The sequence below is a fragment of the Loigolactobacillus jiayinensis genome (assembly GCF_003946445.1).
GTDB classification, from domain to species: Bacteria; Bacillota; Bacilli; order Lactobacillales; family Lactobacillaceae; genus Loigolactobacillus; species Loigolactobacillus jiayinensis.
The window spans coordinates 1-57,671 of sequence record NZ_RHOF01000015.1 but is presented as its reverse complement, the minus strand read 5'-3'; the positions used below and the strand labels follow the sequence as shown (position 1 = coordinate 57,671).

53 protein-coding genes and 1 other annotated feature (1 of these 54 running past the window's edge) are annotated in these 57,671 nt (G+C 41.7%); of the genes, 7 read left to right on the top strand and 46 right to left on the bottom strand.

Going from position 1 to position 57,671, the window contains the following annotated elements; all coding sequences use genetic code 11:
* The 4 genes from EKM80_RS05060 to EKM80_RS05045 form a co-directional block, all read right to left on the bottom strand.
* Positions 1-334, bottom strand: the 5' portion of a protein-coding gene (locus EKM80_RS05060) for a hypothetical protein (protein ID WP_125552026.1). Its footprint begins 71 nt before the window's first position; only the first 334 of its 405 coding nucleotides appear in the window; its start codon is at positions 332-334; its stop codon lies off the left edge, out of view.
* Between the two features lie 223 nt (positions 335-557).
* A complete protein-coding gene (locus tag EKM80_RS05055; protein WP_125552025.1) occupies positions 558-764 on the bottom strand; it encodes a rhodanese-like domain-containing protein in 207 nt (68 codons plus the stop codon).
* A 235-nt stretch (positions 765-999) separates the two neighbouring features.
* Positions 1,000-1,848: an SDR family oxidoreductase gene (locus EKM80_RS05050; protein ID WP_125552024.1), complete on the bottom strand. Its 849-nt coding sequence runs from the start codon at positions 1,846-1,848 to the stop codon at positions 1,000-1,002.
* A gap of 71 nt (positions 1,849-1,919) precedes the next feature.
* Positions 1,920-2,492 (bottom strand): TMEM175 family protein, encoded by a 573-nt coding sequence (locus EKM80_RS05045; protein WP_125552023.1) that lies wholly within the window; start codon positions 2,490-2,492, stop codon positions 1,920-1,922.
* Between the two features lie 182 nt (positions 2,493-2,674).
* Here EKM80_RS05045 and EKM80_RS05040 point away from each other — a divergent pair, with 182 nt between their 5' ends.
* The 3 genes from EKM80_RS05040 (at position 2,675) to EKM80_RS05030 (ending at position 4,943) form a co-directional block, all read left to right on the top strand.
* The gene (locus tag EKM80_RS05040; protein WP_125552022.1) at positions 2,675-3,661 is read left to right on the top strand and encodes a zinc-binding dehydrogenase; all 987 of its coding nucleotides are present in this window, start codon (positions 2,675-2,677) and stop codon (positions 3,659-3,661) included.
* Between the two features lie 118 nt (positions 3,662-3,779).
* The gene (gene clpP, locus EKM80_RS05035) at positions 3,780-4,361 is read left to right on the top strand and encodes an ATP-dependent Clp endopeptidase proteolytic subunit ClpP (RefSeq protein ID WP_125552021.1); all 582 of its coding nucleotides are present in this window, start codon (positions 3,780-3,782) and stop codon (positions 4,359-4,361) included.
* 72 nt (positions 4,362-4,433) lie between these two features.
* Positions 4,434-4,943, top strand: coding sequence for a thioredoxin domain-containing protein (locus EKM80_RS05030; RefSeq protein ID WP_125552020.1), 510 nt, complete (start codon positions 4,434-4,436; stop codon positions 4,941-4,943).
* Positions 4,944-5,111: 168 nt separating this feature from the next.
* On the opposite strand, the gene whiA is transcribed toward EKM80_RS05030, so the two are convergent.
* From whiA to nagE, 22 genes are all read right to left on the bottom strand, one after another.
* The gene (whiA, locus tag EKM80_RS05025) at positions 5,112-6,062 is read right to left on the bottom strand and encodes a DNA-binding protein WhiA (RefSeq protein WP_125552019.1); all 951 of its coding nucleotides are present in this window, start codon (positions 6,060-6,062) and stop codon (positions 5,112-5,114) included.
* A gap of 33 nt (positions 6,063-6,095) precedes the next feature.
* A complete protein-coding gene (locus tag EKM80_RS05020; RefSeq protein WP_125552018.1) occupies positions 6,096-7,094 on the bottom strand; it encodes a gluconeogenesis factor YvcK family protein in 999 nt (332 codons plus the stop codon).
* Positions 7,091-7,975 (bottom strand): RNase adapter RapZ, encoded by an 885-nt coding sequence (gene rapZ / locus EKM80_RS05015; RefSeq protein ID WP_125552017.1) that lies wholly within the window; start codon positions 7,973-7,975, stop codon positions 7,091-7,093. The genes EKM80_RS05020 and rapZ overlap by 4 nt, the downstream gene beginning before the upstream one ends.
* A 174-nt stretch (positions 7,976-8,149) precedes the next feature.
* Positions 8,150-8,536 (bottom strand): hypothetical protein, encoded by a 387-nt coding sequence (locus EKM80_RS05010; protein ID WP_125552016.1) that lies wholly within the window; start codon positions 8,534-8,536, stop codon positions 8,150-8,152.
* 137 nt (positions 8,537-8,673) lie between these two features.
* A complete protein-coding gene (gene argH / locus EKM80_RS05005; protein WP_125552015.1) occupies positions 8,674-10,056 on the bottom strand; it encodes an argininosuccinate lyase in 1,383 nt (460 codons plus the stop codon).
* Positions 10,057-10,059: 3 nt separating this feature from the next.
* On the bottom strand, positions 10,060-11,280 hold the full coding sequence (locus EKM80_RS05000) for an argininosuccinate synthase (protein ID WP_125552014.1): 1,221 nt from the start codon (positions 11,278-11,280) through the stop codon (positions 10,060-10,062).
* A 210-nt stretch (positions 11,281-11,490) separates the two neighbouring features.
* Positions 11,491-14,346 (bottom strand): excinuclease ABC subunit UvrA, encoded by a 2,856-nt coding sequence (gene uvrA / locus EKM80_RS04995; protein ID WP_125552013.1) that lies wholly within the window; start codon positions 14,344-14,346, stop codon positions 11,491-11,493.
* A gap of 14 nt (positions 14,347-14,360) precedes the next feature.
* Entirely contained in the window at positions 14,361-16,367 is a 2,007-nt protein-coding gene (uvrB, locus tag EKM80_RS04990; RefSeq protein ID WP_125552012.1) for an excinuclease ABC subunit UvrB, read from the bottom strand.
* A gap of 217 nt (positions 16,368-16,584) precedes the next feature.
* Positions 16,585-17,220 carry an HD domain-containing protein gene (locus EKM80_RS04985; RefSeq protein WP_125552011.1) on the bottom strand — a complete coding sequence of 212 codons (636 nt, stop codon included), beginning with the start codon at positions 17,218-17,220 and terminating at the stop codon, positions 16,585-16,587.
* Between the two features lie 116 nt (positions 17,221-17,336).
* The gene (locus EKM80_RS04980) at positions 17,337-17,600 is read right to left on the bottom strand and encodes a hypothetical protein (protein WP_191985929.1); all 264 of its coding nucleotides are present in this window, start codon (positions 17,598-17,600) and stop codon (positions 17,337-17,339) included.
* Between the two features lie 78 nt (positions 17,601-17,678).
* The gene (locus tag EKM80_RS04975; protein WP_125552010.1) at positions 17,679-19,403 is read right to left on the bottom strand and encodes a phospho-sugar mutase; all 1,725 of its coding nucleotides are present in this window, start codon (positions 19,401-19,403) and stop codon (positions 17,679-17,681) included.
* Positions 19,404-19,644: 241 nt separating this feature from the next.
* The gene (trxB, locus tag EKM80_RS04970; protein WP_125552009.1) at positions 19,645-20,598 is read right to left on the bottom strand and encodes a thioredoxin-disulfide reductase; all 954 of its coding nucleotides are present in this window, start codon (positions 20,596-20,598) and stop codon (positions 19,645-19,647) included.
* 250 nt (positions 20,599-20,848) lie between these two features.
* On the bottom strand, positions 20,849-21,256 hold the full coding sequence (locus tag EKM80_RS04965; RefSeq protein ID WP_125552008.1) for a tetratricopeptide repeat protein: 408 nt from the start codon (positions 21,254-21,256) through the stop codon (positions 20,849-20,851).
* 180 nt (positions 21,257-21,436) lie between these two features.
* On the bottom strand, positions 21,437-22,450 hold the full coding sequence (locus EKM80_RS04960) for an NAD(P)H-dependent glycerol-3-phosphate dehydrogenase (RefSeq protein WP_125552007.1): 1,014 nt from the start codon (positions 22,448-22,450) through the stop codon (positions 21,437-21,439).
* Between the two features lie 30 nt (positions 22,451-22,480).
* Entirely contained in the window at positions 22,481-23,344 is an 864-nt protein-coding gene (lgt, locus tag EKM80_RS04955; RefSeq protein WP_125552006.1) for a prolipoprotein diacylglyceryl transferase, read from the bottom strand.
* Positions 23,341-24,366: an HPr(Ser) kinase/phosphatase gene (gene hprK, locus EKM80_RS04950; protein WP_125552005.1), complete on the bottom strand. Its 1,026-nt coding sequence runs from the start codon at positions 24,364-24,366 to the stop codon at positions 23,341-23,343. Before hprK ends, lgt begins: the two co-directional genes overlap by 4 nt.
* 375 nt (positions 24,367-24,741) lie before the next feature.
* Complete coding sequence (locus EKM80_RS04945; RefSeq protein WP_125552004.1) at positions 24,742-25,089, bottom strand: phage holin family protein; 348 nt, start codon at positions 25,087-25,089, stop codon at positions 24,742-24,744.
* A complete protein-coding gene (locus EKM80_RS04940; protein ID WP_125552003.1) occupies positions 25,089-25,364 on the bottom strand; it encodes a hypothetical protein in 276 nt (91 codons plus the stop codon). The genes EKM80_RS04945 and EKM80_RS04940 overlap by 1 nt, the downstream gene beginning before the upstream one ends.
* A complete protein-coding gene (locus EKM80_RS04935) occupies positions 25,364-25,627 on the bottom strand; it encodes a PspC domain-containing protein (RefSeq protein WP_125552002.1) in 264 nt (87 codons plus the stop codon). Before EKM80_RS04935 ends, EKM80_RS04940 begins: the two co-directional genes overlap by 1 nt.
* 69 nt (positions 25,628-25,696) lie before the next feature.
* Positions 25,697-27,169, bottom strand: a complete 1,473-nt coding sequence (gene liaX / locus EKM80_RS04930; protein ID WP_125552001.1) for a daptomycin-sensing surface protein LiaX — start codon at positions 27,167-27,169, stop codon at positions 25,697-25,699.
* A gap of 245 nt (positions 27,170-27,414) precedes the next feature.
* Positions 27,415-28,404 (bottom strand): zinc-binding alcohol dehydrogenase family protein, encoded by a 990-nt coding sequence (locus EKM80_RS04925; protein WP_125552000.1) that lies wholly within the window; start codon positions 28,402-28,404, stop codon positions 27,415-27,417.
* Positions 28,405-28,515: 111 nt separating this feature from the next.
* Positions 28,516-30,498, bottom strand: a complete 1,983-nt coding sequence (nagE, locus tag EKM80_RS04920) for an N-acetylglucosamine-specific PTS transporter subunit IIBC (protein WP_125551999.1) — start codon at positions 30,496-30,498, stop codon at positions 28,516-28,518.
* Positions 30,499-30,788: 290 nt separating this feature from the next.
* Here nagE and EKM80_RS04915 point away from each other — a divergent pair, with 290 nt between their 5' ends.
* Complete coding sequence (locus EKM80_RS04915; protein ID WP_125551998.1) at positions 30,789-31,928, top strand: helix-turn-helix transcriptional regulator; 1,140 nt, start codon at positions 30,789-30,791, stop codon at positions 31,926-31,928.
* A 31-nt stretch (positions 31,929-31,959) separates the two neighbouring features.
* On the opposite strand, the gene EKM80_RS04910 is transcribed toward EKM80_RS04915, so the two are convergent.
* The 10 genes from EKM80_RS04910 to EKM80_RS04865 form a co-directional block, all read right to left on the bottom strand.
* A complete protein-coding gene (locus EKM80_RS04910) occupies positions 31,960-32,334 on the bottom strand; it encodes a PTS glucitol/sorbitol transporter subunit IIA (RefSeq protein WP_125551997.1) in 375 nt (124 codons plus the stop codon).
* 19 nt (positions 32,335-32,353) lie between these two features.
* Complete coding sequence (srlE, locus tag EKM80_RS04905) at positions 32,354-33,343, bottom strand: PTS glucitol/sorbitol transporter subunit IIB (protein WP_125551996.1); 990 nt, start codon at positions 33,341-33,343, stop codon at positions 32,354-32,356.
* Between the two features lie 27 nt (positions 33,344-33,370).
* On the bottom strand, positions 33,371-33,946 hold the full coding sequence (srlA, locus tag EKM80_RS04900; protein WP_125551995.1) for a PTS glucitol/sorbitol transporter subunit IIC: 576 nt from the start codon (positions 33,944-33,946) through the stop codon (positions 33,371-33,373).
* Between the two features lies 1 nt (position 33,947).
* Complete coding sequence (locus EKM80_RS04895; RefSeq protein ID WP_125551994.1) at positions 33,948-34,436, bottom strand: transcriptional regulator GutM; 489 nt, start codon at positions 34,434-34,436, stop codon at positions 33,948-33,950.
* The gene (locus EKM80_RS04890; RefSeq protein WP_164509506.1) at positions 34,436-36,298 is read right to left on the bottom strand and encodes a BglG family transcription antiterminator; all 1,863 of its coding nucleotides are present in this window, start codon (positions 36,296-36,298) and stop codon (positions 34,436-34,438) included. The genes EKM80_RS04895 and EKM80_RS04890 overlap by 1 nt, the downstream gene beginning before the upstream one ends.
* An 80-nt stretch (positions 36,299-36,378) precedes the next feature.
* The gene (locus tag EKM80_RS04885; RefSeq protein ID WP_125551992.1) at positions 36,379-37,182 is read right to left on the bottom strand and encodes an SDR family oxidoreductase; all 804 of its coding nucleotides are present in this window, start codon (positions 37,180-37,182) and stop codon (positions 36,379-36,381) included.
* Positions 37,183-37,503: 321 nt separating this feature from the next.
* Positions 37,504-37,992: a hypothetical protein gene (locus tag EKM80_RS04880; protein WP_125551991.1), complete on the bottom strand. Its 489-nt coding sequence runs from the start codon at positions 37,990-37,992 to the stop codon at positions 37,504-37,506.
* Between the two features lie 133 nt (positions 37,993-38,125).
* Positions 38,126-38,881 (bottom strand): ABC transporter permease, encoded by a 756-nt coding sequence (locus EKM80_RS04875; RefSeq protein WP_125551990.1) that lies wholly within the window; start codon positions 38,879-38,881, stop codon positions 38,126-38,128.
* Entirely contained in the window at positions 38,878-39,525 is a 648-nt protein-coding gene (locus EKM80_RS04870; protein WP_125551989.1) for an ABC transporter ATP-binding protein, read from the bottom strand. Before EKM80_RS04870 ends, EKM80_RS04875 begins: the two co-directional genes overlap by 4 nt.
* Before the next feature lie 118 nt (positions 39,526-39,643).
* Positions 39,644-40,927 (bottom strand): pyrimidine-nucleoside phosphorylase, encoded by a 1,284-nt coding sequence (locus tag EKM80_RS04865; protein WP_225418816.1) that lies wholly within the window; start codon positions 40,925-40,927, stop codon positions 39,644-39,646.
* Positions 40,928-41,368: 441 nt separating this feature from the next.
* Between EKM80_RS04865 and EKM80_RS04860 the strand changes: the two genes are divergently transcribed.
* Together EKM80_RS04860 and EKM80_RS04855 are read left to right on the top strand one after the other, a co-directional pair.
* A complete protein-coding gene (locus tag EKM80_RS04860) occupies positions 41,369-42,562 on the top strand; it encodes an SAM-dependent methyltransferase (protein WP_125551987.1) in 1,194 nt (397 codons plus the stop codon).
* A 128-nt stretch (positions 42,563-42,690) separates the two neighbouring features.
* Positions 42,691-42,929 (top strand) — a binding site (T-box leader).
* A 66-nt stretch (positions 42,930-42,995) separates the two neighbouring features.
* Positions 42,996-43,793: a 2-keto-4-pentenoate hydratase gene (locus tag EKM80_RS04855; protein ID WP_125551986.1), complete on the top strand. Its 798-nt coding sequence runs from the start codon at positions 42,996-42,998 to the stop codon at positions 43,791-43,793.
* Between the two features lie 52 nt (positions 43,794-43,845).
* Here EKM80_RS04855 and EKM80_RS04850 read toward each other — a convergent pair whose 3' ends face one another.
* From EKM80_RS04850 to EKM80_RS04805, 10 genes are all read right to left on the bottom strand, one after another.
* Positions 43,846-44,559, bottom strand: coding sequence for an amino acid racemase (locus tag EKM80_RS04850; protein WP_125551985.1), 714 nt, complete (start codon positions 44,557-44,559; stop codon positions 43,846-43,848).
* Positions 44,559-45,821 (bottom strand): carboxylate--amine ligase, encoded by a 1,263-nt coding sequence (locus tag EKM80_RS04845; protein ID WP_125551984.1) that lies wholly within the window; start codon positions 45,819-45,821, stop codon positions 44,559-44,561. Before EKM80_RS04845 ends, EKM80_RS04850 begins: the two co-directional genes overlap by 1 nt.
* The gene (locus EKM80_RS04840) at positions 45,821-47,368 is read right to left on the bottom strand and encodes a UDP-N-acetylmuramoyl-L-alanyl-D-glutamate--2,6-diaminopimelate ligase (protein ID WP_125551983.1); all 1,548 of its coding nucleotides are present in this window, start codon (positions 47,366-47,368) and stop codon (positions 45,821-45,823) included. Before EKM80_RS04840 ends, EKM80_RS04845 begins: the two co-directional genes overlap by 1 nt.
* Before the next feature lie 402 nt (positions 47,369-47,770).
* On the bottom strand, positions 47,771-49,027 hold the full coding sequence (locus EKM80_RS04835) for a serine hydrolase (protein WP_125551982.1): 1,257 nt from the start codon (positions 49,025-49,027) through the stop codon (positions 47,771-47,773).
* 9 nt (positions 49,028-49,036) lie between these two features.
* On the bottom strand, positions 49,037-50,188 hold the full coding sequence (locus EKM80_RS04830) for a sensor histidine kinase (protein ID WP_125551981.1): 1,152 nt from the start codon (positions 50,186-50,188) through the stop codon (positions 49,037-49,039).
* 21 nt (positions 50,189-50,209) lie between these two features.
* Positions 50,210-50,899 carry a response regulator transcription factor gene (locus EKM80_RS04825; RefSeq protein ID WP_125551980.1) on the bottom strand — a complete coding sequence of 230 codons (690 nt, stop codon included), beginning with the start codon at positions 50,897-50,899 and terminating at the stop codon, positions 50,210-50,212.
* A gap of 226 nt (positions 50,900-51,125) precedes the next feature.
* Positions 51,126-52,280: a mannitol-1-phosphate 5-dehydrogenase gene (locus tag EKM80_RS04820; protein ID WP_125551979.1), complete on the bottom strand. Its 1,155-nt coding sequence runs from the start codon at positions 52,278-52,280 to the stop codon at positions 51,126-51,128.
* 1 nt (position 52,281) lies between these two features.
* A complete protein-coding gene (locus EKM80_RS04815) occupies positions 52,282-52,725 on the bottom strand; it encodes a PTS sugar transporter subunit IIA (RefSeq protein WP_125551978.1) in 444 nt (147 codons plus the stop codon).
* A complete protein-coding gene (locus tag EKM80_RS04810) occupies positions 52,722-54,827 on the bottom strand; it encodes a BglG family transcription antiterminator (protein WP_125551977.1) in 2,106 nt (701 codons plus the stop codon). The genes EKM80_RS04815 and EKM80_RS04810 overlap by 4 nt, the downstream gene beginning before the upstream one ends.
* Positions 54,828-54,890: 63 nt before the next feature.
* On the bottom strand, positions 54,891-56,684 hold the full coding sequence (locus EKM80_RS04805) for a PTS mannitol transporter subunit IICBA (RefSeq protein ID WP_125551976.1): 1,794 nt from the start codon (positions 56,682-56,684) through the stop codon (positions 54,891-54,893).
* A 215-nt stretch (positions 56,685-56,899) separates the two neighbouring features.
* Between EKM80_RS04805 and EKM80_RS04800 the strand changes: the two genes are divergently transcribed.
* Positions 56,900-57,610 carry a glucosamine-6-phosphate deaminase gene (locus EKM80_RS04800; RefSeq protein WP_125551975.1) on the top strand — a complete coding sequence of 237 codons (711 nt, stop codon included), beginning with the start codon at positions 56,900-56,902 and terminating at the stop codon, positions 57,608-57,610.
* Positions 57,611-57,671: the final 61 nt, after the last annotated feature.

Genomic DNA, 57,671 nt, shown 5'->3' with positions numbered 1-57,671 from the left:
AATTATAAAAATAAAGTGGTGCCGATGTGGCTGTCATCAGTACTGCCGACAAGGTTACTAGCAATAGTATTGCTAGCCAACCCAGCTGTAGCCAATTAAAGCCTTTATTACGATGACCAAAGCTCAGTATAAGTAAACTAACAGCGCTAAAAATAACGATCCAAAATAGCCATTTGGCGAGGTGAACAGGATATGTTTCGTTCATGAATAAGATTTGGCGCATAAAACCTAGATGTGTATCATATAAATTTTGTAGTTCAATTGGTAACCATAAAAGAATTAGTTGAATGATCAGTAAAACTATAAATATGAAACGCTTTGCTAGTTTCATCATTGGTTGATCAACTGCTTAATTGGTGTCATGATTTTCATCAGCTCCGGATCAAATTTTTATAGCAACAACGATAGGACTTGTTTAAATTTTGCTTATACACGCTAGCCTTTGACGCTGGGGTAACATTTTGTAGCTATTTTTAACCAAATAAATTCTATCTATTGGTTTTCAGTAAGCAAACAGGCTGTGTCATAATCGACGCAGCCTGTTTTGTTTCGTCTATTTATTTTAATATCTTCACAACATCAGAACGTGGATCCCCGACTTGGACTTGATATTTAGCTGGATCTTGTTTATGGGCTTTATCCCATGAGAACCAACCCCCATCATAGACGTGAACATTCTGCCAGCCAGCTTGATAGGTGATCAAGAAAGCTGTCGCTGCCCGCCAACCAGTGCCACATATGTTGCCATTTAAAGCAGGTGGCAACTACTTCATACAAAACTCAATATTATACTAAAATACGTCGTTGTAGCGCTCACTATTTTGAATAAATAAAATAGCACATCAATCTGCTAGCACCACCTTCATGCCAGTAAAGTTAACGACAATCAATTGTTTTTGCATGCTATAATTTTTGCCGTTAGTAACTAATAATTATTGCGTACTCATTCTTCTTCTAAACAAAAACCACTACCAATTATAGTAGCGGCCACCATACTTTTTACCCTGGAAAATCACCACCATTAATGTGAATGACTTGACCGGTAATGAAGCTGCTGTCAACAGCCGCCAAGAAGACGTAACTTGGTGCTAACTCATACGCCTTACCTCCGCGATCCATTGGCGTACCACCCCAACCTTCTAGTTTATCTTTAGGAAATGTAGCTGGAATCAGTGGCGTCCAAATTGGCCCCGGTGCAACAGCATTAACGCGAATATCACGTTTTAAAAGTTCCTCATTCTGTGCTAAAGCACGCGTCCACGCCACGATGGCCCCTTTAGTCGCTGAATAGTCTAGCAACAATGGATTACCTTTAAAAGCAGTAACTGAGGTCGTATTGATGATGACCCCATGTTCCCTCAGATGAGGCAACGCTGCCTTAGTTAAATAAAATTGGCCGAAAATATTAGTCCGAAAAGTCCGCTCAAACTGGCCGTCAGTAATATCACTAACTTTTTCCTGCACGTGCTGTTCGCCAGCATTATTAACTAAGATATCAATTTGGCTAAAGGTTGCCAACGTCTTTTCTACCACTTCAGCGGCGAATTTAGGAGCACCAATATCACCTTGACAAATAAGTGCACGTCGGCCTAACGCTTCAATTTTTGCTTTGATTTTTTCAGCATCGCTCACCGATTCATAATGTACGATCACAATATCAGCACCTTCACGCGCATAAAGTAACGCTACGGCCGCACCAATACCACTGTCACCACCAGTTATAATTGCCACTTTATCTTTTAATTTAGCGGCTGGTTGATAGGTCGGATGATCGATTTCTGGCCGTGGTGAAACATTATTGCTGCTGTCATCGATCAAGTAATTTTCTTTTGGTTGTCGTTGAGTCATAGGTGAACCACCTTTCATTTTATTAAGTTCACCGTAACAAAGCTGACCACTGCAAAACAATAAATATGCAGCTACTTAAATTCCTGCTCTACCCGCTGATTAGGTATAAACCATAATACCGAAACCACTAAACTAGCGCCTAAACCGGCTAACGGCCACAATAGTGTCAATATGCAGCCAATTAAATAAATCAGTAGTGACAGCCAGCGCTTTCGATCGTGGCGTGAAATGACTGCAACACTTGATTGCGGCCCATTAACGCTAACTAAACAACGATTCAGCAAATTATAGGTCAAGCCACACATTAGCGAAATCACCGCGTAAACCAATTCTGGTAAAAAGGCCGTTAAATGTTCACCCACCCAAGCCGTTGCAAAAGGTAACAAGCTGAGCCAAAATAGTAACGCTGTATTAGCCCATAAAACTGCGCCATTGATTTTTTTAACCGTTTGATACAAATGATGATGGTTATTCCAATAGATGGCAATGGCAATAAAACTGACGACATAAGCAAAAAATGGCTCACCTAACTCCCCTAATGCTGCCCAAGAAGTTGCAGTTGGTGCATGTAAATCCAATACTAAGATCGTGATCAAAATAGCAATTACACCATCAGTAAACGCCTCTACCCGACTTTTTGTCATGTCATCCCTACTTTCGTAATTTCAGCTTCAGAATAGCATAATTTAGGCAAATTATGGTAACAATTGAACTGCATTGTGTGTGCTATAATTTCATTAAACGAGCGCACTAAATAAACGACAAACTATTAACAATAAGTAATTATCGATAACACTAATAAAATCAATAATAGAGGAGTGATTTTGTGCGGGCAATTTATTTGAATACAGCGACTGACCACGGCTTGGATGCTTTAACGATTGGCGAACGCCCCCAACCGCAACCAGCAGCCGAAGAAATTTTAGTTCGCGTGCATGCAGTTGGTTTAAATCCAGTTGACTATAAGCTGATTGAAGGTGGCAACAAAAAATGGCAGTATCCACATATTCTGGGACTTGATGTCGCCGGTGAGATTGTGGCGTTGGGTCCGCAAGTCAGCGGTTTTGCGGTAGGTGAGCGTGTGTTCTATCATGGTGATTTGACCAAAGATGGCGGCTTTGCTGAATACGCCACTGTCAAAAGTTATGCCGTCGCTAAAATGCCCGCCGAACTCAGCTATGAGCAAGCGGCAGCGCTACTTTGTGGTGCAATGACAGCTTACGCGGCACTTTATCGCAAAGCTAGTCTCGCTAATCGCCATACCGTTTTAATTCATGCTGGTGCAGGCGGCGTTGGTGGTATTGCTGTCCAGTTAGCCAAACATAGCGGTTTAACCGTCTACACTACTGCTTCTTCCCGCAAACGTGCGCTGGCTAAAAGGTTGCTGCCGGATCACATTATCGATTACCAAACAACTGACGTAACTGCCGCTATTAAAGAGCTCACCCATGGCCACGGGGTTGACTTAATTATCAATACAGTTGGCACTAAGGAAGCAACTGCCGACTTACAGCGACTAGCTTACAATGGTGCTTTAGTCACTATTGTTGGCGGCCCTGATCTTAGTGATCATGCGTTAGAACAACGTGGTCAAAGTTGGCTAAGCGTTAACCTTGGTGGCGCCCATCAAAGTAATAATTTACAGCAACAGACCGATTTGGCGGTAATGGCTGCTGAATTAGGTAAGTTAGTTGTCGCTAAGCAATTAGATCCGTTAATTGAGCGTGTGTTGGCCTTCGAACAAATCCCCCAAGGTTTGCAAGCGCTGAAACAGCATTTAATTAGCGGAAAAGTCGTGGCGCGCCTGAACTAATTTTTTGCTAAAAAGTACAACTAATTATTTGACCTTTTTTGACCAATAGACTAAACTAGCATTACACTTAATTGAGTGCTAAAATTAAATTAAATTTGAAACTTTGGGAGGTTACACTATGTTAGTTCCTACAGTCATTGAACAATCTTCACGAGGCGAACGCGCTTATGATATTTACTCACGTCTGTTAAAAGACCGTATTATCATGCTGTCTGGTGAGGTTAACGACCAAATGGCCAACTCGATCATCGCTCAATTGCTTTTCTTGGATGCCCAAGACTCTGAAAAAGATATCTCAATTTACATCAACTCTCCTGGTGGCTCAGTTACTGCCGGTTTGGCAATTTATGATACGATGAACTTTGTTAAATCCGACATTCAGACTATTGCCATGGGCATGGCTGCGTCAATGGCCAGTGTATTACTTACTGCCGGCACTAAAGGCAAACGTTTTGCATTACCAAATTCAACCGTCTTGATCCATCAACCTTTAGGCGGTGCTCAAGGCCAACAAACTGAAATCGAAATCGCAGCACGTGAAATTTTGAAGACACGTCAACGTTTGAACAAGATTTTAGCTGAATCTTCTGGTCAAGATTTAGAAACAATTCAAAAAGATACTGACCGTGATAACTATATGACAGCACAAGAAGCTAAAGATTATGGTTTGATCGACGAAATTATGGTCAATCAAAAATAGTTAAGTGAATACCCTACTAACAATTGTTGGTAGGGTATTTTTGGTATTTTACGCAATATTGGAGGTAAACTAATGGACACAACTAAAATAGACCCAGCCAAAATCAGTCAGCAAGGTTTAGTCGTCGGGGCAAGTGATGCCCCCATTACTGTAACTGAATTTATTAATCTGCGTTGTCCCTATAGTAAAGAATGGTTCGAAAAAGCAACACCAATTTTGGAACCTGCCATCGCCGCTGGTCGCGTTAAACGTGTCTTCAAGCTATTTGATAAACAAAAGGACAAACTGAAAAATGGAAATTTTGTTCAACACTTTTTGCCGTATGACCAACCAGAACAAGCCTATGCAGCGGTGAGATTTTTGTTTGCCCAACAAGATATTTGGGGTGATTTTAGTGAAGCAGAACTCACTACTTACATGGCGGAAAAACTTAAGCTTACGCGCCAACCAAATCACACCATGATCAATATGGTGCTCAATGAAGCAAAAGCAGCTAATGTTCAATTTGTGCCAACTATTATTATTGGTGAGCAAATTTTTGATGAACACATTACACCAACAGAATTGGCCAAACTAATTTAAAAAAGCAAGCCCACCGCAGCTAAAACTGCCACGTGGACTTGCTTTTTCATTTGCATCAAAGTTCAAAATCTGGTGCTGGCACAGCGGAACGACTCAAAAGACAGTCGAACGCAACTTCGTAAAATTGGTCAATAAGAATCATTTTAGCTAACTACGCATGAAAAATCACTAAGCTGAAGTTGCCTTACCAGCGCGTAAATCATCGGCGACCTGCATTAACTTGCGTAGCCGATGATTGATTCCTGACTTAGAAATTGCGCCACTAGGTACCAGTTCACCCAATTCTTTTAGCGTAATATCAGGATTTGCTAACCGTAAAATAGCAATTTCTTGCAGTTTTTGCGGCAAACTGTCCAAACCAGTTACCTGCTCGATTAACTTAATGCTCTCAACTTGGTGAGTTGCCGCATCGATAGTTTTATTCAAATTAGCCGTCTCACAATTAACTAAACGATTTACCGAATTACGCATATCGCGAACAATGCGGATATCCTCGAATTTTAACATTGCACTAGTAGCACCAATTAACTGTAAAAAGTCAGCAATCTTTTCGCCTTCTTTTAAGTAGACGATATAGCCACCACGTCGTTCGGTCACGCGAGCATTCAAGCCAAACTGGTTGATCATCGCAGCAACCTGCTGATTATGTTCTTCATATAGTGAGTAAATTTCTAGATGATAGCGGCTGGTCTCCGGATTATTAACCGAGCCCCCAGCCAAAAAAGCACCACGCAAATAGGAGCGCACCTTTTGATCTGAAGCTTTAACCTCAGCCGATGGTAAGGTCGATAGTGTTGAGGTTCCCGCCAAAATGTGCAAGTCGCTTAAGACTTTCGTACTACCATGCTTTAAACGTACAATATACAAATTATTCTTTTTTAATTTCATTTTACGACGCACTAGCAGCTCTGCCTCGATAGCATAATTATCGCGTAATAATGCATAAATACGCCGCGCAATAGCTGGATTTTCCGTTTGCACATTCAAAATAAATTGATGGTTGGCAATACTCAATGAACCGTTCATCCGAATTAATGCCTCTAACTCAGCACGAGCATGTTCGCGATGTACTTCCAACGTCGTTAACTCTTTCTTAACTTCACTCGCATATGAACCCAAATTTACACCTACTTTCTAATCTGGGAATATTGCTTAATCATGGGGTTGACAGGCTAAATTTAATAACTCCTGTGCTACCTTGTCACCATCATGAAAAACACCACGATCATGCAAGGAGAGAAAATCATCAGAGATCACACGACAACCAAGTTTACGTAAACCATTAAAATCATGTTCAACTTGGACCAAGTATTCGTCATACTTCTGCCGATCCAAATAATTCGGCGGCACCGGCTGCGTATTGACCAAAACCGTATTTACAAATTGGCCGCCAAGATGCTTAGCTAAAACACGAACATGATCAGCATCGGTAAAGTGTTCCGTTTCCCCTTTTTGGGTCATAATATTACAAACATACGTGACGTCGGCCTGTGTATTACGAACCGCTTCACCAACATTGCTGATCATTAGGTTAGGTAAAATACTAGTGAATAAGCTACCTGGGCCTAAAACAACCGTGTCAGCATCCATAATCGCTGCGATGACCTCATCAACAGCTTCCGGCGCGGCGTGGGTCGGATCAGCTGGTGTGACCCAAACACGATCAATACTTTTACCAGCAGCGGTAATCTCTGCTTCACCAGCAATTTCAGTACCATCACTAAAGTGTGCATTCAGCACTAACGGATCGTCGCTGGCGGGATAAACGTGCCCATCGATCTGCATCATCTTAGATAGTTCTTGAACGGCACCAAAAATGCCTGAGCGCATTTCCGATAAAGCAGCAATAATTAAATTACCGATTGCATGCCCCGCTAAAAAAGAATCATCACTATTGAAGCGATACTGGAAAATGTCCAAATATAGTTCAGGTAAATTAGATAAGGCAACCAGTACATTGCGAATATCCCCAGGCGGTACCACATTAACGTAATTACGGATTGCGCCGGATGAACCACCATCATCGGCTACCGTTACCACAGCCGTAATATCAGCGTTTTTCTTGTGCAAACTTTTTAGAATGACTGGCAAACCAGTGCCGCCACCGATGACCACCATTTTAGGGCGGCGATAATTTCTTGGCGATCTCATGAACGATTCACCGTCTCTTTCCGCTTGTTCATGTCACGATGGCTGACATCAACTGGATAGTGCTGCCCTAGATCCTTGCCTAAACGCTCAGTTATTGCCACTGAGCGATGCTGACCGCCGGTACAACCAATAGCAATAGTCAAGCTAGTTTTGCCCTCTTTTTCATAGCCAGGCATAATCAAATGCAGCATACTGCTGAAACGCTCATAAAAATCTTCAGTTGCTGGTTGTTGCATAACATAATCATAAACTGCTTGATTCATCCCCGTCAGCTTCTTAAACTCTGGTACATAATACGGATTGGGTAAGAAACGTACGTCCATAACAATATCAGCATCAATTGGCACACCATATTTGAACCCAAAGGACATTACTTCAACATGGAAAGTATTGGTTTCAGCAGATTTAAAGTTATCAAAAATATCTTCCCGCAATTGTCGTGGTGTCAGGTCAGTCGTATTAATGATCAATTGTGACCGATTCTTAATTTCTGACAACAATTTACGTTCCTTGACGATACCATCTAACAAGCGACCTTCCATCGCTAATGGATGCGCACGCCTAGTTTCCTTATAACGGGAAACTAACTCCTCGTTAGATGCATCCAAAAAGAGAATTTTCGTTGTCACAAAGTTGGTATTATCTAAATTGGCTAACATTTCATCTATTTGATCATAGAATGCCCGTGATCGTAAATCGATCACTAAAGCAATTTTAGTTACTTTGCCAGACTCCTTGACCAGTTCCCAGAATTTAGGCAACAAGCTTGGTGGCATATTATCAACGCAGAAGAAACCTAAATCTTCAAAACTCTGCATTGCTACAGTTTTACCAGCACCACTCATTCCGGTAATCACAACTAAATTTAAAGTATCTACCATATTTATCCTCCCACATTCAAAATGACCAATCAGTTAAAAACGTTATCATTAATGGCAACGCTCCCGAGTGTCTCACTTGCATATCTGAATAAGTGTAACATACCGGGTGTATCATTACCAGTTATCTGCAAACAAAAAAGCATCTCAATAGAGGTGCTTTTCCGTCAAATCTGATTAACTTTCTTGCAATGGCTGCTGTGGCACTAAAGCCATTGGTAGCCAGAAAAAGACATCAATAATGCCGAACAATGTGACCAAGCCTAACAACACCCGTAGACCCACTGCACCACCACTAAATAACAGTGGTACGCCAGCCATAATGTACAGCAACATATTAATTGCAAGCCAACCAGTCAATAAATAGTAACCATAATCGCATTTGATCAATTTACCTAGCATCGGTAATACATATAATACACTAAATATACCTAAAGCTACCCACATACCAACACCATTAAACATCGACGCTTCTGGTACAACTGGATTTGTGGCAATCAACATAATTGTTAAACATCCAAAAATCCAAGAACCAGCACTCAATAGCTTTGCTTGATACTTCATCACTAAACGCCTCCCTACGCTTTAGTAGTAGTACAAACCAGCAAACTTTTGTTCATTTTTATTATACCAGCATTAGATGAGAAAGCGCTTAAAATTTGCCACAAAAAAAGCTTCGTCTAGTGACGAAGCTTTCCTAATTATTGTAGTTGCGCTTTAGCAGCCGCAATTTGTTTTTTAATTTGGCTAAAACCAGTGCCACCTAGTGACGTCCGCCGTTCAACAGCAGTCCGTGGATCTAGGGCTTGATAGACGTCAGCATCGATCAGTGGTGATAACGCCTGATAATCAGCTAAGGCAACGTCCTTCAAGTATTTATGTTCCTGAATACATTTCAGAACTAACTCGCCCACTAATTCATGTGCTTGGCGGAATGGTAGGCCTTTGCTAGCTAAATAATCAGCTAATTCGGTCGCATTAGAGAAATCGTGACTAGTCGTATGAGCCATATTATCAACTTTAACGGTGAGTGTATCTAGCATCCCACGAAAAACGGTTAGTGATTGTTCAACGGTATCAACAGCATCAAACATGCCTTCCTTGTCTTCTTGGAAGTCTTTGTTATACGCTAAGGGCAAGCCCTTCATCACTGTCAACAAACCCATTAAATCGCCATAAACACGCCCTGTTTTACCGCGAATCAATTCCGCCATATCAGGATTCTTTTTCTGTGGCATGATTGAGCTACCAGTTGAATAAGTATCCGACAATTCCAAATATTGGAATTCTTGGGTATCCCATAAAACAATCTCCTCACAAAAACGCGACAGGTGCATCATTAGTTGTGCACAATTACTGAGAAATTCCAAAATGAAATCACGATCACTAACTGCGTCTAAACTATTTTGATAGACAGCACTAAACCCTAATTTTTCCGCACTATAGTCACGATCAATTGGAAAAGTAGTGCCAGCCAACGCTGCTGCACCTAATGGCGAACGATCGGTGTGCTTCAAATTAAATTCAAAACGTTCATAGTCCCGTTGCAGCATTTCGTAATACGCCATTAAATAATGGGCGTAAGAAATCGGTTGGGCATGTTGCATATGCGTATAGCCTGGCATCAATGTTTCGACGTTAGCATCAGCCTTGTTGACTACAACTTTTTGCAACTCAGCCACTAACTGCATAATGGTGTGTAAATGATTTTTCAAATATAAATGCATATCCGTAGCTACTTGATCATTCCGGCTCCGTGCTGTGTGTAATTTACCCGCCACTGGCCCGATTTCATCAGTTAACAAGCTTTCCAAATTTAAATGAATATCTTCATTTTCAATGGTGAATTTCAGCTCACCAGCAGCCAACTTATGCTGTAACGTGTGCAAACCAGCAATAATCTGATCAGCCTCGTCACCCTTTAAAATGCCCGTATGTTTCAGCATTGCAACGTGGGCCAATGAGCCGTGGAGATCTTCTGCCGCCATTTTTTGGTCAAAATGGATCGAAGCACCAAAGCTTTGGACGTATTCGCTGGGTTCAGCGGTAAAACGACCGCCCCATAATTGATGATTTTCTGCCATGAATTACTCCTTTGCCTGGTCCGCGTTAACCTTGTCTTGAACTTGTGCATAAACTTGTGTTGGTAGACCCCAAAGTTTGATGAAGCCAACTGCAGATACATGATCAAAAGTATCAGATGATGTATATGTGGCTAAGTTTTTATCGTATAAGGAGTATGGTGACTTCCGGCCTTCAACGGTAGCGTTACCCTTGAATAATTTAACCCGAATCGTGCCTGTAACAACTTCTTGCGTACTCTTCAAGAAAGCTAACATTGCCTTGAATAATGGTGAGAACCAGAGACCGTCATAAATGGTGTTAGTTAATTGTTGTTCAATGGTTGGCTTGAAATGGGCTAAATCACGTTCGAAGGTCAAATCTTCTAAAGCCTTGTGTGCCTTGATCAATACTTCAGCAGCTGGTGCTTCGTAAACTTCCCGTGATTTAATACCAACTAACCGATTTTCGATATGATCGATCCGGCCGATACCATGTTCACCGGCAACTTTATCTAACTTAGCGATCAAATCAACTAAGCCAAGTTTTTCGCCGTCTAATGCAACTGGTACGCCCTGTTTGAATTCAATTTCAACCGTGCTGGCTTCATTAGGTGTATCTTCGATTGCGTTGGTCAAATCATAAGCATCTGCTGGTGGCGTTACCCAAGGATCTTCAAGAACGCCAGCTTCATTTGCCCGACCCCACAAATTTTGATCGATTGAGTATGGGCTACCTAATTTAATTGGCACTGGAATATCATGGTCTTTAGCATAATTAATTTCTTCTTCACGTGACCATTTCCAGTCACGAACAGGTGCTTCAATCTTCATTTCTGGTGCTAATGCCCGAATCGCCACTTCAAACCGTACTTGGTCGTTGCCTTTACCAGTACAACCATGAGCAATGGCAGTAGCGCCTTCTTTTTTAGCCACTTCAACTAATTTCTTAGCGATCAATGGCCGCGACAAAGCGGAAACCAACGGATATTCACCTTCGTATAAGGTATGGCCTTGCAAAGCAACGGTCACATAATCTTGGGCAAATTCTTCACGGCAATCCAAGGTGTACGAAGCAATGGCACCAATTTTCAAGGCTTTTTCCTTGATGAAATCCATGTCTTTGCCAACTTCACCAACGTTGATACAAGTTGCGATGACATCGTAACCTTTTTCAACCAACCACGGAATTGCAACTGAAGTATCCAAACCACCAGAATACGCTAAAATAATTTTCTCTTTTTCCATTTAAGCCACTCCTTACACGTTTTAGTTATGATTAGACTCAATTAATTTTCTTTAATCATTTGAATGGATTTATCATAACGCACCTCACAAAAAAATGCAACATTTTTTGATATTTATTCAAAAATAACTTAAATATTCGTTTTTTAGTGTATATTAAGCCTTTTTTCTGCAATAAAAAAAGCGAGCCTAAGTTCAGCTCGCTCTCATTGTCTATTCAGTTTCCTTGAAACGTGGCCGTTGACTATCACGTTCCAAAACAGGCTTTAAATATTTACCGGTATAACTATTTGGTGTCGCGGCAATTTTTTCTGGTGTCCCCGTGGCAATGACTTCACCACCACCAGCACCACCTTCTGGACCAAGATCAATCAAATAATCAGCGGTTTTGATCACATCTAAATTATGCTCAATGATCAAAACGGTATTCCCAGCATCAACTAAACGATGCAACACTGCTAGTAAGCGATTGATATCGTCGGTGTGTAGTCCAGTGGTTGGTTCATCCAAAATATAAAATGTTTTCCCAGTTTGACGCCGATGTAGTTCTGACGCTAACTTCATCCGTTGTGCTTCCCCACCAGACAAAGTAGTCGCGGACTGCCCAAGCGTGACATAGCCAAGGCCAACATCCACGATAGTCTGTAATTTACGGCGAATCTTTGGAATTGGTTCAAATAATTTTAGTGCCTGCATTACAGTCATATTCAAAACATCCGCAATGTTGTACCCTTTGTATAATACTTCCAAAGTTTCTGAATTGTAGCGTGTCCCATGACACACTTCGCAGGGCACGTAAACATCTGGCAAGAAGTTCATTTCAATTTTGATAATGCCATCACCTTTGCAGGCTTCACAACGACCACCTTTAACGTTAAAACTGAAACGATTCTTTTTGTAACCATGAATTTTAGCTTCATTTGTCTGGGCAAATAAATCACGAATATCATCGAAAACACTGGTATATGTGGCCGGATTGCTCCGCGGTGTACGCCCAATTGGACTTTGATCAATATCAACGATTTTATCGATATTTTTTACACCAGCAACCGACTTATACTTGCCGGGTTTCTGCTTGTTGCGATTAATTTTTTGTGCCAAAACCCGCTTAAGAATGCTATTGACCAAGGTTGACTTACCAGAGCCAGAAACACCAGTCACGACAATAAACTTGCCTAGTGGGAAATCAACAGTGATGTCTTTCAAATTATGCTCGGCGGCACCGGTGATGCGAATCTTTTTGCCATTGCCCTTACGTCGCTTCTCTGGCAACGCAATATACTTTTCGCCAGATAAATATTGGCCCGTCAATGAATGCGGATTGGCCTCGACTTCCGCTGGTGTACCAGCAGCCATTACGCGACCACCATTCTCACCGGCACCTGGACCGATATCGATCAAATAATCAGCAGAACGCATTGTATCTTCATCATGTTCGACTACGATCAGTGTATTACCAAGATCACGCATCGATTTTAATGACGTAATCAACCGATCATTATCACGCTGATGTAGGCCAATCGATGGTTCATCCAAAATATACAGCACACCCGACAGGTTGGAACCAATTTGCGTCGCCAAACGAATCCGTTGAGCCTCGCCACCAGATAAAGTGCCGGCAGAACGACTTAAATTCAAATAATCCAAGCCGACATTTTTCAAGAAAGTTAAGCGATCAGAGACTTCTTTCAAAATTGGTTTGGCAATCGTAATTTCTTTTTCTGATAATTTTAATCCCTTAAAGAACGCTAATGAATCGTTGATGGCGTATTCTGAGACTGCAGCAATGTGTTCCCCGTTGACCTTCACCGCCAAGGCTTGTGGGTTCAAGCGATAGCCGTGACAAACGGGACAAGTTAATTCAGTCATGTACTGCCGCATTTGTGTACGCGTAAAATCACTATTGGTTTCGCGATAACGCCGCGCCACATTATTAACGACCCCTTCGAAGGTAGCATCAACATCACGAATACCACCAAAATCGTTTTCGTAATGAAAATGGAACGTGCGCTCACCTGCACCATAAAGAATTAAGTCCTGTTGATCTGCACTTAATTTTTCAAATGGTGTGTCCAGATCAATATCAAATGCAGTCGCCGCTTGTTCCAGTAACTGTGGATAATACTGTGAAGAAATTGGATTCCACGGCGCTAAAGCACCCTTACGTAGGGTCATACTAGGATCAGGAACTACTAAATCAGTATCAACCTCCAACTTCATACCCAGGCCATCACACTCTGGACAAGCGCCAAATGGTGCGTTAAATGAAAACAAACGCGGTTCTAACTCGCCAATGGTAAAGCCACAATAGGGACAAGCATAGTGTTCAGAAAATAAAATCGGTTCGCCACCAATAATATCAGCAGTAGCGTAACCATCAGACAAACGCAAAGCCGCTTCAAACGAGTCAAATAAACGTGAGCGCGCACTATCTTTAACGATAATCCGATCGATCACGATATTGATGTCGTGCTTTTTGTTCTTATCTAGCTCGATTTCATCGCTAACATCTTGAACTTCACCATCGATCCGTACTCGGACGTAACCTTCTTTTAGAATCCGTTGTAGGACTTTCTTGTGCTGGCCTTTTTTAGCGCGAATGATCGGCGACATAATCTGCAACCGTGTGCCTTCTGGTAAAGCCAACACGCGGTTAACCATCTGATCAACCGTTTGACTACTGATCTCGGTCCCATCGTTAGGGCAGATTGGATGGCCAACTCGCGCCCAAAGTAAGCGTAAATAGTCATTGATCTCAGTAACTGTGCCGACAGTTGACCGCGGATTTTTTGAGGTCGTTTTCTGATCGATCGAAATTGCTGGGCTCAAGCCATCAATTGAATCAACATCTGGTTTGTCCATTTGGCCTAGAAATTGGCGCGCATAGGCGGACAAACTTTCCACATAACGGCGTTGGCCTTCAGCGTACAAGGTATCAAAGGCCAATGAACTTTTACCAGACCCTGATAAGCCGGTGATCACCACTAATTTATCGCGGGGAATTGTCACATCAATATCTTTTAAGTTGTGAGCTCGTGCCCCGTGAATAATAATTTTATCGTTTGCCAAAAATCAAAATCCTCCTATTCGATCTCTGCTTTTAATTCGAGAACGGTATCGCGTAAAGTTGCTGCCTGTTCAAATTCAAGGTTCTTCGCTGCCGTGCGCATTTGTTCTTCTAAGCGACTGATCATGGCTTTTTGTTCCTTCTTCGACATGCTATCAAAGTCTGTTTCAGCGATGGCTTCGCTATCTTTTGCAGCGACGGACACCGATCTGACTGGTGAGATCAAATCGCGAATTTCTTTCTTGATCGTTCGTGGTGTTACGTGATGCTTTTCATTGTATGCTTCCTGAATCGACCGCCGCCGCGCTGTCTCATCAATAGCACCTTGCATTGAATCCGTCACATGATCAGCGTACATAATGACTGTCCCATCAACATTCCGTGAGGCACGGCCGATTGTTTGAATCAGTGAACGTTCACTACGTAAGAAACCTTCCTTATCCGCATCCAAAATAGCAATCAGTGAGACCTCAGGTACATCGATCCCTTCACGTAACAAGTTGATACCAACCAATACATCGAATTTACCTAAACGCAAATCACGAATGATCTGTGTCCGCTCTAAGGTTTTAATGTCACTATGCAAATAGCGAACTTTAATGCCAAGTTCTTTCAAATAATCGGTTAGATCTTCGGCCATTTTCTTAGTTAAGGTCGTAATAAAAGTCCGCTCATGACGTTCGATCCGCAAATTAATCTCACCAACCAAATCGTCAATCTGACCCATGATCGGGCGGACTTCAATTTTTGGATCCAGTAAACCAGTTGGTCGAATGATCTGTTCAGCAACCTGATCCGTTTGTTCATGTTCATAAGGACCAGGTGTTGCCGAAACGTAAACAATTTGGTTAACATGTTGTTCAAATTCCTGTAGCGTCAATGGCCGATTGTCTAATGCGCTGGGCAAACGGAATCCATAATCGACTAACATTTGTTTTCGTGCATGATCGCCGTTATACATCCCGCGAATTTGTGGCATTGTTGCGTGGGATTCATCAACCATGATCAAGAAATCCTTGGGGAAAAAGTCGATCAGCGTATAAGGCGGTTCGCCTGGCTTACGCCCATCCATGTGCCGCGAATAATTTTCGATACCCGAGGTGTAGCCCATTTCCCGCATCATTTCAATATCGTAATTGGTTCGCTGTTCCAACCGTTGGGCTTCCAATAACTTATGTTGTTCATTCAACTCAGCTAAGCGCGTTTTCAACTCAGCGGCAATCCCATCAATCGCCTTGTCCATTTGTTCTTCATTGGTCATAAAGTGCGTTGCTGGGAAAATCGCCACATGATCACGGTCGCCTAACACTTCGCCAGTCAACGCATCCACTTCGCGAATTCGGTCAACTTCATCACCGAAAAATTCAATACGTAACGCCCGTTCATCCCGTGATGCTGGGAAAATTTCCACCACATCGCCGCGAACACGAAAACGCCCACGCTGGAAGTCAATATCATTGCGTTCAAATTGAATGCCCACTAATTGGCGTAATAGCTCATTACGCTCCAATTCTTGGCCAACCCGAATCGACAACACATGCGCCGCGTATTCCTTAGGATCACCTAAACCAAAAATACTGGAAACAGATGCCACGACAATGACGTCATCCCGTTCCAATAACGAACTGGTAGCTGAGTGCCGTAATTTATCGATCTCATCATTAATACTAGAATCTTTTTCAATATAAGTGTCGCTGGAAGGTACATACGCTTCCGGCTGATAATAATCATAATAACTAACAAAATACTCCACCGCATTATGCGGGAAAAACTCTCTAAACTCACCATAAAGTTGGCCTGCCAATGTCTTGTTATGCGCTAAAATCAACGTTGGCTTATTGACGTTTTTAATGACTTCACTCATCGTGAACGTCTTACCTGTCCCAGTGGCACCCAGTAAAATCTGTGCTTTGTCGCCAGCCTCAATGCCCTTAGTTAACTGAGCAATTGCCGTCGGTTGATCACCAGCCGGCTGATACGGCGAAACTAATTCAAAATCACGATGCGGTTCACGTTGAATCACAGAGAAGCCTCCTCAAAATCTAGACTAGTGCGGCAACACGCACCAAACGAAAAAGGTTGGAAGTAACTCCCAACCTACTTGTCATTTTACTGGTTTAATTCTAGCATAGCGAACATATTTTCGCCACTAGGTTGTTCCTAAAATTTTTTCTTGCGGTCATTAATTTGCCCCGTATCTGCTAGCCCATTAAATTCAACCTTCAGGCGCGTTTTACTATTTATTTTTCCGCAGTGATCCGTTGTGTAATTTGGCGCAGTTCATCCTGATTCGTAAAGTTTTCAGCTAATAAATCAGGTAAGATTTCCTTGAAAAAATATTGCACACTAGCCATGTCAACAAAGTCGACGATTGTCTGCAAACTTTCTCGGTAGATCTCGGTATAAACCGGTTCCGGATTGCCTTTTTGAATTTCACCAAAAGATTCGTACAATAAATCAACTTTATCAGCAACGGATAAAATACGGCCTTCTAACGTATCGTCCTTGCCTTCACTCAGTCGCCGCCGGTATGCTGCTTGAAATTCACGTGGTAGCTCATTTTGAATAAAGGTTTCAGTTAAGTTAGCGTCTACGTCAGCTAACATTTGCCGTAAAGTTGGCGTCGCGTATTTAACTGGCGTTTTGATATCACCGATAAAACGCTCAGTATAATCATGATTCAACGCCTTTTCGTAGAGCGCGCGCCAATTCACTGTTTGACCAGCATTTTCTTCGATATCGCCGAGCATTTGGGCAATTTGTGTCACCTTAAACGAATGCGCCGCCACCGAATGTTCTTCATATTTAAAATATCCTGGTGCCCGATGGATCGTTTCTAAATTACTTAAGCTTTGTAAATACTGATGCATTCCCATTCTGCTCACCTACTTTTTAAGTTTAAATTGTCACTATTCTACCGATTCTCCGCAACAATAACAAGTATTTGGCTTGAAAACAGATGCCGTTACTTTCAACTCTAAAAGCAACCTGGTTACCCGCCAAATTCGTTGGCAATGAAAAAAGCAACGCCACCGATGATTACCGCAATGATCAAAATACCGGCTAGTAAAAAATTAAAAATAAAACCTAACCCACCACATAACAGTAACAGCACAAAAATAACGGGATGGCGAAAACAGAACTTAATGAAGCTAGTCACTAATTTAAAAAATAGGAGCACAAAAGCGATCACCCCAACAGCTATAGCTAACTGTGTGCCAGTTGTCATTCCCGCCGTTAACATTAAAGTCGTCATTGCTCGCCCTTCTCTCTATTCAAAAAGTCGCTGTATCTGGTTAAAAACCACCAACAACGACTTCCTTAATTTTACTGTTTATTCAGCTGCAAATTCACTAAGTGCTTGTTCAAATGCGTCCAGTTTAGCGGCAGCATCAGCTTCACTTGCGCCAATTGTACCCACATAGAACTTGATTTTAGGTTCAGTACCAGAAGGCCGAATCGCGATCCAAGTTTGGTCTGCTAACAAATACTTCAATACATTTGAAGTTGGTAAATCAATTTTTTCTTGATGTCCATCAGCAAAACGCTTAGTTTGTTGGGCAAAGTCTTCAACTGCATCAATCTTAATACCGTTGAATTCTGCTGGTTGTTCTTCACGGAACTTGGTCATTAATTGCGCCATCTTAGCAGCACCACTGATACCATCAAAGGTTTGTGAGACTGTCTTTTCCGCATAATAACCATAAGTCTTGAATAAGTCCTGTAGTCCATCGTACAACGTCTTACCTTGCTTTTGGTAGTAAGCAGCAATTTCCGCCAACAATAGTAGCCCTTGAACGGCATCCTTATCGCGAACGAATGGCCGAATCAACGAACCATAGCTTTCTTCAAAACCGTACATGTACGTATGGCTATGATCTTCTTCATACTGCTTGATTTTTTCACCGATAAATTTAAAGCCGGTCAAAACGTCTAACATTTCTACATTATAATGGTGGGCAATTTGTGTTGCTAATTCCGTGGAGACAATCGACTTGATTACCACCGCATTGGCAGGTAAGGTTCCTGCTGTTTGATTCGCCCGCAAAATGTAATCCAACATTAAAGCAGCAATTTGGTTACCATTTAACAACCGATATTCACCATTGGGCTGGCGAACTGCTGTCCCTAAGCGATCAGCATCGGGATCCGTCGCAACTAAAATATCAGCGTTTTCCTTTTTACCTAGTTCAATTGCCATATCAAAGGCTTGGGGAAATTCAGGGTTAGGAAATGGTACCGTTGGAAATTCTGGATCAGCAATTGCTTGCTTGGCAACTAACTTAAACTGGGTAAAGCCAGCGTTACGCAATGCTTGGGCGCCTAACATTTTACCAGTACCATGTAATGGGGAATAAACTAATTTCAATTTAGGCCCGATCTCATCAACTAAAGCTTGGTTGATGGTAACTTTTTTGACGTTAGCCAAGTAAGCCTCATCAACATCTTCGCCGATCATTGTCATTAATTTAGCGGTCCGTAGATCATGTTCGTCAACCACCGCAATACCGAATAAATCTTCAGCCTTGCGCACATAACTAGTAATTAAATCAGCTTCCTTAGGTGGCATTTGCCCACCATCTGGGCCGTAAATCTTATATCCATTGTATTGTTTTGGATTGTGGCTAGCCGTGATCATAATACCTGCATAAGTTTCCAAATGCCGCACTGCAAATGATAATTCCGGCGTTGGCCGTAAACCATCAAATACAAAACTAGGAATCTGATGGGTGCCTAAAACACGTGCCGCCTCATGAGCAAAAAGTGGCGAATTATAGCGTGAATCAAAACTGATCGCCACACCGCGTTTTTTAGTTGCCGCATCCAATGTATCCATAAATAAGGCCAAACCTTCAGTTGCCTGACGGACTGTATAGATGTTCATCCGGTTGATACCAGGACCCATAATACCGCGCATCCCCGCTGTACCAAATTCCATCGGCGCATAAAAAGCGTCCTCTAATTGTTCCTGATCAGTGGTTGCGGTTAATTCTTTTTTCAAATCAGCATCGAGCTCGGGATAAGCCACCCAAGTTTGATAAGTATCCTGCCATGCCAATCACGTCATCTCCTCGCAAGTTATTCACCAATATTATACTACAAACGACAGCGCTTCACTAAACTAACTTAGGTCCTTTTAAGCAAATCCTCATATACCAATTATCGGTCTAGTCCAAAGACGTGATGTTGAATAGTGCTATAGTTCAGATTAGTTGGTACTTTCATGAAAACGGCTTAGGTCAAAAATATTTGTAAAAAAATAGCAGCGAAAAACTAATTTCGCTGCTACCCTATTAAATCTATTTAGCTGGTACTTCATTTTTAAGCTGGTCATCTAATTCTTGGATATAGTTAAACGTTTGCTGGCCGGCCACACCACCGTCACCGACAGCAGTTGTGATTTGACGTAAATCTTTTTGACGTACGTCGCCGATTGCAAAAATACCAGGCGTTGCCGTCCGCATATGTTCATCAGTTACGACCCAGCCCTTTTCGTCCAAAATGTTTAAATTCTTGAACGCATCAGTTAACGCATCAATACCGACATAAATAAAGGCACCACTAGCTGGTAAAACATGCTCTTCGCCAGTCACTTTATCAGTGTACCGAACGCCAGTCACCTTTTGATCGTCACCTTTAATTTCTTCGGTGTTCGCATTCCAAACAAATTCGACTTTTTCATTGTCAAATGCGCGCTGTTGGATGATTTTCTGTGCTCGTAACTGATCACGACGATGAATGATCGTTACTTTAGAAGCAAGTTGAGCTAAATATAGGCCTTCTTCAACAGCTGAATCACCACCGCCAATAACGGCAACTTCACGATTCTTAAAGAATGCACCATCACAAACAGCACAGTATGAGACCCCACGGCCACTGTACTCTTGCTCGCCGGGTACGCCAAGCTTACGGTGATCAGCACCAGTTGCAATCACGACTGCTTTGGCTTTGTAATCACCATCGTCAGTGTGGATCAACTTATATTGTCCCTGATCTTCCACGTCAGTGACGTTACCATAAACATATTCAGCGCCAAATCGCGTTGCGCTGTCATACATCTTCTGCGCCAAATCTGGACCAAGAACTGAACTAAAACCAGGATAGTTTTCAATTTCAGCGGTATTATTCATTTGTCCACCATAAATACCGCGATCAACAATGATCACTGAAAGGTTGGACCGTGATGCATAAAGTGCAGCCGTTAAGCCGCCAGGGCCGGCACCAATTACAACAACATCTGCCTGTTTCGTCATGCTCATACCTCCATCGCTTAAGTCTATGTTCCCATCATACGCCGACAATTTGGTAAAGTCTATCAGTTTGCTTACTTTTAGTTAGAGGGAACCCAGAAAGTGTTTAGCGCCTAAACTATTACCGCAACTGAGCTTTACTGATAAACGCCAATGAGCCGTGCGCTAGCGAGTCGCTTAGCTAGAGATAATTAAGCCATCTTTTCAAAAACAGTCGCTTCGGTACTACTACAAAAGTCATTTTTCAAATTAGCTAAAAATTACCTTGTTCATGATGCAATTGCGATAATAAATCAGTCGCCTCTTGCTTAAATTCTTGTTGTCCACTGGCCAAATAAGTTTTGACATATTGTAAACTACGATTGAATTCATTCATAAAAGCGTAGCAATTAGCTAAGAAATATTGGATTTCTGGGTGATGCTCACCGTAATGCAGATCCAACTTTTCTAAGCGTTGAATGGCTTCATTATAGCGATTATCGTATTGTAAGCAGATTGCCAATTGACAATTAGCAAAAACGTAATCATCATCCGTGTGTGCCAATGTTTGCGCACGCTCAAGATAAGTGATTGCTTTTTTATAATTACTCTTTGAAAAAGCAGTCATGCCTAAATTAAAATAAAATTCACACGATGGTAGAAATGAAATAACTTCACCCATGGTGGCTTGTTTCCCCCTTTGAATTCAACCATATCTTATTTAAAAAGTACATTGATTATAGCATAGATTTATCGACCAACTATTAGAAATTTTCTCATTTATTTATTAGAAAAGGCTTGGATAAGCATGTAGTACCTATCCGTTCAATATATTACCGCGAACTTTATTTTCAGTTCTAACTTACGCCAATTCCATTTTGCCAGCACGCTTCATTAAGGTCGCAATTTCAGTGCCAATATTGCAGTTTTGATACAAAACATGATAAATGGCTGTAGTGATCGGCATGTCAACGTGCTGCTGCTGTGCAAGCTCATAAGCAGCTTTCGTTGTTGCAACACCTTCAACTACCATGCCCATATTTTTCAACACGGCATCTAATGACTCACCTTGGCCTAATTGATTACCGGCGCGCCAATTGCGTGAATGAACACTAGTGCAAGTAACAATCAAATCGCCGACACCGGAAAGCCCAATAAAGGTCAACGGCTGTGCACCAAACGCGACACCTAAACGACTGATTTCAGCCAGGCCACGCGTCATCAGTGCAGCTTTCGTGTTATCACCGTAACCAAGGCCATGCAGTGCACCAGCGCCAATTGCGATCACATTTTTCAATGCAGCGCCCATTTCAACGCCAATGACATCAGTATTGGTGTAAATTCGAAAATAGTCATTCATAAATAAATCTTGTACAACCTCGGCAGCAGCTAGATCAGTAGACGCCGCCGTTAATGACGTAATATCACCAGCAGCAACATCTTCCGCGTGGCTGGGACCAGATAAAACGACAATGGCCTGACGCAAAGTAGCGGGAATTTCTTCGGTCAAAACTTCAGATAAACGTTTATGTGATTGTTGTTCTAGGCCCTTGCTCGCATGAACAATAATCGGCTGTAACTGCAATTCCTGTAATAGCACGACCACTTTTTTGGCAACTTGGCGCGTGGCGTTAGTCGGAACAACGAATAAAATCACATCGACTCCAGTTAAGGCAACCTTTAAATCTGCCGTAGCGCTTAATTGCGGATCTAAAGCAAAGTCGGGTAAGTAATGTTGGTTGGTATGTTGCTGTGTGATTTCGGTAGCTTGTGCTGCTTTGTGCGTCCATAAGGTAACCTGATGGCCATTTTGCAACAACAAGTTTGCCAAAACAGTGCCCCAAGAACCAGCACCTAAAACTGCGATTTTCTTCATTTTAAAAAAATCTTCCTTTTCCATTAAATATTATGCTGCTTTTTTGCCAGCCCGTTTCGCCGAAGCAAGTTGATTACCGGCTAAGTAATCGGTTAGTAGCGGATCATAGTAGCGGCGCCAGAACCATAACCCAATTGCCGCCAAAACCAGAACACCGGATAACAATTGCGAAACCCGCAAACCACCGAATAACATCAGGCTATCGGTGCGCATACCTTCAATAAAGAAGCGGCCAAACGCATACCAGCCCATATAAGCGAGAAAAACTTCGCCCTGCTTGAACCAATGCTTACGATGACGAATACTGAGCAGTACGATCACACCAAGCAAGTCCCACAGTGATTCATATAAGAAGGTTGGCTGGCGATAAGCGCCCCCGATGTACATTTGTTGAATAATAAACTCAGGCAAGTGTAGCCCCTGTAAAAAGCTTAACGTTGTTTTGGCACCAAAAGCTTCTTGGTTCATAAAATTGCCCCAACGACCAATACCTTGGCCGAGCAACACTGTGGGTGCGGCAATATCCAACACCAACCACACCGGCAGTTGGCGCTTCCGGCAAAAAACTAATACCACGATCGCCGCGGCAATTAAACTGCCATAAATTGCCATTCCTCCATGCCAAATCGCAATAATTTCACTGGGATGAGCTGCGTAATAGGGCCATTCAAAACTAACGTAATAAAGCCGCGCACCAATCAAGGCAAATGGCAACGCCCACAAGATCATATCAAATAAATCATCCGTGGAAACCTTGCGCCGTTCTGCCTCGCGCATGGCTAGAATCACTGCTAACACTACACCAGTTGCAATGATCACACCATACCAATGAACTTCCAATGGACCTAAACGTAGCGCAATCGGATTTAAGGCCGCAATTAAAGGCGTGCTCAAGCTTGGCCACCATCCTTATTTTGGTCTTGTTCCGTCGGCGAATTTGGCAAAGCATCATTTGATTTATCAGCTGCTTCTGCGGCCTCATCTTCCAAGGTGTTTTGCTGAATCAGCTGGTTTAGGTTCGATTCAAAGGTCTTAGTGGCATCGTAACCCATCGTTTTAGCCCGATAGTTCATTGCTGCCACTTCAATAATGATAGCCAGATTCCGACCAATTTTAACGGGAATCGTGATTTTTGGCAGCGTAACGTCAAAAATCTGCATCGTTTCTTCACCATTGCCTAAGCGATCAAAGTTTTTATCCGCCGTCCAAGTTTCCAAATGCATCACCACCTGAATTGGCGTATCACTCCGAACCGCACCAGCACCAAACAAATTCATCACATCAATAATGCCAATACCACGGATTTCTAGTAAATGACGTAAAATTGCTGGTGCTTCACCGATCAGTGTCTGTTCATCCTGCTCATAGACTTCCACCCGATCATCGGCAATCAACCGGTGACCACGCTTAACCAATTCCAGCGCCGTTTCGCTTTTACCGACGCCAGAATCGCCGGTGATCAACACACCGATACCATAAATATCAACTAAAACACCATGTAACGAGCGTCGTTCAGCTAAGCGTCCTTCCAAATAATCAGTCATTAAACTAGACAAGCGTGTCGTGGCTAGGTTAGAGCCTAACACCGGGATACCAGCTTCCTTCGCCGCTTGCAGCATTTCTGTTGGCACTGGCAACGATCGTGAAACGATAAATGCTGGTGTATCCTTACCGCACATTTTACGGAAAATCATCAACCGTTCTTCAGACATCATTTTCTTGGTAAAGGAAATCTCCGTCCGACCGAATAATTGAATTCGGTCATGGGGATAATAATTAAAATAACCAGTTAATTCCAATCCAGGTCGTGAAATATCACTGACTGTAATTTGCCGTTGCTTTAAGAATTCTGCCCCAGCATAAACTTCTAATTTAGCACGCGCAACGAGCTCACTTACTTTGACACTTTGCACCATTTGGCTTAGCTCCTATCTTATTAATACTGACGTTGTTTTTAAGTACGTCATTTATTTCGATTTTAACTATCTGTTGGCGGTAAAAAGGCTACTAGCAACACAGATTTACACTTCTGTTCTATATTTTAACATTTAGCTTACGTTAGCGCACTCATTCTTGATAAAAGGTCATTTGCAAAGTAACGGAAAAGTATCTGATTATGGCGTCCTTGCACGACTTAGAATTAACTATTCTAATAACCAAAAAACAGTATCAAATAGCATGATACCAGTAGCATTTTAAGTAGTGTCTAGCACAGTTACCAAAACTGCTACAAGGACAACAAAAAACGCTACAGAACTCAATCTATAGCGTTTGAATCAAGTTTATTCTTTTTATTTACGCGCAAAGCGGTCACTGACCACTGCATTAACCACGGAAATGATCACCGCGGTTAAAATAGAGGCGCCAAAACCACTGAAGGCAAAACCGCTACCCACAAAGGCTGCCGTTAATTGTAGCATTACCGCATTGATCACTACGCTGAATAGCCCTAGCGTCAAGATCGTGATCGGTAACGATAACAACATCAGGATCGGCTTGATCAAAGCATTTAACACCCCAAGGACTAAACTAGCGCCTAGTGCCATCCAAATACTGGAAACATAGATCAAATGGGGAAAGAAACCAGCTAGTGCTAAGAAGATCAAGGCATTAACGAGGACTCGTTTCCAAAAACCCATTAAAAGTCACTCCAGTCATCATCTTGGACCTTCACATCGCGGGCTGCCTTACGTTCACGATGATGTTCTTGTCGGTACTGACTGCGCCCGTAACGTTGCCATTGTTGCTGCCGTGGCTGTGTCCACTGGCTACGGCCACGATGGCGTCCGCGGGTAACCAACAAAATAATAAACGCAATCAACAGCGGCACTGCCAAAATACGTAACGTAAATAGTAATACAACTGCTAGAATTAACAAAATTGGACTTAAAACTAGAAAAAAGAGAAACGGCATTAGAAATCACTCCAATCACTATCATTAGTACCTTGCTGCTCAGTACTATCTTTTGCTTGATAGTCTGGGTGTTGTGGCCGGCTCGGGATCACCAGCGCTAACAACGCATACAACACAACACCAGGAAAGCCGACAGTGAAGAACGTTGCTACCGCATAAATGATTCGTACCCACGTGGGATCAATGTTGAAGTACTCAGAGATACCGCCGAGTACCCCACTGATGACGTGGTGATCTGATTTGTACAAACGTTTTTCTGCCATTTTAATCGCTCCTTATATAGATGAGTTATTAGCGTGCCGATCCATCTAACAGGCGATGTGGCAGCGCGTTTAGTTTTGTGTATCTTTTAATAAAATATTACCAGAGGTTGTGCTTAATTCCAACTTAGCTGGTGTTGCGCCAAGATCACGTTCGAAATCATAAATTGAGTTACCCGTGTTATGCCGTTCGTTTAATACTTCAACGTTGCTTAAGCGAGTCTTGATCGCCCCAAAGCGCGTTTTACTTTTACCAGAAAGTGCCAGTTCTGTTGGTAATGCGACCTTGACGTTACCATTAACTGAACTTGCCACTAACTTAGTCAACGCAGACTCAGTAAGTGTTGCTTTCACATCACCGTTAACCGTGGTTAGTTCTGCTGACTCAACATTACTAGTGAAACGAACTTCACCATTAACTGTATTGACTAAAGCATCGATCAAACGACCGCCGTTCACCTTAATATTACCGTTAATTCCTTCAACTTCAAGCATTGAGGCGTTGACACTATTGAAAGTTAGCTGACCATTAGTACTCTTGATGAATAAGTCGTCGCCTTCAAAGCCCTCTAAAGTCACATTACCGTTCAATAACTTGATTGTTGTATGGTCATAAGTCCGCGCTGGCAAGTAGAAAGTGAGGTCAGCTTGGATCCGCTTGTTTGGCACCTTGAATGTCAGTGTATCTGCTGTGTTGGCCAATTCACTGCGTTGCAAGAAGTTTTCTAGTGAACTATCTGACTCCATTTTACCAAATAACTTCACGTGCGCGCTCACTTTAATATCTGGACTATCCCAAGTCTTAAAGTTGACATCACCGTTAGCTACCTTAACGTCTAAAATGGTTGCACTGGCGTTTTCATAAACAAAATCATGATCAAATTTAGTCGTTGCAATGCCGGGAACGCGGATATTAACTTCTTTCCAGTCTACGTTTTCCATAATCGATTGAGCAGTATTCTTAATGAATTTGCCAAATTGACCACTAGCTTCACCAACTTTTTCACCAACTTGGTTCAACGTGTCCGTGGCGTTATCTTTCCAGTCGTCGCCTAAATTCAACTTATCCGTTAAGCGCTCTTTATAGTGATCAAATTGTGCTTTGTGCAATGAAGTAACTTGTTTTTGCAAGCCGGCTTTTTCGTCGTTTAAAACGGCAATCTTGCTTTCCGCCTTGCCAATACTTTCCTTAGTTCGATCACGATCAGCTAATTTATCTGCCGACAACGTTTCAAGATCTTCCATTGTATCCAAAACTTGTAAATGTTCCTGCTGTGCCTTTAATTCATGCTGAGCGTCCTTTAATTGCGCATCAACATCTCGCAGCTGTTCTTGTAACTCGTTTAATTGTTCCGTATTATCAACTTTTTCTGGTTCAGCGTCTAGCTTAGGTTCAGCCGTTTTACGTTCAGTGTGAGTTTGCGTCGTCGTGTGTTGTTCTGCTGTGCTCTTATCCTGGGCAAGATTTTCTAACAACATTAACGCCTCTTCAGTTGAAATGACGCCTTGTTTGACTAAATCAAGAATTCGTTCACGTTCATTCATGTTATTGTCCTCCTTGGGCTATTTAAAGCAAAACATTATTTTTAATCAAAGTTAAGGGCAATTAATGACTTCTTTTGCCATGTCTCTATTATGGCTTGCTTGACGAAAAAAAGCATAGGACCTAAGTTGGATTTTACGCTCAGCTATTTGGTGGAATTAAGCTCAGTCGTTACGGGTAAATAGCTCATTACAGTCAAACGCTACTAAAAAACGATTATATTACTTTCAAACCAAGCCAACTAAGTTTAGACCGTTAATGTAATTTTCCCCACATTATGCCCTGCTGCAATTAGATGACTGGCAGCATTTAAATTAGCCGCATTTAAACCATGGTAAGTTTTAGTGCAGATCGATTTTAAGCCGCCTTGATCAATTAGATCAGCTACTCGCTGGAGAATTTGACCTTGGCTGGCCATACGGTACTGCTCCAGTGATTTAGTAAACATAAATTCCCAATCAAAGGACAGCGCCTTATTTTTCAGCGCGGTAATATCTAATGGCTGCGGTACGCCAACAATCGTTCCAATATGACCAAAAGGCTTAGCCAATTCGACTAACCGCGGTAAATAGCTCGTAATATCATAAAACACTGCAATCGCATCGAATTGATTGGCCGGCAGTTGCGCTAAACTATGCGCTTGATCAGTATGGTAATCCACTGGGAAAGCGACGCCATTTTGCGTTAGCCAATTAAAGTTTCGGGGACTCGCAGTCGCATAAACCGTTAGCCCAGCCCACTTTGCCAATTGACTAGCGACAGAACCAACGCCACCAGCACCATTAATAATCAAAATAGCTTGGCCTTGGTTGGCACCTGCTTCAGGAATAAAATGAAATTTTTCAAATAACAATTCATAAGCAGTTAAGCTGACCAACGGAAAAGCAGCCGCCTCCGCTACCGTTAATTGCGCCGGCTTTTTAGCCACCAGCCTTGCGTCAATCAATTGCTGCTCTTGCAAGCTGCCATCCCGCGTTGTCGTACCCGCATAGTAGACCTGCTCACCAATTTTAAAATTAGTCACCTGCTCACCGACAGCCAAAATTGTCCCTACACCATCAAAGCCAAGAATTTTAGGAGCACCAGCTTGATAGGTTTCCTGCTTTTTCAGATCAACTGGATTTAATGAAACAGCAGCCAATTCAACTAGTAAATCATAGCCATGCGCTGTTTCACGTTCCTTGTATCCGTCAATAAATTTATTATCACCAATTTCAATTGTTTTAATTTGCGCCATTTTGTTGACCTCCTAAAGTATCTCTCGCTTACGAGCATAGGCTGGTACTAGCTCATGGTCAAGAATTTTGCCGAAAAAAGCACACGCAAATTGCGTGTGCTCTAGTCATTTCTATTTAGTCGTCACTTGTGCGATAGCATCATCGGTTGCCACTAATTCAGTGGCTGGTGCAATCTTCAAATAACCAACGTGCGCCATATTTGTAATAATCACCATCATAGTTGTTGCCTTACCAGCCGCTTTAATGGCTGCTAAATCAACATGGGCGACGACATCCCCATGTTGCACCATTTGATCTGCGGCAACGGTCACATCAAACGGTGCCCCATTTAACTGCACGGTATCAATACCCATATGCAACAGAATTTCTAATCCAGCAGCGGTTTGGAAACCGATGGCATGTTTGGTCGGAAAAACAGAAATAACTTTAGCATCGGCCGGTGCGACGATGTCACCACTAGTTGGTTCAATGGCAAAACCATCACCTAACAGCTTTTGTGCAAAGGTCGCATCAGCAACAGCTTCAATGGCAACGTACTGACCATTAGCCACACTGTATAGACCCTCAGTAACACCAGCATTGATGCCATCATCACTAGCAGCCGTTGGTGTCTCAGCTGTAGCTGGCATTGCTACATCACTGATTGCCGTGCCGGCTTTATCTAATTTGGTTAAAGCGTCGGCAACAAATTGAACTTCCGTGCCGACAATGATCTGTAAATTGGTTTTATCTAACACATTTAATCCCGGAACGCCGGCTGCCTTGATCCCGCTCTGGTTGATTTTATCAGTGTCATTTAATTGCAACCGTAATCGTGTTGTACAGTTATCGATCACCTTAATATTATCTTGACCACCGATGGCCGCATAAATTTGCTTAGCTTGACGCATATATTTGTCATCAGTGTCATCCACTGCAACTGCAGTATCCATCCCAGTATCGACCGCCAACGGTTCGCGTCCGGGCGTCATCAAGTTAAACTTTTTAATGGCAAAATCAAAACCGAAGTAATAGATTAGCGCCATCACCACCCCTTGCACCAATAACATTAAGGGCTGATTCGCAATGGGCACGCGCAAACTCAATACATAATCGACCAAGCCACCACTAAAGGTGAAGCCAGCAGTCCAGTGCATGAACGCCGCAAACGCCAACGATAACCCAGTGAAAACTGCATGAATCACGTACAACGGCCAAGCTACAAACATAAATGAGAACTCAAGTGGTTCAGTGACCCCGGTAAAAAATGAAGCAAAACCAGCCGCTAACATTAACGAGGCGGTTTCTTTTTTACGTTCTGGGCGCGCGTTTTTGTAAATAGCATACGCGCCAGCGGGTAGGCCAAACATCATTACCGGAAAGAACCCAGCCATGTACATACCAGTAATACCTTTAGTTCCTTTGCTAGCCCAAAAATTACCGATATCATTGATGCCAGCCACATTAAACCAGAAAACTGAGTTCAATGCTTGGTGTAAGCCAGTAGGAATCAATAAACGATTAAAGAAACCATACAACCCTGCCCCTACTGCACCTAAGCCAACAATGAATTTACCAAAAGCAACCAGTGCCTGATAAACAGGTGGCCAAATAAATAATAGAAGCAACGAAATAACTAGCATCGTCAGCGCCGCCATGATTGGCACTAATCGTTTACCACTGAAGAAAGAAATCGCCATGGGTAATTTCACTTCATGGAAGCGATTATACATTGTTGCCGCGACTAACCCAGCGATGATCCCGATAAATACATTGGCCGGAATTGCGGCAAAAGCAGTATTGACCCTGGCCAACTTAGTACCCAACAATGTGGCTACCTGTGCTGGTGCTAAAACGTAGGTTGGTACGATAAACGCCACCACTCCGGCTAATGCTGCCGAACCATCTTTATCCTTTGACATGCCAAGTCCTAAACCAACCGCAAATAATAATGCTAAGTTCGTTAAAATGGCGTTCCCGCCAGACTGCAAGAATTGCGCTGCCGCCCAGTTAGCCGGTAACCAATGGCCAATACCGACAAGTAAAGCTGCTGCAGGTAAGGTGGCCACTGGCAACATTAACGAGCGACCCATTCGTTGAAAATATGTTTTCATCCAAAAGCCCCCAAAAATGGTATTATCAGGTTTAATGCAGCACAAATTCAGTCTATACCAATGCTATAATAAACATATATGTAGCTGTTGTTTTACCTGTATTTAAAGTATACCAAAAATAAAAGACTATTGTTTCAGAAAACGTTTCCTTTCATGAAAAAGTTGATAAATAAAGTATTCAGTCAACCTAACTTGCTTTTATACAAAGAAATTCCGACACATTTTAATAATCACAAGCGTAGTGGAACCGTTATAATAAATATAATCAGTTAATTTAGGAGGCCATACTTGTGGCACAATTCAATCCGCAACTCAGTTTAATGCAGCAATTCAGCCAATTGTTAAATTTTTCCTTTTGTGAATTCACTGCTAACGGTCAATTAGTAACGCAAGTCCAACGCGATATGGCAATCACACTAGATTTAACGCAGGTAAAACAGCAACTAGCTTTATTTAAAAATACACAACCACAATTATTTGCCGTCAATCAATGGCAATTACTGATTCTTTGCCTACCAAAGCTCTCTGAAACACATTGGAATGGCTTTTGGCTTTGTTTTATTTCACTAGATGCCCCGAATATCAGTCACGTTAACGTTGACAAAGATTATGCGATCAAGTTAGCCACGGCCCTGTACTTAGCGTTATATCACCATTCGATCACTACTAAAGTACGCTTATCACCAAAACTAGATGCTTTAGTTATTAACTATTCACTACGCGATCTGTTGTTGGAAGAACTTAAAACTAATGAAATAACCCATTATCGCGATATGACTGATATTTATGAACGCGAAAAAATCTTATTGGCAGCAATTACCGCTGGTGACTTGGAACGAGCCTTAAGTTTGATCAATCAATTGCTGAATATTCCAGAATACATTGGTATGCTAAGTAACGACCCACTTCATCGCATCAGAGGCTTCATTATCGTTACTGTTGTCATTGTCTCTCGTGCAGCCAATGCAGGTGGTGTTCCGGCTGGCGAATCCTATTTTAAAGGCGACAAACTCATCCGTAAGGCAGAACAAGCAGTCGACCTAGATAATTACAAAGATTTCACGCGCCAAATCGTTACCTACTACACTCAACTAGTACAACATTACCGTCAAGAAAATCTGCCTACCGCGGTTTACCAAGTAGAACAATACTTGCAGCAACATATCTATCAGCCGTTAACAGTGGCACAAGTTGCAACAGCGCTAAATTATACGTCGACCAATTTATCACGGATCATTAAGCACGCCACTGGCTCATCGCTAAAACAATTTATTTTACAACGTAAAGTCATTGAGGGCCGTTATCTACTACAATTCTCAAAACGTTCCATTCAGGAGATTGCAACTAGCTTAAACTTTGCGGATGCCAGCCACTTTACACGTGTTTTTCACCAATATACTGGTATGACCCCTTCTAAATTTCGCCACTAAAAAATGAGCTCACTTATTGAGCTCATTTTTGTTAACCTAAAATTTTCACCTGACTGCCAACGCCAACTTTGGGATAATCTTTTGCTTCAACGTACATAGTCCCAGCTAATTCTGGCGTTGTAGCGCCATTGAAAACAACAGAAATATGACCCAAATTACTCAAATTGGTTTGTACCTCACCACCGACAGCTGTAATCCGATACGCTTGCTGATCGATCACTAATGTCATACCTGGTTTAATTGTTTGTTGCACTGAAGCAACGTTGATCAAATAACATGATGAGCGTAAAGCAGCTGGCGCCTCATCGCCAAAGAAAATCATCATATTGATCGACGCAAAGTCCTTAGCTTCCGTTCCAATTTCATTCACTTGTGTTGTAAAAACAACTGTTTTAGTTTGGTCCATGTCAAACTCCTCCTTGTATTTATTTTGCATATAGTCCAAAACTAGCTAGCCAAGCGACAATCACTCGGGGGACACCATTAATAAAGCGCGAATATAATACTGACGGTACACCAACCTCAACTGTTTTGGCATCAGCTTCTTCCAGTCCTAGACCAACTGGAATAAAATCACAACCGTTTTGCGTATTGATTGCAAACAAAGCTGGTAGCGCATACTGTGGTGGAATGTTGCCTTTGCCAATCTCTACACCAATTAAAGTGCCAACAACTTGACCGATAACCGCGCCGGGCCCCAATAATGGTGATAAAAATGGTAAAGAACAGACAAAGCCGATCACACACAAACCAATCACATTACCCGCTAACGGTGACATTAACTTAGCAAAAATATTTCCGATGCCCGAGCCCTGAATAATACCAATCAATAAGGCAACAAAAGCCATAAAAGGAATAATTGTATTAATAACAGTTTGAACGGAGTCCTTAGCTGCCTGGTTAAATGTCGCAACTACTTTACCCGCACCAACCCCGATTTTAGCAATGATACTTTTATGCTGGGTCTGTGTCGTAATACTTTTACCAGTTTCATATTTAGGCTTCTCTGCTGTGACTTCCTCAGCAATTGGTTCAGCTGCTGTCTCATCAGTCAATGTAATTTGTTTATCCCCAACCGCTGATACGTAAATTTCAGGATGAATAAATTGTTGTAGCGGACCACTTTTGCCAGTTGGTAAAACATTGACCGTCAAAATACCCTTTTTCGGATAAATACCGCAACGCAAGGTACCACCGCAATCAATAATAGCTAAGGCTGTTTCTTCATCGGGGATTGCTGTTTTAAAGCCATCAACAGCTTTCATACCCGTTAATCGTTCAATTTTATCAACAATACTTGGGCGCTCGCCGCCGGTAACGTAAATAAATTTATGCTTTTGTTCAGTTGGCGTAATGGTCAACGGACCACCATAACCGCCACTACCTTTTACGATACGAATACTATGCCAACTCATGATATAACCCTCCTATTCCACACACGTTTATGCCTGCTCAGTTTCAGCTGACTTAGAACTAAGCGCAACTTTTTTCGATAAAGTGACGCCGCTTGACTTACAAACAAAGGCTGTCGTCAAGTCAGTGACCCACCCGCCAATAAAGTTCATCACTAAACCAACTAATAGATAACGCATCGCCAGATCCATTGTATTCAAACCTAACTTTTGTACTCCTTGTGCAATTCCCATCCAAATGAACAACTCACCAGGATTAATGTGGGGAAATACACCATTACTTGTATGGTTGAATTGAGCCATAGCCGCGTAATAACTGGGTTTGTAAAATTCTGGCATAAAGCGACCTAAGGTAAAAGACATCGGGTTACCTAGCATAAATGCGGCCAGAAATGGTAGCAACATGTATCGTGTCAAAACGTTTCGCGATGACGCTTTAGCAATTTTTTCCATTCGTTCTTCGCCAAGAAAAGCGATAATTGTATTCATTAGAACTAGCAATAATAAGACAACTGGCACGATTGATGACATCCAGCCAATGAAGGTTTTAGCGCCAGTTTGGAATAAATTCATAAAACCTGATGCAAAATCCGTTATATAATGCATATTAACTGCCTACTTTCTTTAAATAATGGCCAACCCGCTGCAAGCGAATACGTGCGTAGGTGACTAGCGGTAAGTCGAAGAAATTAGTTTGGTCACTAAAGTCATGCTCATTTAGCTGACCACTATGATACTTGATCAACGTCTGATAGGCATTTAGCAAACATTGGCGTAACAGTCGTGGCTCAGGTGCTAATTGTTTGTAATCTGTCACCAGTTCGATAAAGCGTTGCCCGTTAAACCGAGTAATTGTTTGAAACCTGGCAAAAATAGTAACCCCTTTCATTAATTGGCAAGCGCGTATCACGCCATCTTGGTCTAGCGCGACCAAGAGTAGTGTGCCCGCTTGAAATCGTTTGGGATTGCGTCCAATCAATACTCGCCCTTGTCGCCGGAGGGTCTGATAATGATGGGTAAAATTTTGTAGCTGCAAGAACCCCAGCCCTGCCTGTAAAATAAAGGCAACAAAAATAATTAAAATAATGATCAGCATTAAATCCCCTCCGTTAATTGTTCAATGGGCCGCTCCAAATGGTAATGTAACAGATTCTGCAAAACATTTTTCTGGCGCACCACACTAAAAATAAAATCATATACCGTATCCAGTACGCGATTCAGTTGTTGGTTTAGCTGTTGCGGGATGCCTAGCAAAAAGATCAAACGAACTGCTTGTTTGTTCACCGTCAACGGCTGCTGTAAAATACCAATCTGAAGAAAAATTGTTGGCGTCGTAGTTTCGTTAATTGTATGCGGCAAAGCAATTCCGTTTTCAAAAACACTGCTACCTTGAGCTTCACGCTGATGCCACATTGCTTTGAAACTAGCGGCAAGTTCCCCATTGATTGTCGCTTGGTCGATCATTTGGTCAACAGTCGCTTGATAACTATTCTGTGGTGCAAGATAAGTGACTTGTAAGGTACAAGCTTGCGTCGCGATTGCTTGCTGGATAAGCGATAATGTTACTTTAGTGGTCAATTCCTCAGTTCGAAATAAATCATCGATCCGAATAACCGGAATTCGATTATCACCTAGGTCTAATGGCCGGTTGGAAAAAATTAGTAAGAATGGTAAATCTGGCCGTTTCAGCGTTGCGTTATCAGTAATCGCCACGACTTCAATGTGATCAGCAAAAACCTCAGTTAGCTGCTTTTGCAAAAAACGACGCGCGCCGATACCGATATTTCCAACAATACCAACTTGCTGTGCACTATGTTGCTGATGATCCTGCACATCATCTAATGCTAGTTGAAAATATACCGCCAAATAATTAGATTCCGTAGTTGGGATAATAGTCCCCAACCGCTGCTCCAATGTGTTGAGTGCAATCAGCGCTAACTCGGCAGCAACCGGATAATTTTTAATAATTTCGTTGGTGAATATTTCACTGGCGGGCACATTGAATAAGCTACGATAGCACAAGAATAGTAAATGATACTTAACTTGTGTGTAAAATTCATGATAATCCAGTTCGACTTGAACATGGAGTTCAATTTGGCGTTTGATTTGTTGCAACAAAACCTGATTTGCAATTAATTGCTGTTTAATTGCCGATTGCAACAATAGTGCCGAATACTTTAGATTAATCGGAAAGCAAATAAAATCTTGCTCAGTTGGTGTTAAAGTAGCATGTCGTTGCGTCGATAAGGCTTGAAATAACTGGTGCCATGCCGGCGTTAGCGCTGCCAAATTTTGATAATGGGCAACGTGCAAATCTAATTGATAGCCGTTACGCCACAAATAAATCATAATAGCGACTAATTTGCGCAAACACGTAGCGGTCGCTTGATCCTTGATACTAACAATAATTGCTGCTAAAGCCTGCTTCACTTCATCAGTTAGCGGATAATTAGTGGCAAAATAGTCGTAAACTTCATTGAGTAAAAGTAATGGTATCTGATAATCCTGCTGAAATACTAATTTAATACCATGGTTAGATTGGGCAATAATTTCTGCATCATAGATCCGCAATGTGCGCCGCAGTTTATTTAAATCTTTGTTTAACGTACTCCGGCTGACCATTAGCGCATCAGCTAAATCATCTTGCACAATATAGCCTTTGACCATTACCAACTGCTGAATCACATAGGCTTGGCGTTTCTCGCTGTCATTAAAATCCAACGATTCACGTAAATAGCCAGCCTGTAAGCGACTCAAACCACGATAGTCATCAACTTGGAGATAGTAACGGCCATGTCGCTCCTTAATTTGGCCAATGCTGTGCAATTTTTCATTCAGTTGCGCCAACCGTTTTTGTAAGGTCTTCTGCGAAATATTCTCACTGGCAATCAATTCGGCTACTGGAATTGACTCACGAGTAATGAATCGTTTCAATAAACGATAATCTTGATTGTCCATCCGCATGACACCCCATTTCTATAAATTAGTACCAACAGATTCTGCTCAGAAAAGCTTTCCAATTTTGAGTACTAAACTAGTTAGCCCCGCGATTTACCACCGGCAACATTGGTTGTTACTCCGGTAATGTAACTAGCACGATTGGATAGATAGTAACAAACTAGATCGGCAACTTCAGACAGATGACCACTACGACCAAGTGGCGTTGTTGTGGTACTCTTGTATCCAGCCCGTAATTTGTCTACTGTTATATGCCGTGTGTAAGCCAACGCTTCTTCATAGCTTGGCGTCCGCAGGCCAGTTGCTTCCATAATACCGGGTGCAATTCCAACAACACGTACATTATATTGACCTAATTCTTTAGCCCAAGAACGCGTAAACCCATTAATCGCACCTTTAGTTGCAGAATAAACACTTTGTCCAATTGAGCCTTCCAGCCCGGCTTCAGAGGACATATTGACAATGACCCCTTCATGTTTATGAACTAGAATACGGCCGATTGCTTGGCTCATTAAGAAAACACTCTTAACATTAACTGCAAAAATTTTATTGAAAGTATCTTCAGTTAATTCGTATTGACCTTTTGGCTGTGCATCGTCAACCAACAACCGTGGTAAATTAATACCAGCATTATTAACCAAGCCATCAATTGTGCCGTATTTAGCAACAACTTGTTCAACTAATGCTTCAACCGCCGTTTTAGAAGTCACATCTGTTTGTACGAATAAAAGATTCTGTGCTTTAAAGTCGCCTTCCTTGAGATCTGCATTGATAACGTTCACATTTTGTGCGACTAGTTCCTGAACGATTGCAGCACCAATACCAGATGAACCACCAGTTACAACCACCGTTTTACCTTGTAAATTTAACCAATTTGCTAACATAATTAATTGCCTCCTTGTTTTCTATACTTCTAGCATATAGAAAACGCTAACAATCATTAAGCCCCTTATTTACCAACAATCTAGTAAAAAAGTAGTTGAATAGCACCAGCAAATATTGGTATGAACATCAATCCATTAGCCTATTAAAGCTTATCGCTAACCGGTCTAGCTGAATTATGGCTACAGTATAGCAAATTCAGCAAAGCTTTCAGTAGAATAAAAATAGCCATAATAGAATAAATATGATAAATTTTGTGAAAAAAAAGCTACCAATCGAGGTAGCCATATCGGTTGAAATAAAAATTCTAATCCATTAAACCTTTATTCCGCGATAACTTCTTGATGTCGATGTAACAACCGCATCACCCAGCGAGCAATTGGCTGCGCAATTAATAATTCTACCGCAAAAGCTAAGGCAAAGTTACGGGGCCAGCGGTAGAAGAAATTCCGCAGCGGCGCCCAACTAATATGTTGTTGGCCAATCCAAGTACCAACAATCGTTAAACCAATCGACATCATGAAAACAGTGCACAAGATATTGGTTAAAAGATGCGCATTATAACTATCCTTTTCAGTCACAATTTTACTGGTTAACCAAGCTGCCGGGCGATAAGTTAGTGCAACAAAGACAATGACTGCTAACCAGATAAATGGCACTAGCGGCAACACATTAGCCCAAGTCTGCCAGTGAAAGCCAATTTCAAAACTGGTGATCAACGGTGCGATAATATTGACCGAAATCAGCGAGATCACCGCCATAAATAAAACAAATTCTTTTCGGTTCCGTGGTAAATTCTGATAAAATTCCATGTAAAAATTCCTCCTAGAGCGCAAAAAAAAAGGTCCAGCGGGAGCCATTAGACTCGACGCTGAACCATTATACGCGTGATTTACTATTTACTTAGTTTAACAGAAATATCAGCAAATTTCCACAACATTTTATTTACAGCAATTGCTTTTGTTCATTATAAAATTGTTGATACGCCAAGTAACAGGCAATCACGGAACCAATACTAGTAGCTGATAGCAGCATAAAGGTGACTAAAATCTGATATTTGATTGCATGTACAGGATCGACACCGGCAAAAATTAAGCCGGACATCATCCCAGGTAAGCTAACGATACCGACTGTTTTAGCCGAATCAATGGTTGGCGCCATACCGGTACGGATACTTTCACGGACAATGTCAATGGAAGCTAAACGTAGATCAGCGCCTAATGCTAGGCGTTCCAGCACTTGTTGGCGGCGGTCACGAAAGCTACTGTTCATATTGCGGTAACACAGACCGATTGCCACCATGGAATTACTAGCAATCATGCCAGAAATAGGAATCATTTGTGACGGCACAAAGCGAATTGAGCCAGAAAACACTAACACCACTAACGTTAGACCAGTACTTGCTAAAATCGCTAATAACGAAATCGGTAACGCGTGTCGAATACCTGCTGCGCGTTTGCTAGCATTGTAGGCCGCATTGAAAATGATGATCAAAATCAAAATTAACGTCAACCAAACGTTATTAACGCGGAACACATATTTTAATAAGTAGCCAACCACGACTAACTGAATAATTGCCCGCACAACGCCAATGAGAATATCCTTATTCATCCCTAATTTCTCACGATAACCAATGTAAAGCGCCACAAAGACTAGCAATGCCGCAAAAATCAAGGTAGTATTACTCGTCGCTAAATTCATTGATCCACCTCCATTTTTCCAGCAACAATTTTGACCAAGCGATTGGCATCCTTAATTTCAGTATTGTCATGGGTCACAGCCAAAATAGTGACGTTTTTTTCTTGATTCATCCGCCTAATTTCTCGATGCAAAATCTGCTTATTTTCATCATCCAAACCAGTACTGATCTCGTCGAGTAATAAAACTTGTGGTGGAAATAAAAGATTGCGCAAAATAGCCACCCGCTGCCGTTCACCACCGGATAAATCGTTGACCGGCTTATTTAAATAATCAGCTGGCAAATTGACACTGGTCAAGGCTGCAGTGGCTTGCGCTGAATCAAAAGCTTGCTGGCGAATTTGGAATGGGAAGCGCAGATTATCCGCTACTGTAGTCCCAAATAATTGCGGTTGCTGGACGGCATACGACACTTGGCGGCGATATAAAATTGGATCATAATCGGCCCACTCTTTACCCGCGAATAACAACTGGCCACTTGTCCGCGTTAACAAGCCGGCAATAATCCGCAGTAGCGTGCTTTTACCGCTACCAGAAGGTCCAGTAATGGTGATATAATCTTGCGTTGCTACCTGTAAATTGATCTGCTGCAATACGGTCTGGCCCGCAATTTGGTAACCAATATTTTCTAATTCTAGAAGTACCATGACCCCACTCCCTAATCTCGATAATGCCCTATTATAGCACACGTTGTAATCGTTATCATTTACGAACGGATATAAAAAGCCCAGTAAAATCAATCATGACTTTACTGGACGACTTTAATTATTCAGCTTGTTCCAGTGCACTATCGATCACATCATACAATAGGCGATGTTCTGGTGCCTTATCAGCAATCGTAGCGGCCTGCTGGGCTAGTTTCAGTTCTGGTTGTAAGTCAGCGTGTGCACTATAGACCGTTGCTAATGCCTCACCAGCTTCAACTGAGTCCCCAATTTTCTTATGCAACACAAAGCCAACCCCAGGATTTTCACCTAATAAATCGCGCAATTGAGCTAGTTGTGCCATATCCCAAGCTGCAATGTAGCCTGAGCGCGGCGTCCGTGCCGTAGCTGTATATTCAGCGGTGGCCAATAGATCAGGTTGCTCAATAACACTAGCATCACCGCCTTGTGCATCTAACCATTCGTGGAATTTAGCTAAAGCCTGACCATTAGCCAAATTAGCGCTTAAAGCTTCACGTGCATCGGCGACGGTGCCTAAATAACCACCTAAGACTGCTAATTGTGCGCCAAGTGATAGCACCAGTTCGCGTAAATCTGCTGGACCTCCACCTTTTAGTGTCGCAATCACTTCGCGAATCTCCCAACTAGCACCAACGGCGTCACCGATTGGCTGATTAAGATCCGAAATCACTGCCAAGGTACGCCGACCAACCTCAGCACCAACGGCGACAGTTAACTTGGCGACCTGCTGGGCTTGCTTAAGCGTCAAACAATTATTGCCCGTCTTGATATCAACGACTAACGCATCCGCACCAGCCGCAATTGCTAAGCTGAGTAAACGACTGGTTAATAGCGCAGGTACTTGTGCTGTATCAGTTTCTACCTCTAATTGAGCCAGCGTTTGCTGCAACGGTGCTAACTCTGCAACTGGTGAAGCTGCCACTGCCCCAACCTTTTTCAATGTCGTCACAAATTCATCAGCAGCCAAGTTGGTCCGTAACTGTGGTACCGCTGCTAACCGATTTAAAGGACTTGTCTGTTCCTTCGCTAATGGCGTAATCACTTGCAAAATTGGTACGCCTAAGCTAGCAACCAGCGGTAATAAAACTAAGCTAGTTTTATCACCTAAGCCGTCGGTACTCAGCGGCGCCACTTTGATTCCTGGCAAATCGCTGAGATCATAGATACCGCCGGAATAAGCCAACGCCATGGTTAAGTCAGTTAATTCCGCCGTGGTTGCCATATCATGGTAACTAAAAGTATCTAAAAAAGCCCCCACCTGCGCTGTCGTCATTTCTTTGGCCACAATTGCTTTAGTTATAAATGTAATTTCTGCCGTTGTTAATTTTTCATCACGCCGGCGTTTATTAATTAAATCAAGCATTTGCAAATTAATTAACCTTCTTTCTACTTCACAATTCAATAATTGTCTTAGCTGCTTGCAACAGCAGTCGTCTGTCGACTATTCTGCTAGCAAGTATAACATTTTCGGCGAATAATTTCTGCAACTTACTTATCATGCTTAAAAAATAGGCGTATACTGTCTCTATGCTTATAATTAGTGAGTAGCACCAAGGTGTTTTTTGCTAAATATACTTGCACCTATTTTAGCGCAAAGGTATCCTAAAAGACTTATTGTTTTGCTAAGTCGTGTTTTAGCTGACGATTCAGTCATTGAACGACCAATGTTCAGAATATAAAAGTTTATTGGTATATTTTACTAATAGACTTTTATGTTGCGCAAAAAATGGCTAACGCTTAAACCTAAGTAACTTTTAGGATACGCTCTAAATAGGCTTTTTTAACGAGAGGAAGGATAGTTTCAATGCTTGAAAAAACGTTCTATAAGACTCTTTTCGGTCACTCATTCAACATCCCAGTTAAAGTTAATTATTGGGATGGTAAAAGCGCGGTTTATGGCGAAGGTGAACCAGAAGTTACAATTACGCTTAAAGAAGCGATTCCAATGAAAGAGATCTTGAACAACGCTTCACTGGCTTTAGGTGAAGGTTATATGGATGGTAAAATTGAGATCACTGGCGGCCCTTATAGTATTCAGAAATTATTAACGGCAGCTTACGAAAATGCCGATAGTTTCATGCGTAATACTAAATATATCCGCTTCTTGCCGAAGCAATCGCATAATGAAAAGCACAGTAAAGAAGACGTACAAAGTCATTATGATGTCGGTAATAATTTTTACCAACTATGGTTAGACTCAACGATGACCTACTCTTGTGCCTATTTCCAAACACCTGAGGACACATTAGAGCAAGCTCAAATGAATAAAGTTCATCACATTATTCATAAGTTAGACCCACAAGCTGGCCGTACTTTACTTGATATCGGTTGTGGCTGGGGCACCTTGATGCTGACGGCTGCTGCGGAATACGGCTTGAAAGTAACAGGTATCACCTTAAGTCAGGAACAGTACAACTATGTACAAAAGCAAATTACCGACCGTGGATTAGAAGACGTGGCTGATGTCCAGTTAGTCGATTATCGTGAATTAAAGCACGAACCTTTTGACTATGTGACCTCTGTAGGCATGTTCGAACATGTTGGTCAAGAAAACTTGGAATTGTATTTCAAGACTGTTAGCAAGTACCTTAAAGATAACGGTGTCGCTTTGATCCATGGTATCACGCGGCAACAAGGCGGTGCGACTAATGCTTGGTTGACTAAATACATCTTCCCTGGTGGTTATGTTCCTGGTTTAGTTGAAAATACCCAACACATCATCGATGCTGGTTTGCAAATTGACGACGTTGAACCATTACGCCGGCACTACCAACACACCTTGGAAATTTGGGACAAAAACTTCAACGATAATTTAGACGAGATCAGTAAATTACAGGATGAACGCTTCATTCGCATGTGGGATGTTTACCTACAGGCTGCTGCAGCTTCATTTGAATCAGGTAACATCGATGTGATTCAATACTTGATTTCCAAAGGTGCTTCTGGTAAATACTTGCCAATGACCCGCGATTACATTTATGAAAAAGAAATTAAATAAGGCTTCCTAAAAGATGCTTTTAGCTACACCACACAGGAAACAGTTATCACATAAAATTGTGATAACTGTTTTTTTACGCTTGACAGATGGCAAAGTGACGACTATATTATAATTAAATTAAAAATAAATGAGTTACTAAGAAGAGGAAGAGTAATTAATTCCGGCTGGCAGCGAGTTCCGTTAGGTGAAAGGGAATCAGTCAAAAATTAATGAAAATCGCCTCTGAGTTATGGGCCGAAATTTTAAAGTAACGCCCATTGGTTGCAGCCATTACCCTGCTAGCGTATCGTGAATAACCGTACGTGACGAGTTATTGTTAGTAATAACAGTAAAAATTTGGGTGGTACCGCGCCGTAGCGTCCCGGAAATACAATTGTATTTCTGGGGCGTTTTTTTAGTAACAAGTTCAAATCTATTTAAGGAGATCTTCATTATGAGTGAAAATACATTATCTGTTCAATCAGCTACCGAAACTAAGGTTGCCAACGCATTACAGCAGGCCTTAACAACACAAAAGCCACTTAAAGCCAGCGATTGGGAAGCGTTAGTACCTGACTTTGATACTGCCTATCGCGTCCAGTATGCGAATACCCAGCTTAAAAACGAACCAGTTGGCGGGTATAAGGTTAGCTTAACTTCTGAGGAAACACAGAAAATGTTCGACTCTGATTCACCTTTTTATGGTGCTGAAACCAAATCAGCTTGGCTTAGTAGTCCCGCTAAATTACCACTCAGTGAGCTCATGGATCCCTTATTAGAAGTTGAAATGGTTTTTACCGCTAAAGAAGCCCTGTTACCAAGTGACTCGACTGAACAATTACTTGCTAAAGTTGGGGTCGCAGCTGGGGTTGAACTCCCTGACTCTCGTTTCAGTGACTGGTTCCCCGCGCTGTCCAAGTATTTAGTTGTTGCTGATGGCGCTGTGCGTGGCCGTGTTGTTTACACAGCTGACACGAAAGCTAATGTTAATGTCGCTGATCTGGCAACTGTTGACTGTAAACTGACCCTTGACGGCAAAGAACTTGGTACCGGTAAATCTTCTGAAGTTCTCGGTAATCCGTTAAACTCACTTAAATGGTTAGTCGGTAAATTAGCCGAACAAGGCGTCGACTTCCCCGTTGGCACTAAAGTCTCTAGTGGCACGTTCCTCTTACCACCACATTTACAAAAAGGCCATTACGTTGCTCATTTCAGCAAATATTTTGCCGATGTCGAACTTGATGTTGAATAGATTCACAATATAGCTAAAAACCCTGCAGAAATTAAATTCTGCAGGGTTTTTATTAGGCTTGGCGCAATTTTAAAGCTAATTCTAATGTCCGATCAGCGATGATCGATTGTGAATCAGCCACTGGATATTGATGATTAGGCGCTAATTCTTGTGCTAACGATAATTCAGTGCAACCAAGAATAATCACATCAACGTTTAACTGATGCATCATATCGGCTAAAATTTCGTGATATAAAGTGGCATCAACTGCACCTTGTTCTTCCTTGATCGATTGATAGATCAACCGGTTGATTTTCTCTTGGATCGCTGGTGTTGGATCAACTTCAGTCAAGCCAGCAGCTGCAATATATTGATGATAGACTTGACTACTAATCGTACCTGCTGTTGCCGCTAAACCGATTCGTTTAGCCTGTGGATAACGCTTTTGCAATGCCTTCACCGTTTCCTGTGGCATGTTCAGCAGCGGCACATCACTAGCGGCAGCTAGCTCATCATAAAAATAATGCGCCGTATTGCAGACCATCACCATAAAATCTGGTTTAAGCAAATTTTGTTGCTGCACATCCTCGAGCAGATCCGGCAAAAAATTAGGCTGACTATGATCCAACAAATAAGTCGTGCGATCCGGCACCGTCGCATGGTTGACTAAAATATAATTCAAATAGTCTTGATCCTGCTTTGCCGGCGTCCGCTGATTTAAAATTCGAATATAACTTTCGGTGGCCATGGTGCCCATACCACCTAATATTGAAAAGAAATGACGCATTACATGTCCCCCTTATTTTCCTTAAAAAAGTCCTTAAAGCGACCATTATAAAGGTAAAAGGCGTATTTTTGCAACACATAACGTTTCAAACTCATATCTTGTTTAAAGAACACGGTAGTGCCGTAACGCTTGGCTGCTAAAAGCTCTAACGCACGTTTTTTATCCGCATTATCACGGGCATAAGTTTTAAAAACTTTAGCTGGCACACCGAGCCAGAGCTTCTGCTGGCTTTCATTTTGATTAGCATAAACGGTTGGATTGTCTTTCAACGCGCCAGTAACCCGATCCTCAACCACATATTCCGCTAAGTTATAACCGTTTAAGGTCACAAAGAAGCTACTACGACCTTGACGTAAGTTAATTTCAAACAGCTTAAATGTTTGGTCGCGCCGATCGTATTTCATATCAAAATTACAGAAGCCGGTGAACTTAATGGCTTCAAGAAAATGTTGAATTTGCGCATAAACTTCTTGATTATATTCTGGCAAAATTGCCACATAATTTCCGATATCAGCTGGCGTTGGATCTTCCAATAACGGATGACCCAAACACATTAACTTCACTTGATGATATTGATCAACGTAACAATTCAAGGTACGCATATTACTGTCGTCGCCCGGAATAAAGTCCTGCAAAATCAAATCAGCCGTGTACCCGTGATCATAAATTTTGCTGACGATATCGTCAAATTCAGCACGATCCTTGATGCGAAAAGCTTTTTTACGGCCTTCAAACTTAATATCCAACCATTCAACCGCATTGGACGGCTTCAAAGCTACTGGGTATTCGTACGGCACATTAATTTTAGCTACACCATTTTCATAATCAGCTTTACTAATAATTTGCGTCAATGGATGCGGCAACTCATATTTGTCCGCCATTTCATAGAAGGCTTCCTTACTGATCAACTTTTCAACTAAGTCATAATCCACGTAAGGCACAATAAATGTTTTCTCCAAAAAGGCTTTGTGTTTAGAAACGAGTTCAACGTAGCCATCGCCACACGCAATCAGTACCGCCTTTTTATTGATATTTTCGTAACGTTTAGCAATTTTGGCCATATTTTCAATAAAGCCAGGGTCTTCGTTAAAACCAGGATAAGTTTCAACATTGACAATTTTGCTGTACTTGGTTGGTGCGAATTGTACACTGGCGTACGCGGTCGATTTAATACCATAACGCTCATAAAACGCCCGGGCCATCCCGTAAACGTTGATATCGCTCCCTAAAAGTACGGGAATAAAATCCATCTCACTATCCATTATGCTTGCAATCCTCTCACTATTTCTTTAGCAACGACCATATCAGTTGGATACGGTGTATCTACCCCATTGACCTTCTGAAAGGCGTCATCACCTTTACCGGCCAAGACAACAATATCCTTGGCAGTGCTGGCGGTGATCGCCGCGGCAATTGCTTTTTTTCGGTCTACTTCAATCGTAACTTTAACTTTACTGTGGTCAACATGCGTATCAATTTCTTGAGCAATTTTTAAGGGATCTTCAAAACCTGGGTCATCAGCGGTTAAAAAGGCAACATCGGCATATTCAGTTAAAACTTTGCCAAAGCCGGCCCGCCGGGAAACCCCCTTATTACCGGGGCTACCAACCACCACAATTACCTTGGCATCTGGTTGCTGTCCTTCTAGAAAACTCAGTAACGCCTTCATACTGGCATAATTATGGGCATAGTCAGCATAAATCGTCCCATGATCAGGCGTTTGCAGTGACTCCATCCGTCCCGGCACATAAGCTGTTGCTAAGCCTTTTTGAATAGCCGCGGTTGACGCACCAGCTAAGCTAGCCGTAATGGCCGCAGCCACTGCATTACTTTCATTAAAGTTACCTGGCAAACTCAACTTATATTGCCCACTAGCCGTCAATGCTTGGGCTTTAGCCGTTTTAGCATAAAGCTTGAATTGACTAGCGGTTAAATCAGCCTCTTCGCTTTGGTAACGGAAGTCAATGGTTGGTAATGCTTGGGCTGGCTGAAAGTCCTGTTTAGCAAACAAATAAATATCTTCTGGCTGACTAGTAGTTTGCGCCGCCTGATAGACCTCGTTTAAATGATCAGTTTCAGCATTAAGCACACAGATCCGTGAATTGACTAATAATTGCAACTTACAATGTAAGTAGTCAGCAAAATTAGGGTGTTCGGTGGGACCAATGTGATCAGGCGTAATATTTAAGAAGACGCCAACGTCAAAATGTAGTCCGTATACCCGATTCTTTTTATAGGCCTGGGACGAAACTTCCATTACCAAATGAGTCATCCCAGAATCAACGGCCGTCCGCATATCATGGAACAAGTCCAATGATTCGGGTGTTGTCAAATGTGATTTAAACTCCTGCTCTGGCCGTGGACCAACGATTCGATCGATCGTGGAAAAAAGTGCTGTTTGATTATTGGTCGCTGGTTTCAAAATATTATGGGTAAAATAACTTGAAGTCGTCTTCCCTTTAGTGCCAGTGTAAGCAATGATGAACAACTTATTTTGTGGGAAACCATAGTAAGCTGCACTGATTAGCGACATTGCTTTTTGAATATTGGTCACCACAAATGTGGCCAGACCAGCACCTTCAGCAAATTCTTGTTCTGCCATATACGCAGTAGCCCCATTTTGGCGCGCAGTCGTCAAATATTCTGACTTGAATGCGCCTTTACAAAAGAATAGCGAATCTGCACTACTTTTTCGTGAATCATAAGCAATCGCACTCACTTGCGGCTTAATTGTATCCGGCAGCACCGACTTGACCAGTAACTGATGTTCATTGAGTAAGTTAGTTATTTCGGCAAACTGTAACTGCATACGCTTAACTGCCTCTTTCTTGCTTTTTCGTTGCGAATATCTAAAAAAATCGGTCATATTATAAGCGTTAGTCTAGCTAAGCAGAACAATATGACCTTCTTAGACACGCTTAATTTTCTTTATTAAAAAACACTATCTATTTGGACTAAATCTTAATGGAACACAAAATTTAGCCTCTTAATTATAGCACAAAACCACTGCTCAAAAATATGGTTAACCGCCAGTTTAGCATGCAGCCACCGGTTAATTATTGCTTGTCAGTGACCTTGTGCAGGTGGCCTTTAAATTAGTGTCAACTATGTTATATTCGGCCGAAACATACGCTATGAAAGCCTAACTAGAATTGATCCACAATCTTATTTTACACGTTTACTTCAATTGCAGGCGATCACTAAAGTGGCTTTAAAAGAAATCCGCAACTTGTGCCTTGAATAACGAAAAACCAGTTAACTTAGCACTAGCTTTTTGTGTGGTCACTTTAGTTGCTTTTGGTGTTTCACCTGGTAAATAACGCAGTGTTACTGGTGTAGTAATATTTGCAGTTCCAACCATTTTATCTTTAGCAACTGGTGCCGCTAGCGGTGTTTTAGCCGTTAATTTATACGTTACTTTAGGCTTGGCTTGTGCTTTAGGTAGCCAAAAGCTAACACTTTGAGCTAAACCAACTGGCACACGCGGTTGCGTCCCCAATTTAACTGGTAACCGTTGCTGATTAGTCGGCGCACTACCTTGAGCAATTGTGTGGTAGCTTTGCTCATTATAGACATCATTCATGATTTTAGCCGTTTCAATGAAACGTGCGTTACTGTCGGTTTCGTTTTTATTGGCGTGCATCACAACCGTAATAATTCGGTGGCCATCTTTTTTGACAGTCCCTGTGAAACAAGCGCCGGCTAATTCAGTGGTGCCAGTTTTTAACCCATCAACTGGTAAGTTAGTATCCGCCGCAGCTTGACCAGCTAGCATAAAATTCCAAGTTGTTAATTTAGTTGCTGAACTTGTTCCTGCTGCAAACGTCATATTGGTTTGCTTCGTCGTATTTAAAACCTCTGGAAAATCCTTCAATAAATGCTGTGCAACAATGGCCATATCGACTGCTGACATTTTGTTCTCGTCGGTTGTCGCCGAACCTGGATAAATTTGACCATCAAGGTAGCTGTTATTTAAACCACTTAAATTGACAATATAAGCATCCTTGATTCCCCACTTTTGTAATTGCGCCCGCATCTGCTTGACCGCTGCAGTTTGTGAGCCAGCAAAAGCGTCACCTAACAACATCGCAGCGGAATTAGCGGATTGAATTAGAGAAGCGTCATAAAGGTCACGGACTGAATACTTTCCGTTTTCAGTCAGTGGAACATTGGTCAACTCCGTATTTTTCGTTAATTTATAAGCCAATGCACTTACTGGAACTTGTGTGTCCCAACTGAGCTTACCTTGTTTGATTGCATTTAACGTCAAATAAACAGTTAACAACTTGGTCATTGAGCCGATCGGCAATACCTCGCTACCCGCTTGATCAAAAAGAATCTGACCACTTTGCGCGTCAACGGCCAAACCAGCTTTAGCATCAACCGTTGTTGCCGCTAGTGTTGGACCCGCACTACCTAGCACAAAAGTCAGCAATAATGTGACCCGTATAATTATTTTCTTAAACATAATTTCCCCTTATCCTACCGCGCGCGGTGGTAATTTTTCCCCATGATTCAACGGCAAACGAATAATGAAACTGGTCAACTTCTGTTCTGAAGTTGCGTAGATCTCACCATCATGTAAAGAAACAATACTCTGGGCAATTGCCAACCCTAGGCCCGTCCCGCCGGTTGCCGTAGAACGAGATTCTTCGACCCGATAGAAACGGTCAAACAACTGAGTCAAAGCAGACTGCGGAATCGGTTTGCCATCATTAGCAACCTTGATGACGACCTCTGCTCCGTGCGCCACAGCCGATAAATAGATATGGTGTCCACCAGTGCCATATTTCAACGCATTGCTGATTAAATTATTAAACACACGACTCAGTTTCTCCGCATCAGCCGTCATGACCAGCGGATCAGGCCGATAATCAACATTGATCTGCATCTGTTTTTTGGCCGCTTCTAGTTCAAAACTAGCTGCTACTTGTTCTAACATTTGCCCCATATCTAACTTAGAAATTGTCAATGGTGTTGTTGTTTGCCGCACCTTAGTATATTCAAATAAATCTTCAACCAAACTTTGCATTTGCTTCGCTTTTTCAAAAGCAATGTGCGAATACTGTAGTAACTGCTTTTCATTTTTAAATTGCTGTGCCTCAATTAAGCCTAAATAACCAATGATTGAAGTCAATGGTGTTCGAATATCATGGCTGACATTAGTGATCAGCTCATCCTTAGAGTTTTCAATCTTACGTTCTTCATCCATTGATTGCACCGTTGAGGCCACCAATGCATTAATACTTAAAATCACCCGTTGCAGATCACCACTTAATTTAAATGGGATTCGGTGCTCAAAGTGACCATCAGCGATATAATGCAATTCAGCAATAACATGACTTAATTGCATTTGATGATAACGGCGAATCAAGCGCCAATAGACGACTGCCGCGTTAAATAATAACATCAAGAAAGTAAAAATGTTTTGCCAGCTCATTAAATGAAAGCCATTAGGCCCAATTGCGATCGCGTTTTTAATTTGAAAAATACCGTCGTTTAAAGCCTGATTATTTTGAATTGCTTGATTCAGAATCACAATCACCGACAAATCCAATAACAGCAGTAAAATCACTGTTACCACGCCTTCGATAAACAAGGCACTTTTCTCGCGGCCGGTTAATTTCAATTTTCGTTCCGCCTCCACTAGTTAATGCGCTTCGACTTTATAGCCGACACCCCAAACCGTCTGGATCACCTTTTCACCATCAGTTGCTTCTTCGATCTTGTCGCGTAAATGGCTGACGTGAACCATAACCGTTTTTGCTGAAACAATGCTTTCTTGTTGCCAAACTCGTTCAAAAATCTCATCAGCTGAAAAAACCCGATTAGGATGGCTCGCCAACAAATATAAAATACCAAATTCTAATGCAGTCAATTGGATTTGTTGTCCAGTTAAAGTAGTGACTTCATGAGAATCCTTTCTGATCTCTAACGGTCCGATTTCCAGCACATCAGGTGTATCGTTGGTCATTTGCTGTTGACTGCGGCGCAATAATGATTTAACCCGTGCCATGACTTCTAGCGGATTAAATGGCTTGGCAACATAATCGTCGGCGCCACTGATCAAACCTTGAATCTTATCCATATCGGCTGTTTTTGCCGACAACATTAAAACTGGGATCTGCGAGTCTTTGCGCACTTCGCGCACAACTTCCATGCCATCCATATTAGGCATCATGATATCTAAAATCATCAACGCAGTGTCTGGATTAGTTGCTAACTTAGTTAAAGCTTCCTTACCGTCATAGGCTTTAATCGGCGTGTAACCTTCATTTTGAATATAAATACTTAATAATTCAACAATATCCTTATCGTCATCAACGACTAAAATCTTCATTAAATTTGACCTCCACTACGCCACGACCTGTGACTGATTTTTATTTTTAAAACGTATCATGGACAACTGTCTGATACGCCAGCAGACTGCCTAGTTCTATCTAGCTGCCTAGATAGTAACGATATAACTGTTCTTAGTGTAGCAAATTAATCTTGATTTTTCTTTAAAATCGACGTACAAAAAAAGAATTGTACCATTTCAGTACAATTCTTAAAAATAACTTATTTTATTTAGCGGCTAACTTGCTTTGATAGCTTTTAGCAATTTCAGCAATTAAGTCAGCGTCAGTCAATTTAGTCACTTGTTTGATAACGGTAGTTAAGTCGTTATCTTTGAGTAATTGTTGGAGTTTGACACTTTCTTCATCATTGGGTTCGTCGTAAGTAAAGATCATGCCAACAGTATCTAACAAAACATCATAGTTCAAGTTGCGTGCTTTTAATTCGCGAATTGGCCGGATGAAGCGTTCATCAAAACCTAATTTACGCATTGGTGTCCGCGCAACACGTGAAATATCGTCAGAAATATACGTGTTTTGGAAGCGACTGGCAACTTTATCTTGGTAAGCCTTTAATTCTTCAACAGTGAAGTCCCATTTATGGCTCAATAAATCACGGGTTTCCGCTAAAGCACCTTCCAATTGTTTGAAAATCTCTGGGTCAGCGATAGCTTCGCCAATAGTTGTGTCGCCCTTATACTTACCAGTGTACGCAACAGTCGCATGGCCAGTGTTAACGGAGAATAATTTACGTTCAATATAGGGTTCCAAATCTGGTACATAAACGACAGTGTCTAATTTAATTTCTGGACGTGCCATTTGTGATTCGTCAACGACCCATTCTTTAAATGGTTCAACGGAAACAGCCAATGGATCTTCATGATGTTGTAACGGCACAATCCGATCAACCGCAGCGTTAGGGAAACCAACATGCCCGTCAGCATAAGTTTTGTCGCTACCAGTCAAATGCTTGTATACTTCAGCCTTCAAGAACTGGCTACCACCGATCATGTTTTCACAAGCAATGACGTCTAATTTAGTTTCATCACCGGCCTTGGCCCGCGCTTTAATACCGTCAGCAATCAATGGTGCAATAAAGGGTAAAATCTTAGGTCCAATTGCGGTTGTCACTAAATCAGTTTTTTCGATTGCAGCGACTACAGCTTCAGGATGATCTTTATTGTTCAAGCCATCTACGTTAGCAACATGAATTTTTTCATGGCTAGCGGCTGCTAACTCAATATCGTATTCATGACGTTGATTCAACGCATCAATAATTGTACTGTTGACATCAACAAAATCAATACTAAAACCATTTGCGGCTAATGTTTCACCAATAAAACCGCGACCAATATTACCTGCACCAAAATGTACTGCCTTCACACTACTCAACCTCTTTCAATAAGTCTATAATTTCTGCTGCCGATTGTGCATCAGCTAGCTTTTCTACATTATGAATGTCACTACAGAATAATGCAATCTGTGATAACAATTGTAAATGTTCACCATTCATACCGGCGATGCCGAAAACGACCGTTACTAATTTTTCATCAGCTGGATCATCGGCAAAGTCAACGCCCCATGGTAATTGGACGATTGAAATCCCAGTTTCTTTGATGTATTGCTTACCAGCTTCGGTTCCGTGGGGAATGGCAATAAAATTACCCATATACACGGAAACATCGCGGTTACGCGCTAGCATCGAATCAATGTATGGTGCATCAACGTTGCCATTGTCAACTAAAAGCTGACCAGCCATCCGAATTGCATCTTCTTTTGTTTTCACTGATTGATTGATACTAATCAGCTTTTCGTCTAGTCCCTTCATTCTTGGTCACCCTTTTCTATCGATTGTTGGTTAAGGTATTTAATCTCATCTAAGAACAAACTGCTGATCAATTGATAAACAATTTGCTGACTACCCGTTTTATAAATTGCTAAATTTAAATCACTTTCAATGATTGAACCACTGATTTTGCCCATTAAACTATTTTCAGTAAAGGCCATTTTAGCTGGTCCAAGCATTAATAGTACCCGACTTAAGCCAATTTTTTGATCATCCATTGCCGTAATGGTTAAAGTTTCACTTAAATCATAAATCGAGAAAAATGGGCGTTTAATACTACTATCAGTCGTATGGATCAACGCCAATGGTGAATCAGGAATACCCACTGGCGCCTGCTGCATCCGACTCAATAGCTTATCAGCGATCCGCTGCGGCTCGGTCAAAATTACCCCCGCTAAGCTAGCTGTGATTTGATTTAAAGTAGCGAGTAAATCTTGCTGTTGGTTATCAATTTTCTGAACTGTGATACGCTCTAAAATATCATTAGCCGTTTTCATCACTTCATAAGCTGCTTTAAAGTTCTGCGCTTGCTCAGTCAATTTTGGCCGTGGCGCTGTCGGTTTAGTTTCTACCTTGCCATAATAATTTTGCAAATATTCAGTGATCTCCTTGATCTCACTTTTTAGTAAAAGTGGACTGATCATTTTATAGTTCAGTGGAAAACCAGGCAATACGATCGTAGATAATACAATATCGTATTGATTGGGATCGAGATGATTCAAATCAGCAACCCGAGAAACATGAATTTTGGTCAACTCCGGAATATTCTTACGTAAACGTGTTTCCAGAATTTTGGCTGTGCCGATTCCATTAGCGCAAACTACCAAGGCCGATAAACTCGATCGTTTGACCCGCTTCTCGTACGATGAAGCAAAATGGATCACGATATAAGCAATTTCGCTATCAATAAATTCAGCCTGTGGAAAGACAACCGTTAACACGCGTGCCACAATCTTATATAATTGCGCATATTCTGTTTTAATTCGCTGCAATACTGGGTTATTTAATTCTGGTAGTTGGGTGTGCGAGCGCTTAAGTGCTGCCGCTAAATGAGCCATTAAATCAGTAAACAATTGGTCATCTTGGCGAAAATCCCACTTAAAATCTGTTGACACCTTCTGTACTAGTTCACGAATTTGATAAGCCAGTGCTAAATCATAGTTGTCGAGCAAGACATTTTTGGCTAAAGCAAAGCTCATTCCTTGAATCTGCAGTGCCAAAAACTCTAACTCTAGTAAATTAACATGATCGCGAATTGATGCTGGAAATTGATTAAAGATATCAATGGCCACTTGCTGATACTTAAACAGCTCATTTTTATCAATGTGTTTCAATTCGTTTAATGTTTGGTGTGCTGCAATCCGCATTGCTGAAATGGTCAACACAATAATCAGTTGTTGTAGTTGACTATCTGAAAACTGGCTCGGCGACTGCCGCTGATACTTTTGAATAGCCTGATAACTGATGGTCAACAAACTAGGATCAAGTAGTTGAATAAAATAACGTGAACTCGATTCCGTCTCCGGAACTACTGGCGAATGTTGCGCTAAATACTCAAAGAACTCGTATTCATTGATTTCGCTATTTAACACGCCACTTAACACCCGACGTAGGTTACTTTCTTTGCCGGTCACCTGCACACCTTGTGCTTTCTTACGTAATAGCTGCAAGCGATAATCGGTTAAAATTGTTTCAATGGCAGTCAAATCTTGCGAAATTGTTGGTACACTAACACCAAACTCATCCGCTAATTGCTTCATCGTAATCACTTGATCATGTAACAATAGCCGACAGGTTTCCGCACTTTGACGTCGATGAACATCAAAATATTCTGGCCGTTCTACCGTGCTGATCTGTTGCTGCAATTTTTTTAACGCTGATGGTTCACCAACTAATCGATAATGATTTTGTTGTTTAATTAACTGAATTTGGACTCGTGCTAAAGTGGATTCTAAACTCGATAACTCGCGATAGACCGTCCGGCGACTAACATTTAAGTTTTTGGATAGATCCTCGCGAGTCAAACCGGCTTGATGACGTAGTAATAAGAAAATTATCTCTGCTTCACGATTGGAGAAGTACACAGACTAACCAACCCTTCTGGTAACGTTCAAAAGCGGTTTAATCGCCACCGCTTTTGAACGTGCTTATTTTAATTTCGAGATAATTTTAGCATACTCTGCATCATCTAACAGGTTTGCCACCACAATAATTTGTAAATTACCAAATTGACTCTTAATCCGTTTAGCCGTTTCTTTGCTGGCTAAGACCAAAACTTGTGGTTGATCATTCAATTCATTGACCGCAACATTACGGACAGTAATATCTTTATCCGCCTTGCGCAACGCACTACGGAAAGTCGACATCGCCATAGTTGCTGAACCCACATTTTGATCATGATGGACAAAGTTTACTTCAGTAACTTGGCTGAAATCAACAGCATAGGTTTGATCAGCAGTTTCTGTTTTTGCAGCTGTTTGTGCTGGTGCTTGATCAGTTGTTGTCACATCTTTAGTCTTCAGGCTGGTGATGATTTCATCATACTTTGGACTATTTAAGAAGTTTTCAACAGAAACATGAACCGCATTTGGTGTTTGTTTCAACGCACGATCAGCTAATTCTTCCTGCGTAACAACTAATAAACCAGCTTCATCTTGCAAACTACTAATAGCTGTATTGGTAACCGACTGCGCTAATCCCGCCTTCTTGACCTTATCACGTAGAATTGAGGCACCCATTGCGGATGAACCCATCCCAGCGTCACAAGCAAAAATAATTTTCTTAACGTCGCCACCAGACATAATTGCTTTAGCATCCTTTGTATCGGTGCCTTTAGCACTACTCTTCATAGATTTTAGTTGTGCTTGACTATCTTCCAGACTAACTTCTGGTGTTTTGTCGCGGCGCAAGATAACCATTGAAATTAAGAATGAAACTACGGCAGCCGCAGTAACCCCAAGTAGAACACTGACAAAGTTACCGATGCCTTTTGGTGTCATCAATAAGATAGAAATAATTGAACCAGGTGATGGTGAAGCTTTTAAGCCGGCGCCTAACATGTTAAATGTGAAGGTACCAGTAACACCACCAGCAATAACGGATAAGAACAACATTGGTTTCATTAAGATGTATGGGAAGTAAATTTCATGAATCCCACCTAAGAACTGAATAATGATTGCACCAGGTGCTGAAGATTTGGCGTTACCTTTACCAAACAAAGCAAAGGCTAGCAAGACACCAAGACCAGGACCAGGATTAGGTTCTAGTAAGAACAGAATAGACTTACCAGCTTTAGCAGCCGCTTGAATCCCAAGTGGCGTTAAAATACCTTGATTGATTGCATTATTTAAGAATAAAATCTTTGCTGGTTCAATGAATACATTGGCCAACGGAATCAGATGAATTGAAATAATGTAATCAACACCAGTTGCTAACCAACCACTTGCAGTCGAAACCACTGGGCCGATCGCATAAAAACCAATAATAGCTAAGATCATACCAATAATTCCAGCGGAAAAATTGTTAACTAACATTTCAAAACCTTGGCGAATGTGTGGTTGAACATTGTCATCCCACTTCTTAATGCACCAGCCACCTAAAGGTCCTAGTGCCATGGCACCAATAAACATTGGAATATTAGAACCAACAATGACCCCCATTGTAGCAATTGCACCAACAACACCACCACGATGGCCAGCAATTGCTTTACCACCGGAATAAGCGATTAATAAAGGCAATAAATAAGTAACCATTGGCGTCCCTATTTTTGCTAAATCTACATTAGGTAGCCAGCCGGTTGGAATAAATAACGCTGTCATAAGTCCCCAGGCAATAAATGCCCCGATGTTTGGTAGTACCATATTAGATAAAGCACTACCTAAACGTTGGACTCTCGTTTTAAGTGAAGTTTTCTTTTTTGTATTATTTTCTGTCGCTTCCATAGCTTAAAACGCTCCTCTCAATTTGTATAAATTCATTGTAGCGCTTACACTGAAATTGCATCAACCAGAACTTTGGCACACTTTTTTGTGCCATCTCTAAAATGGAACTTTTTTCAGAAAAGTTTACGCAAATGACTTGACTATTCTGAAATACGATTTATAATTGGACTATACCAATAAAGGTAAGACAACTTATGAAAAGGGGTTCTAACGTAATGAACGTAATTATTACTAAAGATCAAGTTGAAGGCGGCCGTAAAGCAGCAGATATGGTAATTGATGCCGTAAAAAATGGTGCTAAGGTATTAGGCTTAGCAACTGGTAGCACACCAGAAACCATGTATAAGGATTTAATTGCTAGTGACGTTGACTTCACTAAAATGACTTCCGTTAACTTGGACGAATACGTTGGCCTAGCACCAGAAGATGACCAAAGCTACCATTACTTCATGGCAAAACATTTATTTGATGCTAAACCTTTTGCTAAAAGCTACGTACCTAACGGCTTAGCAGCAGATGCTAATGCTGAAACAGAACGTTACAATAAGGTTATCGCTGACAACCCAATTGATCTTCAAGTATTAGGCTTAGGTCGTAACGGTCATATCGGCTTTAACGAACCTGGCTCCCCAATTGATGTCCAAACACGTAAAGTTGCTTTGACAGAATCTACAATTGAAGCTAACTCACGTAACTTTGAACACGAAGAAGACGTACCTAAGTTTGCCTACTCAATGGGTATTGGTTCAATCATGAAATCACATAACATTATCTTGATGGCTTGGGGTGCTGAAAAAGCTGATGCTGTTAAAGGCATGATCGAAGGCCCTGTTACACCAGATTGCCCAGCAAGTATTTTACAAAAGAAAGACAACGTTACTATTATTGTTGATGAAGCTGCTGCATCTAAGTTATCCAACAAATAGTTAATTTATTTCTTAAAAGCAATCCACAGTTGTGGGTTGCTTTTTTGCTGTCAAAAAAATG

Coding starts and splice junctions, on each gene's coding strand:
- EKM80_RS05050 (WP_125552024.1), bottom strand. CDS start 1,848: ATGACTCAACGACAACCAAAAGAAAATTACTTGATCGATGACAGCAGC.
- EKM80_RS05045 (WP_125552023.1), bottom strand. CDS start 2,492: ATGACAAAAAGTCGGGTAGAGGCGTTTACTGATGGTGTAATTGCTATT.
- clpP (WP_125552021.1), top strand. CDS start 3,780: ATGTTAGTTCCTACAGTCATTGAACAATCTTCACGAGGCGAACGCGCT.
- EKM80_RS05030 (WP_125552020.1), top strand. CDS start 4,434: ATGGACACAACTAAAATAGACCCAGCCAAAATCAGTCAGCAAGGTTTA.
- EKM80_RS05020 (WP_125552018.1), bottom strand. CDS start 7,094: ATGAGATCGCCAAGAAATTATCGCCGCCCTAAAATGGTGGTCATCGGT.
- rapZ (WP_125552017.1), bottom strand. CDS start 7,975: ATGGTAGATACTTTAAATTTAGTTGTGATTACCGGAATGAGTGGTGCT.
- EKM80_RS05010 (WP_125552016.1), bottom strand. CDS start 8,536: ATGAAGTATCAAGCAAAGCTATTGAGTGCTGGTTCTTGGATTTTTGGA.
- argH (WP_125552015.1), bottom strand. CDS start 10,056: ATGGCAGAAAATCATCAATTATGGGGCGGTCGTTTTACCGCTGAACCC.
- EKM80_RS05000 (WP_125552014.1), bottom strand. CDS start 11,280: ATGGAAAAAGAGAAAATTATTTTAGCGTATTCTGGTGGTTTGGATACT.
- EKM80_RS04985 (WP_125552011.1), bottom strand. CDS start 17,220: ATGGGAATGCATCAGTATTTACAAAGCTTAAGTAATTTAGAAACGATC.
- EKM80_RS04980 (WP_191985929.1), bottom strand. CDS start 17,600: ATGACGACTTTAATGTTAACGGCGGGAATGACAACTGGCACACAGTTA.
- trxB (WP_125552009.1), bottom strand. CDS start 20,598: ATGACGAAACAGGCAGATGTTGTTGTAATTGGTGCCGGCCCTGGCGGC.
- EKM80_RS04965 (WP_125552008.1), bottom strand. CDS start 21,256: ATGGGTGAAGTTATTTCATTTCTACCATCGTGTGAATTTTATTTTAAT.
- EKM80_RS04960 (WP_125552007.1), bottom strand. CDS start 22,450: ATGAAGAAAATCGCAGTTTTAGGTGCTGGTTCTTGGGGCACTGTTTTG.
- hprK (WP_125552005.1), bottom strand. CDS start 24,366: ATGGTGCAAAGTGTCAAAGTAAGTGAGCTCGTTGCGCGTGCTAAATTA.
- EKM80_RS04945 (WP_125552004.1), bottom strand. CDS start 25,089: ATGGGTTTTTGGAAACGAGTCCTCGTTAATGCCTTGATCTTCTTAGCA.
- EKM80_RS04940 (WP_125552003.1), bottom strand. CDS start 25,364: ATGCCGTTTCTCTTTTTTCTAGTTTTAAGTCCAATTTTGTTAATTCTA.
- EKM80_RS04935 (WP_125552002.1), bottom strand. CDS start 25,627: ATGGCAGAAAAACGTTTGTACAAATCAGATCACCACGTCATCAGTGGG.
- liaX (WP_125552001.1), bottom strand. CDS start 27,169: ATGAATGAACGTGAACGAATTCTTGATTTAGTCAAACAAGGCGTCATT.
- EKM80_RS04925 (WP_125552000.1), bottom strand. CDS start 28,404: ATGGCGCAAATTAAAACAATTGAAATTGGTGATAATAAATTTATTGAC.
- nagE (WP_125551999.1), bottom strand. CDS start 30,498: ATGAAAACATATTTTCAACGAATGGGTCGCTCGTTAATGTTGCCAGTG.
- EKM80_RS04910 (WP_125551997.1), bottom strand. CDS start 32,334: ATGGACCAAACTAAAACAGTTGTTTTTACAACACAAGTGAATGAAATT.
- srlE (WP_125551996.1), bottom strand. CDS start 33,343: ATGAGTTGGCATAGTATTCGTATCGTAAAAGGTAGTGGCGGTTATGGT.
- srlA (WP_125551995.1), bottom strand. CDS start 33,946: ATGCATTATATAACGGATTTTGCATCAGGTTTTATGAATTTATTCCAA.
- EKM80_RS04895 (WP_125551994.1), bottom strand. CDS start 34,436: ATGCTGATCATTATTTTAATTATTTTTGTTGCCTTTATTTTACAGGCA.
- EKM80_RS04890 (WP_164509506.1), bottom strand. CDS start 36,298: ATGGACAATCAAGATTATCGTTTATTGAAACGATTCATTACTCGTGAG.
- EKM80_RS04885 (WP_125551992.1), bottom strand. CDS start 37,182: ATGTTAGCAAATTGGTTAAATTTACAAGGTAAAACGGTGGTTGTAACT.
- EKM80_RS04880 (WP_125551991.1), bottom strand. CDS start 37,992: ATGGAATTTTATCAGAATTTACCACGGAACCGAAAAGAATTTGTTTTA.
- EKM80_RS04875 (WP_125551990.1), bottom strand. CDS start 38,881: ATGAATTTAGCGACGAGTAATACTACCTTGATTTTTGCGGCATTGCTA.
- EKM80_RS04870 (WP_125551989.1), bottom strand. CDS start 39,525: ATGGTACTTCTAGAATTAGAAAATATTGGTTACCAAATTGCGGGCCAG.
- EKM80_RS04865 (WP_225418816.1), bottom strand. CDS start 40,927: ATGCTTGATTTAATTAATAAACGCCGGCGTGATGAAAAATTAACAACG.
- EKM80_RS04860 (WP_125551987.1), top strand. CDS start 41,369: ATGCTTGAAAAAACGTTCTATAAGACTCTTTTCGGTCACTCATTCAAC.
- EKM80_RS04855 (WP_125551986.1), top strand. CDS start 42,996: ATGAGTGAAAATACATTATCTGTTCAATCAGCTACCGAAACTAAGGTT.
- EKM80_RS04850 (WP_125551985.1), bottom strand. CDS start 44,559: ATGCGTCATTTCTTTTCAATATTAGGTGGTATGGGCACCATGGCCACC.
- EKM80_RS04845 (WP_125551984.1), bottom strand. CDS start 45,821: ATGGATAGTGAGATGGATTTTATTCCCGTACTTTTAGGGAGCGATATC.
- EKM80_RS04840 (WP_125551983.1), bottom strand. CDS start 47,368: ATGCAGTTACAGTTTGCCGAAATAACTAACTTACTCAATGAACATCAG.
- EKM80_RS04835 (WP_125551982.1), bottom strand. CDS start 49,027: ATGTTTAAGAAAATAATTATACGGGTCACATTATTGCTGACTTTTGTG.
- EKM80_RS04825 (WP_125551980.1), bottom strand. CDS start 50,899: ATGAAGATTTTAGTCGTTGATGACGATAAGGATATTGTTGAATTATTA.
- EKM80_RS04815 (WP_125551978.1), bottom strand. CDS start 52,725: ATGAAGGGACTAGACGAAAAGCTGATTAGTATCAATCAATCAGTGAAA.
- EKM80_RS04805 (WP_125551976.1), bottom strand. CDS start 56,684: ATGGAAGCGACAGAAAATAATACAAAAAAGAAAACTTCACTTAAAACG.
- EKM80_RS04800 (WP_125551975.1), top strand. CDS start 56,900: ATGAACGTAATTATTACTAAAGATCAAGTTGAAGGCGGCCGTAAAGCA.